The 57671-nt window shown below is 64.8% G+C and carries 53 protein-coding genes and 1 pseudogene (2 of these 54 only partly in view); 27 read left to right on the top strand and 27 right to left on the bottom strand.

Annotated features, from left to right (window positions below; translation table 11 throughout):
• Positions 1-416: the beginning of a CaiB/BaiF CoA transferase family protein gene (locus P2T60_RS18395; protein ID WP_276282574.1), read on the bottom strand. Its footprint begins 790 nt before the window's first position; 416 of the gene's 1206 nt are visible here — the first part of the coding sequence; its start codon is at positions 414-416; its stop codon lies off the left edge, out of view.
• A 328-nt stretch (positions 417-744) separates the two neighbouring features.
• Between P2T60_RS18395 and P2T60_RS18390 the strand changes: the two genes are divergently transcribed.
• Both P2T60_RS18390 and P2T60_RS18385 read left to right on the top strand, forming a co-directional pair.
• Positions 745-2508 (top strand): thiamine pyrophosphate-binding protein, encoded by a 1764-nt coding sequence (locus P2T60_RS18390; protein ID WP_276282573.1) that lies wholly within the window; start codon positions 745-747, stop codon positions 2506-2508.
• Between the two features lie 627 nt (positions 2509-3135).
• Positions 3136-4374 carry a cytochrome P450 gene (locus P2T60_RS18385; protein ID WP_276282572.1) on the top strand — a complete coding sequence of 413 codons (1239 nt, stop codon included), beginning with the start codon at positions 3136-3138 and terminating at the stop codon, positions 4372-4374.
• Between the two features lie 9 nt (positions 4375-4383).
• Here the strand turns inward: P2T60_RS18385 and P2T60_RS18380 are convergent, their stop codons facing one another.
• Entirely contained in the window at positions 4384-5739 is a 1356-nt protein-coding gene (locus tag P2T60_RS18380; RefSeq protein ID WP_276282571.1) for an MFS transporter, read from the bottom strand.
• A gap of 132 nt (positions 5740-5871) precedes the next feature.
• Here P2T60_RS18380 and P2T60_RS18375 point away from each other — a divergent pair, with 132 nt between their 5' ends.
• Positions 5872-6840, top strand: a complete 969-nt coding sequence (locus P2T60_RS18375; protein ID WP_276282570.1) for an NAD-dependent epimerase/dehydratase family protein — start codon at positions 5872-5874, stop codon at positions 6838-6840.
• 218 nt (positions 6841-7058) lie between these two features.
• Positions 7059-7535 (top strand): cupin domain-containing protein, encoded by a 477-nt coding sequence (locus P2T60_RS18370; protein WP_276282569.1) that lies wholly within the window; start codon positions 7059-7061, stop codon positions 7533-7535.
• A 31-nt stretch (positions 7536-7566) separates the two neighbouring features.
• Here the strand turns inward: P2T60_RS18370 and P2T60_RS18365 are convergent, their stop codons facing one another.
• On the bottom strand, positions 7567-7905 hold the full coding sequence (locus tag P2T60_RS18365) for a DsrE family protein (RefSeq protein ID WP_276282568.1): 339 nt from the start codon (positions 7903-7905) through the stop codon (positions 7567-7569).
• Between the two features lie 97 nt (positions 7906-8002).
• Between P2T60_RS18365 and P2T60_RS18360 the strand changes: the two genes are divergently transcribed.
• From P2T60_RS18360 to P2T60_RS18345, 4 genes are all read left to right on the top strand, one after another.
• Complete coding sequence (locus tag P2T60_RS18360) at positions 8003-8605, top strand: HD domain-containing protein (protein ID WP_276282567.1); 603 nt, start codon at positions 8003-8005, stop codon at positions 8603-8605.
• A 128-nt stretch (positions 8606-8733) separates the two neighbouring features.
• A complete protein-coding gene (locus P2T60_RS18355; protein WP_276282566.1) occupies positions 8734-9513 on the top strand; it encodes a DUF6517 family protein in 780 nt (259 codons plus the stop codon).
• A gap of 106 nt (positions 9514-9619) precedes the next feature.
• On the top strand, positions 9620-10816 hold the full coding sequence (locus tag P2T60_RS18350) for an Acg family FMN-binding oxidoreductase (protein ID WP_276282565.1): 1197 nt from the start codon (positions 9620-9622) through the stop codon (positions 10814-10816).
• A 57-nt stretch (positions 10817-10873) separates the two neighbouring features.
• Positions 10874-11230: a GerW family sporulation protein gene (locus tag P2T60_RS18345; protein ID WP_276282564.1), complete on the top strand. Its 357-nt coding sequence runs from the start codon at positions 10874-10876 to the stop codon at positions 11228-11230.
• 394 nt (positions 11231-11624) lie between these two features.
• Here the strand turns inward: P2T60_RS18345 and P2T60_RS18340 are convergent, their stop codons facing one another.
• From P2T60_RS18340 to P2T60_RS18325, 4 genes are all read right to left on the bottom strand, one after another.
• On the bottom strand, positions 11625-11795 hold the full coding sequence (locus P2T60_RS18340) for a hypothetical protein (RefSeq protein ID WP_276282563.1): 171 nt from the start codon (positions 11793-11795) through the stop codon (positions 11625-11627).
• Between the two features lie 279 nt (positions 11796-12074).
• Positions 12075-12974 carry a hypothetical protein gene (locus tag P2T60_RS18335; protein WP_276282562.1) on the bottom strand — a complete coding sequence of 300 codons (900 nt, stop codon included), beginning with the start codon at positions 12972-12974 and terminating at the stop codon, positions 12075-12077.
• Entirely contained in the window at positions 12974-14119 is a 1146-nt protein-coding gene (locus tag P2T60_RS18330) for a hypothetical protein (protein WP_276282561.1), read from the bottom strand. Before P2T60_RS18330 ends, P2T60_RS18335 begins: the two co-directional genes overlap by 1 nt.
• Positions 14120-14274: 155 nt before the next feature.
• Positions 14275-14523: a hypothetical protein gene (locus tag P2T60_RS18325; protein ID WP_276282560.1), complete on the bottom strand. Its 249-nt coding sequence runs from the start codon at positions 14521-14523 to the stop codon at positions 14275-14277.
• Between the two features lie 145 nt (positions 14524-14668).
• On the opposite strand from P2T60_RS18325, the gene P2T60_RS18320 reads away from it, so the two are divergent.
• The 4 genes from P2T60_RS18320 (at position 14669) to P2T60_RS18305 (ending at position 19127) form a co-directional block, all read left to right on the top strand.
• The gene (locus P2T60_RS18320) at positions 14669-15715 is read left to right on the top strand and encodes an MBL fold metallo-hydrolase (protein WP_276282559.1); all 1047 of its coding nucleotides are present in this window, start codon (positions 14669-14671) and stop codon (positions 15713-15715) included.
• A 3-nt stretch (positions 15716-15718) separates the two neighbouring features.
• A complete protein-coding gene (locus tag P2T60_RS18315; protein ID WP_276282558.1) occupies positions 15719-16435 on the top strand; it encodes a ThuA domain-containing protein in 717 nt (238 codons plus the stop codon).
• Positions 16436-16557: 122 nt separating this feature from the next.
• Complete coding sequence (locus P2T60_RS18310) at positions 16558-18180, top strand: response regulator (protein WP_276282557.1); 1623 nt, start codon at positions 16558-16560, stop codon at positions 18178-18180.
• Positions 18181-18317: 137 nt separating this feature from the next.
• Complete coding sequence (locus tag P2T60_RS18305) at positions 18318-19127, top strand: DUF8054 domain-containing protein (RefSeq protein ID WP_276282556.1); 810 nt, start codon at positions 18318-18320, stop codon at positions 19125-19127.
• 513 nt (positions 19128-19640) lie between these two features.
• Here P2T60_RS18305 and P2T60_RS18300 read toward each other — a convergent pair.
• The 10 genes and pseudogenes from P2T60_RS18300 to P2T60_RS18255 all read right to left on the bottom strand — a co-directional run bounded on the left by P2T60_RS18300 (position 19641) and on the right by P2T60_RS18255 (position 32455).
• Positions 19641-20882, bottom strand: coding sequence for an orc1/cdc6 family replication initiation protein (locus P2T60_RS18300; RefSeq protein ID WP_276282555.1), 1242 nt, complete (start codon positions 20880-20882; stop codon positions 19641-19643).
• A 1256-nt stretch (positions 20883-22138) separates the two neighbouring features.
• Positions 22139-23365 (bottom strand): S1C family serine protease, encoded by a 1227-nt coding sequence (locus tag P2T60_RS18295; protein WP_276282554.1) that lies wholly within the window; start codon positions 23363-23365, stop codon positions 22139-22141.
• Between the two features lie 304 nt (positions 23366-23669).
• Positions 23670-24347: a uracil-DNA glycosylase family protein gene (locus tag P2T60_RS18290; protein ID WP_276282553.1), complete on the bottom strand. Its 678-nt coding sequence runs from the start codon at positions 24345-24347 to the stop codon at positions 23670-23672.
• 50 nt (positions 24348-24397) lie between these two features.
• Complete coding sequence (locus P2T60_RS18285; RefSeq protein ID WP_276282552.1) at positions 24398-26662, bottom strand: LUD domain-containing protein; 2265 nt, start codon at positions 26660-26662, stop codon at positions 24398-24400.
• Positions 26659-27169: pseudogene (locus P2T60_RS18280) on the bottom strand (LutC/YkgG family protein). Before P2T60_RS18280 ends, P2T60_RS18285 begins: the two are co-directional and overlap by 4 nt.
• Positions 27170-27493: 324 nt before the next feature.
• Positions 27494-27679 (bottom strand): DUF5786 family protein, encoded by a 186-nt coding sequence (locus tag P2T60_RS18275; RefSeq protein WP_276282551.1) that lies wholly within the window; start codon positions 27677-27679, stop codon positions 27494-27496.
• Positions 27680-27744: 65 nt separating this feature from the next.
• Positions 27745-29010, bottom strand: coding sequence for a translation elongation factor EF-1 subunit alpha (gene tuf / locus P2T60_RS18270; RefSeq protein ID WP_276282550.1), 1266 nt, complete (start codon positions 29008-29010; stop codon positions 27745-27747).
• 86 nt (positions 29011-29096) lie between these two features.
• Positions 29097-30326 (bottom strand): MFS transporter, encoded by a 1230-nt coding sequence (locus P2T60_RS18265; protein WP_276282549.1) that lies wholly within the window; start codon positions 30324-30326, stop codon positions 29097-29099.
• Positions 30327-30400: 74 nt separating this feature from the next.
• Entirely contained in the window at positions 30401-31360 is a 960-nt protein-coding gene (locus P2T60_RS18260; RefSeq protein WP_276282548.1) for an aldo/keto reductase, read from the bottom strand.
• 24 nt (positions 31361-31384) lie between these two features.
• Complete coding sequence (locus P2T60_RS18255; RefSeq protein WP_276282547.1) at positions 31385-32455, bottom strand: dipeptide epimerase; 1071 nt, start codon at positions 32453-32455, stop codon at positions 31385-31387.
• 355 nt (positions 32456-32810) lie between these two features.
• On the opposite strand from P2T60_RS18255, the gene P2T60_RS18250 reads away from it, so the two are divergent.
• Both P2T60_RS18250 and P2T60_RS18245 read left to right on the top strand, forming a co-directional pair.
• Positions 32811-32978, top strand: a complete 168-nt coding sequence (locus P2T60_RS18250) for a hypothetical protein (RefSeq protein ID WP_276282546.1) — start codon at positions 32811-32813, stop codon at positions 32976-32978.
• A 44-nt stretch (positions 32979-33022) separates the two neighbouring features.
• Complete coding sequence (locus P2T60_RS18245) at positions 33023-34102, top strand: zinc-dependent alcohol dehydrogenase family protein (RefSeq protein ID WP_276282545.1); 1080 nt, start codon at positions 33023-33025, stop codon at positions 34100-34102.
• Positions 34103-34195: 93 nt separating this feature from the next.
• Here the strand turns inward: P2T60_RS18245 and P2T60_RS18240 are convergent, their stop codons facing one another.
• Positions 34196-34414 (bottom strand): hypothetical protein, encoded by a 219-nt coding sequence (locus tag P2T60_RS18240; RefSeq protein WP_276282544.1) that lies wholly within the window; start codon positions 34412-34414, stop codon positions 34196-34198.
• A gap of 101 nt (positions 34415-34515) precedes the next feature.
• Positions 34516-34659, bottom strand: coding sequence for a hypothetical protein (locus tag P2T60_RS18235; protein WP_276282543.1), 144 nt, complete (start codon positions 34657-34659; stop codon positions 34516-34518).
• A 128-nt stretch (positions 34660-34787) separates the two neighbouring features.
• Here P2T60_RS18235 and P2T60_RS18230 point away from each other — a divergent pair, with 128 nt between their 5' ends.
• Positions 34788-35075 carry a hypothetical protein gene (locus tag P2T60_RS18230; RefSeq protein WP_276282542.1) on the top strand — a complete coding sequence of 96 codons (288 nt, stop codon included), beginning with the start codon at positions 34788-34790 and terminating at the stop codon, positions 35073-35075.
• Between the two features lie 44 nt (positions 35076-35119).
• Here P2T60_RS18230 and P2T60_RS18225 read toward each other — a convergent pair whose 3' ends face one another.
• The 3 genes from P2T60_RS18225 to pdhA form a co-directional block, all read right to left on the bottom strand.
• The gene (locus P2T60_RS18225) at positions 35120-36169 is read right to left on the bottom strand and encodes an NAD(P)-dependent alcohol dehydrogenase (RefSeq protein ID WP_276282541.1); all 1050 of its coding nucleotides are present in this window, start codon (positions 36167-36169) and stop codon (positions 35120-35122) included.
• A gap of 99 nt (positions 36170-36268) precedes the next feature.
• A complete protein-coding gene (locus P2T60_RS18220) occupies positions 36269-37237 on the bottom strand; it encodes an alpha-ketoacid dehydrogenase subunit beta (RefSeq protein WP_276282540.1) in 969 nt (322 codons plus the stop codon).
• Entirely contained in the window at positions 37230-38324 is a 1095-nt protein-coding gene (pdhA, locus tag P2T60_RS18215; RefSeq protein ID WP_276282539.1) for a pyruvate dehydrogenase (acetyl-transferring) E1 component subunit alpha, read from the bottom strand. The genes P2T60_RS18220 and pdhA overlap by 8 nt, the downstream gene beginning before the upstream one ends.
• 158 nt (positions 38325-38482) lie before the next feature.
• Between pdhA and P2T60_RS18210 the strand changes: the two genes are divergently transcribed.
• The 3 genes from P2T60_RS18210 (at position 38483) to P2T60_RS18200 (ending at position 41471) form a co-directional block, all read left to right on the top strand.
• Positions 38483-39592, top strand: coding sequence for a M24 family metallopeptidase (locus P2T60_RS18210; protein ID WP_276282538.1), 1110 nt, complete (start codon positions 38483-38485; stop codon positions 39590-39592).
• Positions 39589-39855 (top strand): hypothetical protein, encoded by a 267-nt coding sequence (locus P2T60_RS18205; protein WP_276282537.1) that lies wholly within the window; start codon positions 39589-39591, stop codon positions 39853-39855. The genes P2T60_RS18210 and P2T60_RS18205 overlap by 4 nt, the downstream gene beginning before the upstream one ends.
• A gap of 482 nt (positions 39856-40337) precedes the next feature.
• Entirely contained in the window at positions 40338-41471 is a 1134-nt protein-coding gene (locus tag P2T60_RS18200; RefSeq protein ID WP_276282536.1) for a hypothetical protein, read from the top strand.
• 310 nt (positions 41472-41781) lie between these two features.
• On the opposite strand, the gene P2T60_RS18195 is transcribed toward P2T60_RS18200, so the two are convergent.
• Positions 41782-46314, bottom strand: coding sequence for a GAF domain-containing protein (locus tag P2T60_RS18195; RefSeq protein WP_276282535.1), 4533 nt, complete (start codon positions 46312-46314; stop codon positions 41782-41784).
• A gap of 765 nt (positions 46315-47079) precedes the next feature.
• Between P2T60_RS18195 and P2T60_RS18190 the strand changes: the two genes are divergently transcribed.
• Both P2T60_RS18190 and P2T60_RS18185 read left to right on the top strand, forming a co-directional pair.
• On the top strand, positions 47080-48861 hold the full coding sequence (locus P2T60_RS18190) for a MutS-related protein (protein WP_276282534.1): 1782 nt from the start codon (positions 47080-47082) through the stop codon (positions 48859-48861).
• A 498-nt stretch (positions 48862-49359) separates the two neighbouring features.
• Positions 49360-50466, top strand: a complete 1107-nt coding sequence (locus tag P2T60_RS18185) for a hypothetical protein (RefSeq protein ID WP_276282533.1) — start codon at positions 49360-49362, stop codon at positions 50464-50466.
• Positions 50467-50478: 12 nt separating this feature from the next.
• On the opposite strand, the gene P2T60_RS18180 is transcribed toward P2T60_RS18185, so the two are convergent.
• Positions 50479-50691, bottom strand: a complete 213-nt coding sequence (locus P2T60_RS18180) for a hypothetical protein (RefSeq protein WP_276282532.1) — start codon at positions 50689-50691, stop codon at positions 50479-50481.
• 135 nt (positions 50692-50826) lie between these two features.
• On the opposite strand from P2T60_RS18180, the gene P2T60_RS18175 reads away from it, so the two are divergent.
• The 3 genes from P2T60_RS18175 to P2T60_RS18165 all read left to right on the top strand — a co-directional run bounded on the left by P2T60_RS18175 (position 50827) and on the right by P2T60_RS18165 (position 53031).
• Positions 50827-51426, top strand: coding sequence for a DUF7504 family protein (locus P2T60_RS18175; RefSeq protein WP_276282531.1), 600 nt, complete (start codon positions 50827-50829; stop codon positions 51424-51426).
• 305 nt (positions 51427-51731) lie between these two features.
• Positions 51732-52691 carry a transcription initiation factor IIB gene (locus P2T60_RS18170; protein ID WP_276282530.1) on the top strand — a complete coding sequence of 320 codons (960 nt, stop codon included), beginning with the start codon at positions 51732-51734 and terminating at the stop codon, positions 52689-52691.
• 46 nt (positions 52692-52737) lie between these two features.
• On the top strand, positions 52738-53031 hold the full coding sequence (locus tag P2T60_RS18165; RefSeq protein ID WP_382208415.1) for a WNWW family protein: 294 nt from the start codon (positions 52738-52740) through the stop codon (positions 53029-53031).
• 10 nt (positions 53032-53041) lie between these two features.
• Here the strand turns inward: P2T60_RS18165 and P2T60_RS18160 are convergent, their stop codons facing one another.
• Positions 53042-53797: a CPBP family intramembrane glutamic endopeptidase gene (locus P2T60_RS18160; RefSeq protein ID WP_276282529.1), complete on the bottom strand. Its 756-nt coding sequence runs from the start codon at positions 53795-53797 to the stop codon at positions 53042-53044.
• A gap of 22 nt (positions 53798-53819) precedes the next feature.
• A complete protein-coding gene (locus tag P2T60_RS18155) occupies positions 53820-54260 on the bottom strand; it encodes a DUF7988 family protein (protein WP_276282528.1) in 441 nt (146 codons plus the stop codon).
• Between the two features lie 82 nt (positions 54261-54342).
• Between P2T60_RS18155 and P2T60_RS18150 the strand changes: the two genes are divergently transcribed.
• The 4 genes from P2T60_RS18150 (at position 54343) to P2T60_RS18135 (ending at position 57013) form a co-directional block, all read left to right on the top strand.
• Positions 54343-54606: a twin-arginine translocase TatA/TatE family subunit gene (locus tag P2T60_RS18150; RefSeq protein WP_276282609.1), complete on the top strand. Its 264-nt coding sequence runs from the start codon at positions 54343-54345 to the stop codon at positions 54604-54606.
• A 102-nt stretch (positions 54607-54708) separates the two neighbouring features.
• Positions 54709-56133, top strand: coding sequence for a Fe-S cluster assembly protein SufB (sufB, locus tag P2T60_RS18145; protein WP_276282527.1), 1425 nt, complete (start codon positions 54709-54711; stop codon positions 56131-56133).
• 104 nt (positions 56134-56237) lie between these two features.
• On the top strand, positions 56238-56606 hold the full coding sequence (locus tag P2T60_RS18140; RefSeq protein WP_276282526.1) for a DUF7344 domain-containing protein: 369 nt from the start codon (positions 56238-56240) through the stop codon (positions 56604-56606).
• A 212-nt stretch (positions 56607-56818) separates the two neighbouring features.
• A complete protein-coding gene (locus tag P2T60_RS18135) occupies positions 56819-57013 on the top strand; it encodes a hypothetical protein (protein ID WP_276282525.1) in 195 nt (64 codons plus the stop codon).
• 385 nt (positions 57014-57398) lie between these two features.
• On the opposite strand, the gene P2T60_RS18130 is transcribed toward P2T60_RS18135, so the two are convergent.
• On the bottom strand, positions 57399-57671 hold the final stretch of the coding sequence (locus P2T60_RS18130; protein WP_276282524.1) for an ABC transporter ATP-binding protein. Its footprint extends 483 nt past the window's final position; only the last 273 of its 756 coding nucleotides appear in the window; the start codon falls outside the window, past its right edge; its stop codon occupies positions 57399-57401.

The following is a 57671-nucleotide window of genomic DNA, read 5'->3' as shown; positions in this document are numbered from 1 at the left end:
CCCGGTCGCTCGCGCCACGGCCCGGTCTGACCGAACGCGGAGATGGCGCAGTAGACGATGTTCTCGTTCTGTTCGCGGATGGACTCGTAGTCAACGTCGAGTCGCTCGGCGGTGCCGGGCCGGTAGTTCTGGACGAACACGTCGGCCTCCGCCGCGAGGTCGTAGAGGGCCTGCTTTCCCTCCTCGGACTTCAGGTTCAGTTCGACGCTCCGCTTGCCGTAGTTGACCGTCCAGAAGTACGGCGACTCGCCGTCCACGAACGGGGGTCCCGAGTGGCGATTGTCGTCGCCCGCGTCGGGGCGTTCGACCTTCACGACCTCTGCGCCCTGATTGGCGAGCATCAGGGTGGCGAAGCCTCCGGTGACGAACGTCGTGAGGTCGAGGACCCGCACGCCGTCCAAAATCTTGTTCGACATGGCTGTGTGGGTGTGTGGCGTGATAAAAAAGGTTTGGAGCCACCTTTTTCTCGTCGGGTGCCTGCGCGCGGCTTCGCCGCGCTTGGCACCGTTCCTCGAAAAATCTGGACCAAAAAACGGACGCGAAGAAATCTGGCCGCTTGGCGGCCGGATTTCTCGCGTCTTCGGACACCGGTCGTCGCTGTCACCCCTCTTCACCAGCTCCCGTCACTCCCCGACAACTTCAGACAACGATGTACAGTCGTTCGACCGCGCCGGGTCGTCTCCCGGCGAAACACACCTTCGAGAAGCGACAGACCAAAGACGCCACCCCGAGTCATCTCGGCCCATGACCGAGACCAACGAGGAAGTCGTCTCGCAACTCGAATCCCTCGGCGTCGAGTACGTCTTCGGCTACCCCGGCGGCCGAGTCATCGAGCTATTGGACGAACTCCCCGAGTCGGACATCGACGTGATTCGCCCGCGCGACGAACGCGAGGGGAGCGTCATGGCCGAGATGTACGGTCGCCTCACGCAGACGCCGGGCGTCCTCGCCGGACAGGGACCGTGGATAGGGAGCCTCGGCACCATCGGCCAGATGGAGGCCCGCCTGTCGTCGTCGCCGATGGTCGTCCTCACCGAGGCCAGCGAGCGCGGCGACTACTCGACGCTCGCGCCCTACCAGCAGTCCCGCGGCGACTACGGCGGTCTCGACCTCCCCAAAATCCTCGACGGCGTGACCAAGGAACACTGGTTCCCGCGCTCGCCGACCGAGACCCTCCGGAGCGTCCAGTTGGCGTTCAAGCACGCCACCGCGGGGCGACCCGGCCCGACCGCGGTCGTCTTCGACGGTGACGCCATCACCGAGGAGGTGCCCGAGGACCCGATTCCGCCGGTGTGGGACGCCGACGAGCAGGTCCGAAACTGGGACGCCGCGCCGACCGACCGCGACGTGGCGGCCGCGGCCGACGCCTTCGCCGACGCCGAGCGACCGGTGATAATCGCCGGGAACGGCGTCCACGCGGCGCAGGCCTACGACGAGTTGCGGGAGGTGGCCGAGACCTACAACGCGGTGGTCGTGACCTCCTACCTCGGGAAATCGACGATTCCGGAGACCCACGACCTCGCGGGCGGCGTCATCGGGTCGTTCGGACACGAGGGCGCGAATCAGGTCGTGAGCGAGGCCGACGCGCTTCTGGTCGCGGGGTGTCGGATGAACCCGATGGACACCAACTGGCAGGCCCCGAGCTTTATCCGGCCCGACGAGCAGACGATTATCCACGCCGACATCGACACCCGGAACGCCGGGTGGGTGTATCCGGCGGACGTGGGTCTCATCGGGGACGCGAAGGAGAGTCTGCGTGCGCTCGCGGACGCCCGCGGAACCGCGGACGACGCGGGCGGAGACGCGGATGCGAGCGACGCGGACGAGGGCGCGTCTGCGCCCTCGTCCGCGAGCGACTGGGGACGCGAGCGCGCGGCGTCCGCGCGCGAGTCGTTCCACGCTCCGGAGTGTGAGAGCGACGCCTCGCCCATCAAACCCCAGCGCGCGGTGAAGGAAATCGAGACCGTCGTGGACGACGAGACCATCGTCACTGCCGACTCGGGAAACAACCGATTCTGGCTTCTGAACCACCTCCAGACGCCAGCCATTCGGACCTACTTCGGGTCGGGCGGCGTCGGCGGCATGGGGTGGGCGACTCCCGCCGCGGTTTCGGCGGCCATCACGACGGACAAGGATGTCGTCGGCGTCGCGGGCGACGGCGGATTCACGATGACGATGACCAGCGTCGAAATCGCGGTCGATCAGGGCGTCGCGCCCACCTTCGTCGTGCTGAACGACACCAGTCTCGGGATGGTCCGCCAGATGCAGGACGGCGAGGGAGACATCGCGGGCGTCGAATTCCACGACACCGACTTCGTGAAGGTCGCCGAGGGCTTCGGTGCCGAGGGTCGCCGGGCGACGACGCCCGACGAGTTGGCCGACGCGCTTCGGGAGGGCAAGGAGTCGGACGTGCCGACGGTCGTAGACGCTCGCATCGACCGCGAGGAGGACATGGCCGAGAAACTCCAGTCGTCGTTCTACGCGGAAGTCGGCGGCCTACACGAGTAACGCGAGCGAAAGCCGAGTTTTCGGAGTCGGCGGGAGACGACCGAGACGCGCGGTCGGGAGAGCAGGGAAGTCGCACGCTTCGGGACGGAGCCAATCGGACCGCACAGCAACCGCGACGGCGACTAGATGCACCTGCGACAGCGACGGCGACCGAACACGACACAGCAACCGCGACGGCGACCGAACACGACACAGCAACCGCGACGGCGACCGAACACGACACAGCAACCGCGACGGCGACGATTTCGAAGGAACTCGCTTCAGGCTTGAGCCAATCATACCGCAACTGCACAGCACCGCCACCGAAACCTCACACCTCCCCAACCTCCTCGCTCACTCCGTTCGCTCGTCCCTCGCGCGCGTTGCTCGCGCGCGCCGGAAAATGGAGACGGCGAACGTATGGGTGACGGCGAGAGAATGAATTCCAATTTCGAGACAAATAAATAGAATTCTAAAAGCAATATTTATGTTTCTTTGCCGACGATGCACGGTTTCGGGAAGCGGTCCCGAGCGCCATCCGGAACGGCCGTGAAACGCGACCGGTCTCCGAAATCCTCGCCGTGCCGACCAGTCCGGATAGCCGACCAATCCGGACAGTTTAGCACCGCAACGGTGTAGACCGGGGGCATGAGTTCCGCCAATCCGCAGGGATTGCAGGCGTTTCCCGACGAGTTAGAGGGCCGCGAGTCGTGGCTCGAACCGTTCGACTGGTACCGGGAGATGCGCGAGGAGAATCCCGTCAGGTACGACGCCGACCGGGGGTCGTGGGACGTGTTCCGCTACGACGACGTGAAACGGATTCTGGACGACGACGCGACGTTCTCGGTGAACCCCCGGCTTGCGAACGACTTCGTGGAACCGGACAACCCCGGCGAGGGTCTCATCTTCGACACGATGCTGTTTCAGGACCCGCCGCGCCACGACGAACTCCGCGGCGTCGTGGACGACCAGTTCCGACCCCGGACGCTCCGCGAGCGCGAACCCCACTTCCGGGAACTCGCCCACGACTTGCTCGACACCGCCGTCGCGGAGGGAGGCGACGAGATGGAAGTCGTCTCCGACCTCGCGTACCCCTTCCCGGTGACGGTCATCGCCGAGTTACTGGGCGTTCCGGCCGACGAACGCGACCGGTTCAAGGAGTGGTCGGACACCCTCGTCGCGGCCGCGAGCGACGACGACGCGAGCGAGGCGTTCCTCGAACGCCAACAGCAGGCCCAGATGGAGATGGCCCAGTACTTCGTGGAGATGATAGCGGACCGCCGGGAGAACCCCCGAGACGACCTGCTGTCCCGAATCGTCACGGCGGAACTGAGCGACGGAAGCCGACTCTCCCGAGAGGAGGCGCTCGGGATGTGCATCCTGTTGCTCGTCGCGGGCAACATCACGACGACGAACCTGATTGCCAACGCGGTCCGGTGTTTCGCCGACGCCGGAGGGGACCTGTTCGACCGACTCCGCGGCGACGAGCGAGGACTCACGACCGCACTGGAGGAAGTCCTGCGCTACCGGTCGCCCGTGCAGGCGATGACCCGCATCGCGGCCGAGGACGTGGAGCTACGCGGCGAAACCATAGAGGAGGGCGACCGAATCATCGTCTGGCTCGGGTCGGCAAACCGTGACGGACGCCAGTTCGACGCCGCCGACGAGTTCCGCCCCGACCGGTCGCCGACACAGCAACTCGGGTTCGGCCACGGCACCCACTACTGTCTGGGCGCACCGCTGGCGCGTCTCGAAGCCGAAATCGCGCTCACGGGGCTTCTCGACCGCACCGAGGAGATTCGAGTCGCGGACGACGACCTTCGACCGACTCGGAGTTCGTTCGTCTACGGCGTCGAGTCGCTCCCGATTCGGTACGACGAGCGGTAGCGAACGCAGTTACTCCGCCTCGACGCCCGCTCGCGCGCTCCGGCCGGTCCCCTGCCGGTAGAGGACGAACAGGGTAACGAGAACCGCCAGCGCCGAGATTCCGGCGATGGCGGCGAACGCGACCCGAAGCCCCGAGCGCTCGATGAGCGCGCCGAACAGCGGCGGCGCGAGCGCGCTCCCGGTCATGGTTCCGACGGTGACGACGGCGAACGTCCGGCCGAGGTCCGACCGCGCCGAGAGACCGTCTGCGAGTTTCGACCGGGCGGGTCCCGCGAGCGCCCGCGTGCCCCCGACCACGAGCAGGCACGCGACGGCGGCGAGCGCCGGAATCGCCGTCGAAGCGAGCAGGCCGACGAAGACGACGACGGCGGCGTAACTTCCGACGATGAGCGGGCCGGGCGAGAAGCGGTCCGAGAGGTCCCCGCCGACCAGCACGGCGAGCGCGCCCACGACGAACATCGCCGAGAGCGTGAGGTTCGCGGCGTCTAACGCCAGTCCGTACCCCTGCCGGAGCAGGACCACCGCGTAGGACGTGAGACCCCAACTCGCCGTCGAGGCGACGAGCGCGAGCAGTGCGAGCGCGAGGACGCCCGGCGAGGCGAGGACGGCCCGGAGTTCCCGGCGGACGCCCGCGAGACGGGACGCCGACGAATCGGCCGACGACGCCGCGGCGTCGTCGGCCGAACTCGGGTCGTCCGCGTCGGCCGAGGCCGACGCGGACCCCGCCGACCCGGTTTCGGGCGCGGTCACGTCCTCGCCGACCCATCGCTGGAAGGCGAACAGGGTGAAAAGGGCGTAGAGCGCGCCGAACGCGCCGACGAGCGCAATCGCGCCGCGCCACGTCAACCCCCGGAACCCGAGAACGGCCGCGAAGAAGACCGGCGGGAAGCCGAACCCGAGGCTCCCCAGAAACCCCCGGACGCTGAAGGCCCGCGCGCGGAGGTGTTCGGGCGTGGCGTCCGCGAGCAGGGGGAAGTGCGCGGGGTGGTGGCCCGCGATGCCGATTCCGAGCAGGGCTTGGCCGACCAGCAGGACCTCGAAGGTGGGCGCGAAGGCGACCAGAAAGACGCTCGCGGTACTCAGGCCGAGCGAGAGACCGAGCGCAAGCCTGCGGTCGTAGTTGTCCGCGAGGTAGCCGAAGGGGAGTTGGAAGACGGTGTTGGCCGCGCCCTGCACGCCCATCGCAATCCCGAGCGTGGCGAGCGAGACGCCGAAGTCATTCGAGAGGACGCCCAGAATCGGCGGGAAGAGGACCAGATACGTGTGGTTGACGAACTCCGCGCCGCCGACGAGGGCGACGACGAGCAGGGTCTCGCGCGAGAGGTCGGGGAGCGAGTCGCGTCCGGGGACGGCAGGGAGTCGCACGGTGTTTCGGTTCGGAATGGTGGGGGTGGAGGGAAGTATCCTGCGCTCGCGGTCCGGGGAACGCCTCGGAGGGCGACCGGCGGCGCGTCGGTTGTGGCACTTTTTTTACGGTGCCGGACAGATTTGCGAGCGATGGCAGACTCAGAGACCGTACTCGTCACTGGCGGAACCGGCTTCATCGGGTCGTACGTCGCACAGGACCTCGTGGAAGCGGGCCACGACGTAGTGGCCTACGACCTCTCGACCGACACCGGGATTCTGGAGAAACTCGGCGTCGCCGACGACGTGGAGGTCGTCCGCGGCGACATCACCGACCCGACCAGCGTCGTCCGGGCGGTCAAGGAGTCGGGCGCGACGCGCATCGTCCACCTCGCCGCGCTCCTGACGAACCTCGCGCGGGACAACCCCCGCGGCGCGGCCGAGGTCAACGTGATGGGCACGAACAACGTCTTCGAGGCGGCCCGGACCCTCGACGACCAAGTGGAGCGCGTGGCGTGGGCGTCCTCCGCGGCCGTCTACGCCCCTCCCGCGAACTACGAGGACGACTGGGTGGACGAGGAGGATTTGGTCTACCCCGACACGCTCTACGGCGCGACCAAGGAGTACAACGAGCATCAGGCGAAGGTCTACTTCGAGGACCACGACCTGAGCCACGTCGGTCTGCGCCCGACCGTCGCCTACGGACCCTACCGCGAGACCGGCGGGTCGGCGTTCCTCGCCAACATCGTGGAAAAGCCCGCGGTCGGCGAGTCGTTCTCGGTCGAGTACGGCGACCAAGTTATCGACTGGCAGTACGTCAAGGACATCGCCCAAGCCTTCCGGAAGGCCGCGTTCGCACCCGAGGAGGACCTGAGCCAGCGCATCTACAACGTCCGGGGAGAAGTCGCAACGATTCGGGAGGCCGCCGAAGCAGTCCGCTCGATTATGCCCGACGCCGACATCGAAGTCAGCGACGAGGGCGAACTCCCGTGGACCCAGAAGCTCGACATGACCGACGCGCAGGAAGACCTTGGCTACGACCCCGAGTACGACCTCGAAACCGGCTTCCGCGAGTACATCGAGGCGCTTCGGGCCGAGGAAGGTCTGGACCCGCTGGAGTAGTCCGGTTGCGCGAGCGACCTCGATTTTTGCGTGACTGCCGACCCGTCAAGGGACTCCGATTCTCTATCTGACGCGCGCAGTCCTGCGCGCGTCAGATACGCGGTTCAGCAATCCATGAGAGGGCTTTCCGAAAACGGCGGCCGCGTCGTCTACGAGGAAGCGACGAGAGATTCCTCCCAAACACCAATCCCTTAGTTCAGTAGTTCCAACGACCGGGCATGGAGAAAGTCGCCATCGACGCAGTGGACAACGAGCGGAACCCGATGAAGGTACACAGCGTCCGAAAGCCGGTGTCGCGTGCGCTCGGTACGGACCACTTCGCGATGAACTACTTCGAACTCGAAGCGGGAGAGTCGTTCTCCGGCAGTCTACACACCCACCACGACCAAGAAGAGGTGTTCTACGTCGAGACGGGGACCGCCACCTTCGAGGTGGGAATCGACCGCGAGGAGGTCGTCGTGGACGCGGGCGAACTCGTCCGGTTCCCGCCCGGCGAGTTCCAGAAGGGGTACAACGACGGCGAGGAGACCGTCGAAGGGTGGGCGCTCGGCGCGCCCGGCGCGACCCACGACTGGGACGAACTCCAGTCGCGGGCTTACTGCCCCGAGTGCGACGAGGAGAGGACCCAAGACGTGGGATTCGTCGGCGGAAACTTCGAGTTGACCTGCACCGAGTGCGGGACCACGCAGGGGTAGCCGAGTCGATTGCGCTCGGCGATGGACGAACCTACGGCCGGACGTAGGCGTAGCCGTCCTCCTGCAACCGGGTCAACTCGCCAGCGCCCGACGAGACCTTCTCTACGCCCTCCACGAGGTCACCCTCCGCGAGGTCCATCGTGTCGAGCGTGTTGCTACAGGCCTTGAACGAGAGGCCCGCGTCGAGAAGGGAGGCCACCGTATCACTGTGTGTACCGCCCTGTGTGAGGGGGTCGATGCCCTCGGCCTGCGCGACGACAGCGATGTCGTCCATCTCGACGGTCTCGTCCTTCGAGAGGTTCTCCGCGATGGTGAGAACTGTCTTCTGGTGGTCCTCGTCGCCGCTCGTGAGGTGGAATGTGGTTCGCATAGCGTGTGTAGGTCGGGCTTGACGGGCAAGTTCTTGCTGGCCCACTGCGAACCGACGAACACGAACCCTTACGGTCCACCCGACGGATTTCCGAACTATGAGCGACGAGACGCCCGACTACGAGGCGCAGGTTCGAGACGCGTTTCCGGAAATCGGCGACATCGAAGACGAGCAGTTGCGCGAGCAGGTCGTGGCGGCGTGGACGCTCGGTCTCGAACGCGGCGGGTGGAAGGACGTGTTCGACATCCCCTACGCGTGGAACATCCACGAAGTCACGAACGTCGAACACGTCCGGGGAGTCACGCGCATCGCGGTCAAGTCCGCCGAGGAACAGCGAGACTTCCACGGCGCGGACCCCGACTTCGACGTGATTCGGGCCGCGTGCCTGCTCCACGACGTGGGCAAGTGCTACGAGTACGTAGACCACGTGGACGACGAGAAACTGCTCGACCCCGACCCGAGGTACGCCACCGAGGAAGTGCCCCACTCCATCTCGGGGTACGCGCTGGCCCACGAAGTCGGGTGTCCGCTCGCGGTCCAGCGGGCGATTCCCCACTTCCTCGGCGAGGTGCCCAAGCGAACGCTGGAAGCCGAGTTGGTCAAGAGCGCCAACTCCGCGAGTTCAAACGCCATCACCCAGTCGGCGATGGGCATCACCCTGAAAGAGTGGGTGGACGAGTACAGTCAGACGACCGACTGAGGGGAGGGCGCGCCGACGGCGCGCCCTCGCGGGCGGGCGAAAGAACGTCGCTTCCTTCCCGCGAGGAAAGCAGTTCGTTCCGCACCCCAATCACATGATTTATCTGACTGCTATCGAGACCACACCTCGTGAACCGAAGACGCTTCCTCGCGGGGACGGTCGGCGGGATGAGCCTCCTCGCGGGTTGTAACTCGCCGTCGGGGAGTGCCGACGACTCGAAGGTAAACGTCAAGTGGCCGAAACTAACCGGTCGCGCGCGCAAAGACTGGAAGCAGACCGCCAAGCGAAAGAAAAAATACCCCAAGAAGGCCGGAGTCGTCCCCCACGAGCGGACGCGCATCTACGAGAACAGGACCCTCCAGCGGGAGGTCAAAAAGAAGACCCTCGGGCAGTTCGACCGGACGCTGGCGACGTTCTTCGCCAGTCACGTGGACCTCCGGGGGTTCACGGCGAGGCTTGCAACTGCCGACCGGATAGCCGAGAGCCTCCTGCCGACGTTTAAAAAGGAGGTGAAGGAGTACGGCATCACCGACGTTCGGGAGGTAGTCCCGAAGTCGCCGAAACCGAACCCCGGCAAGAACACGGTGGTCTACGAGTTCGAGGCGACGTACGCGACGCCCGAGATTACCAAGCGGGTCACGATTCCGAAAATCGGCGAGCAGACGCTCACGCTCCCCGCGGACGAACTCCCGATTACCGTCCTCGTCGCCGTCTGGAAGGAGAAGGCCGGGCGCGCGTTCGCGGCGGGTGGAGCGTTCCCGGCCGAACCCTACCGGAAGAGCGACACCATCTCCATCACCGGCGGGGAGGGAGACGGCATCGACGTGACGGTCACGCTGGACCTCGGTCTGGAACCGAAGAAACTCCGACGGGAAATCGTAGACCTCTCGGGGAGCATCCGAGTTTAGGCTCCATCCCCGAAGAATAGTCGAGAATTCGCTCGGCGAAGCTCGGGTCGTGGGGCGGTTCGGACACGCGGACAACTAAGTCAGTCGCTGTCGTGCCAGAGCAAGCATGGGGGATTCGACGCGGACGAACGAGAGCGAACGGAGGGAAAGAGAGACCGAGCGAGACCGGAAAGGCGGGAGTCGGGCAGAGAGCCAACCCGGCAAAACCGGTCTCGACGCGCTCGGAATCGACGCGCTCGGGAAGTTCTCGCTCCGTCGGCGGTGGGTCGGGAGCGAGCGACCGTGGCGGGTCTCGGCCGCGGCGTTTCCCGAGGAAGGGACGCCGGTCGAACAGGCCCAGTTTCTGGTCCGGTACGCGGTGTTGGCCCCGTCGAGTCACAACACGCAACCGTGGCTGTTCAACGTCTCGGGCGACGAGATTCGACTGTTCGCGGACACCGACCGATGGCTCACGGTCGCCGACCCCGACAAGCGGGAACTCTACCTGAGTCTCGGGGCGGCGTTGGAGAACCTGCTCGTCGCGGCCGAACACTTCGGGTTGGGCCACGACGTGCGCTACCTGCCGGGGAGCGACAGCAATCACGCCGCGACGGTGCGACTATCGTCGGGAGACGGGGATTCGAGTCGGGCGTCGGGAAGCGGGAAATCGGGTGCGAGCGCGAGCCAACACCGCGATTCGCGGCTGTTCGAGGCGATTCCGCGACGGCGGACCGGCCGCGGACAGTATCAGGAGCGGACGATTCCGCGCGAGGACCTCGGGGCGATTCGGGACAGTTGTGTCGAGGACGACGTGACTCTCCAGTTCGTCGCCGACCCCCAGAAACTCGGGACCGTCGCCGACCTGACCGCCCGCGCGGACCGCCGCCAGTTCGCCGACCCCGCCTATCGCCGGGAACTCGGCCGGTGGATTGGCCGGGGCGCGTTCGGCGACTCGTGGCCCGGAGCGAAGATGGGGAAACTCCTCGTGACGTACCTGAACGTCGGCCGACGGCAGGCGCGCAAGGACGCCGCGTCGATTCGGAACGCGCCGCTGGTCGCAGTGGTCCGGACGAAATCCGACGGCAGGGGAGCGCAAATTCGCGCCGGACAGGTGTTCGAGCGGGCGAGTCTGCTGGCGACGGTTCTGGGCGTACAGACGCATCCGATGAGCGCCGCGCTGGAGGTGCCGAGCATCCGCCGGGAGTTGACCGACCTGCTCGGACGCCCCGAGTGGTCGTCTCAGCACCTCTTTCGACTGGGGTACGCCGAAGGAGTGTCCGGACCGTCGCCGCGTCGTCGCGCGGAGGCGGTGCTGGTCGAGTGACGCCCGGCGGTACGCACGCTTTTCTCGCCCGGCGTCGAACCCACACCGGAGGAAACCATGAGCGTCACACAAATCGAGTCCATCGTGGAGCGACTCCAGCGGAGCGCGAACGTCCGGTCGGTGTACGGCGACCCGATAGAGCGCGGCGACAAGACGGTGGTTCCGGTCGCGCGGGTCGCCTTTGGCTTCGGCGGTGGGTTCGGCCAGAGCCACGACGTAGCGCAGACCGGCGGCGACAGCGAGGGCGGCGGCGGTGGCGGCGGGTCCGTCGCCACGCCCGTCGGTGCGCTCGAAATCACCGACGAGCGAACGCGATTCGTCCGGTTCGACGAGCGAAAGCGGTCGCTCGGATGGGTGGCGGTCGGTCTCGTCGCGGGGTTGCTAGTCGGGCGACGGTCGAACGCGAAAGACTGATTTTTCCATGTTAAGGCAATATATATGTTTCTTTAGAGGTGGTAGAGAGTTTCTTGAAACTTCTTTCGGTTGCCGAAGTAGTGAACCGTGAGCGACTCGGTTGACGACGGTCGGGTCGGCAGAGGGTTCAGCGGAGACTCGGCTCGGGCAAGACGTACCCGCACCGCTACCGCACTGCAACAGCACCTACCGAACTGCGACCGCACTGCAACAGCACCGCTACCGCACCACACTGCTACACGACAGCGACGGCGAGAACGAGCTTCAGGCTTGAACCAATCAGGACCGCGACGGCACCGCGACCGCAGACCTCGTACCTGCTTCCTCGCTCACTGCGTTCGCTCGTCCGCCGTCGGAGACACCCTCCCCGAGAAGTCGGTCGAATCCCGAGACCCTACGAGTAGGTCCTGCCGCCGGGGACGATAACGTCGAAGAAGCCCCGGAAGATGCCGATTACGAGGTCGAGAACGAGCGGAACCAGCGGGACGACGACGAGTAGCGCGACGAATGCGCCGATAGCTACCGCCGCGACTTCGAGCGCGGATTTCGGCTTCGGGACGGCCATGACACCCCAGACGGGGGCCTCCGTGAAAACGGTGGCGTCGGCGGCGCGACAGCGGAGCGACGACGAGGCGACGGGGGACCGCCGACGGGGGTCCGCCGGGTCTCGAACCCTCAACCACAGCTAAGGACGTGTGCGGGGTAGGAGGGTGGACCTGCTCGAACAGAACCGCGACGAGGACGCCGACGCGCTGGACGAGTTGGAGTCGGTTTCGGAAGGCGGGGAGTTCGAGTCGTTCGCGGACCGACTGTCATAGACACAAAAGCCAGTAAATTTCCAAAACTAGTTAAAATCGTCCAATCCTCTTTGAGTACCATCTCTATCGTCGTCTTCATCCGCTATGATTCGTTCAATATCGAGTATTTGCCCGAGATGCTCTTTTCGGAATTCGTATGTACGGTTTCCTCGTGCCTCACACGCATTGACATCGGTTAAATACTTAAATGCATCAGTGACATCACCCGGTTTGAGTTCACGGTGGTCAAAGTGGCTTCGGATTTCCTGTACTGAGACAAGTACAGAACCGGATACCGCTTTCTGACCCCAGATATTACAGAGTGATACTGCAATACTTTCCATTTCGAGTCCATCCGTCAGAGATATAGTAGTCCGTGGTGTGGGAGGTAAATCAATCCCGTATTCAAGCCAATGTTGTAAGTCAGGAGAATCAAATTCGCCAGTCAGAATTCGTAATTTCGAATCCCTACTTTGACCAAGGATAGCGGTCTCGTTTTCCATCTCTTCCAGTTTTTCACGACAATCTGGCCATTTTTTCCGGCACTTTTCTACGTATTCCTCGCCCATACCATCATAAACAATACAAGTTTCGACCGAAAAAACATCGCCGCTGAGCCCAAATCTCCGTTGAATCTGAGAATCTTTCAGGAATTCCTCTGCGTATTCGATGCTAACGTCGTTATTTTTCTCCATCTGCTTAATATGTCGTGAAGAGATATTATTTCCTTGCTTAATTTCGACGAGTATGACATTCTTACCATTGTATAGAACGAAATCGGGTTCGGCATCAGCGCCAGTATGCGGATCAGATAACTTCGGGAAATAATTGGAAACGACATAATCCATTTCAGAAAATCCATGATAACTTGTACGAGAATGGTATGCGGATAAGAACGTATTATATGAGTCAATCTCAGTTTTTTGTCTCTCCCACTGCCGACTCATTAGAGAGTCACCTCCGTTTCTTTCTTTCGAATGGAATATGTTGAATCAAACTCGTCAAGTACGCTCTTACAGAAACTTCGAAGGCTAAGTGCTGTAGTTGCTTCTCTGGCATGGAGAACTAATTCGGGAGATTCGATTCCTAGTTCGAAAATTTCTCCATGGTTCTTATCATGTATGAAAAACGTATTTTCTCCCCAACGACCATATTGGTATTGGTTCTTCGAGAGTATTTCAGATTTTATTTCTTCACGTAAGTTTTCTGCTGATTCTCGTTCAGGGTCATAAAGTTCTATACTAGTAAATTCGTCTATACTGAATCCGGATTCAAAAAACCTTACTTTAGAATCAGTATTGACCTCGTATCTCTTGCTATCAACAAGGATGAAATCTTTTGAAGTGTCAAGTAGCGTGTCTGTAGCCTTCCCTTCGGAACCTAACCGGACACTTTCAACAGTAAGTATCCCATCGTTAGAACCAGAACCTTGTATTGCTGTAGAGGGGCTATTACGTTGGTTAAATTCAATTCGTGTAGGGGTTGCCTGAAAGTGTTCTTCTGCCTTTTTCATATCATCTGGTTCAGCACCGTGAAACCGTAATGTAGCGGCTCTTTCTTGATGCTGTGAGCGATATTTCGCAGTAAAACCGGAAACTTCAGAATCAATTATAGAGTCCATAACATCCTCTAAGTCATCAGATGTTAGGTATACCCGTTCCATCTGAGGCATATATTTGATTATGTTTTCGACTGTATCCTCTGCCCAATCTTTTAACTCAGTAGTCAGAATCCAGATTGAATCGTCCCTTTTTACAAAGATGAAATCATCAGTACGTTCATATCTCGGAGTTTTTATTTCCACCCACCAAATATCAGAGCTTATTTTATATTCGCTTATGATATGACTATTAAAGAAATTCTTTGCTGCTTTCTTTGAAGAGTCCGAGTCAATTATTGAGGTAGCGAGATCGTTTAATTGGCCGAGAACTTCTTCAGAAGTATCAACTACGTAGAGTTTTAAATCGGGGGACTTTCCACCTCGTGTACTTTTTTCTTTTGCTTCTTTTTCTGTTTTGGTGACTTCATCAATGAGTTCACGGACAACACCGCGAACATCCTTCCCCTCAATTTCTTCCTTTTTAATATCCATATCCCTAAGAATGGTCCCAATCAGTTAGTTCTGAACGGATTACTCACTATACTCAGTTTGTTCAATAAACGATAGAGAGGTATTATAATTCTTTCTGTTGTGACACTAGTACAGTATTAAAAGTCATTTATACCTGCGTACCGACTACTATTCTATTAGTCGCCGAACTCCGACCCGCAGTTGCCACAGGCCATGCTGTCGGAGGGTAACGCCCGTTGGGGCGTGACCAGACCGCAGTCGTCACAGATACCGAAGAGGCGTTTGTCCGGGTCGATACCGCTGACGAACTCCATGCGCACCCACGCGTCGGAGTTCGTCTCGTCATAAATCTCGACGCCGCCGCCCGTTCGCTTCCAGTTCACGGGGTCGGCGTCCTGCTCCCGTCGCTCCAGTCGTTCGCTCATCGCGTAGTAGAAGGGCGGAGAGTATCTATCATAAAAGTTCCGTATGAATTTTTACTACGGGAGTAATAAAACTCCTCTCGACGCGCGCGGCCGGAGAGAGTGCCGAGAGAGAAAACGACTTATCGGCCAGCGACGGAGTACGAACGTGAAACGGATTCAACTCGGAAACACCGTCTTCGAAGGGCAAAACGACGTGTACCTGTTCGAGGGCGACTCGGGACCGACGACGCTGGTGGACACCGGGGTCGCCACGCCCGACGGCCGCGAGCAGTTGCGTGAGGGACTCGCGGAGTACGGTCTCTCGTTCGGCGACGTGGATGTGATTCTGCTCACGCACTGGCACCACGACCACACCGGACTCGCGGGCGAGATTCAGGAAGAGAGCAACGCGACGGTGTACGTCCACGAGGACGACGCACCGCTGGTCTCGGGCGACGAGGCGGCGTGGGACGCCGCCGAGGACCTCCGGGACGAACTCTGGGACGAGTGGGGAATGCCCGCCGACGCGCGCGCCGAACTCGAGGAGTTCCTCGAACTCCACGACCGGATTCAGGGCCGGTCGCCGAACGTCGAGACGTTCGGCGACGGCGCGACGTTCGACCTCGGGAGCGTCGAACTCCGAGCGGTCCACCTGCCGGGCCACGCCGCCGGACTCGCGGGATTCGCGTTCGACGGCGCGCGAGTCGGCGACGACGCCAGTGAGGGCGACCGAGAACTCCTCTCGGGCGACGCGCTCCTGCCGAAGTACACCCCGAACGTCGGCGGCGCGGACCCCCGCGTCGAGGACCCGCTCGGCACCTACCTCGACTCGCTCGCCCGAATCATCGACGCCGACTACGCCCGCGCGTGGCCGGGACACCGCGACCCAATCGCCGACCCCGCGGCGCGAGCGCGCGACATCGCCGTCCATCACCGCGAGCGAACCGAGCGCGTGCTGTCGGTCCTCCGGGACCGCGGTGAGGCCGACGCGTGGACGGTCAGCGCCGACCTCTTCGGCGACCTGTCGGAGATACACATCATGCACGGACCGGGCGAGGCGTGGGCGCACTTGGACCACCTCGAACGGGAGGGCGTCGTCGAGCGGACCGACGAGGGGTACGCGCTTCTGGACGAGGACCCCGACCTCGACGCGATATTCGACTACGGCGGCCAGAGCGACGAGAAACCGCCAGAAGCGGCCACGGAGGACTGACCGGTGACCACAGTCACCGTCTGGAACGAGTACCGCCACGAACGAGAGGGCGGTGCGGCCAGCGAAGTCTACCCCGACGGCATCCACGCGACCATCGCCGAGTTCCTCGAAGACCGGGGGTTCGACACCCGGACCGCGACGTTGGACGACCCCGAACACGGCCTGACCGAGGCGGTGCTGGACGACACGGACGTACTGACGTGGTGGGGTCACGAGGCCCACGGCGAGGTCCAAGACGAGATAGTCGAACGCGTCCGCGAGCGAGTCCTGTCCGGGATGGGGTTGCTCGTGTTACACTCCGGGCACTTCTCGAAGATATTCAAGCGCCTGATGGGGACGACCTGCGACCTCAAGTGGCGAAACGAGGGCGAGCGCGAACGTCTCTGGACGGTCGAACCGGGCCACCCCATCGCCGAGGGCGTCGGCGAGTCCGTCGAAGTACCCGAAACGGAGATGTACGGCGAGCGGTTCGACGTTCCGGCACCCGAGACGCTGGTGTTCAACAGTTGGTTCGAGGGCGGCGAAGTGTTCCGAAGCGGGTGTTGCTACCGACGCGGCGCGGGTCGAATCTTCTACTTCCGGCCGGGCCACGAGACCTACCCCATCTATCACCAACCGGAGATTCAAAAAATCATCGCTAACGCGGTCTCGTGGGCAGAACCTATAGAGTCTTCTACACCTTCGTTCGGTCACTCCCCGAACCCTCCGCAAGAGGGATGAGTCGCCCGTTTTCCCGGTCATAATCATAGCTGAAAGGCGAACATCAATTTTGATATTCAACTTTTCAAAGTTAAAAGAAGGAAACCCTTTATTAGGTAGCCGTGAATCCGGCAACACAGAGAATGCCGGAGGTCCGCCCCCGCGTACTGCACGTCGAAGACAACGATTTCTTTGCCAGAGTTACGGCAGGGGTTCTCACCGGCGAGTACGAGATGGACGTACAGACGGTCGAGAGCGCGGCGATTGCGCTCGAACGACTCGAAACCGAGCGCTTCGACTGCATCGTCAGCGACTACCAGATGCCGGGCATGGACGGACTGGAGTTTCTCGACGCCGTCCGAGAGACGTACCCCGACATCCCGTTTATCTTGTTGACGGGCGGCGGAAGCGAACAGACCGCGAGCGAAGCTATCTCGGTGGGCGTCACGGACTACCTCCGGAAGGGCGAGGGCAAAGAGCAGTTCGCGGTGTTGGCGAACCGTATCGAAAACGCCATCGCTCGGCGTCGAACCGAGCGACTCGCCGACCGTCAAATCGCGGTCAACGACCTCATGTGGGACGTGAGTCAGGCGGTCTTGCAGGCGTCCTCGCGCGACGACATCGAAGAGACCGTCTGCGAACGACTCGCAGACTCGAAACCCTACGTTCTCGCGTGGGTCGGGAGCGTAGACGAAGACGCCACCGCGGTCCGACCGGAGGCGTCGGCGGGCGTCGAACAGCGATACCTCGACGCCGTGGTTCTCGACGGCGACCGGGAAGAGGGCGACCGCATTCCCGTCCGGGAGGCAGTCGAGACCTGCGAGGTGAGCATCGAACGCGGAACGAAACTGGAGAACCGATTCGACCACGAGATAGACGGAAACATCGAACGCTACGCGGCCGCCGTCGTCCCCCTCGTGTACGAAGACCAGTCGTACGGCGTGTTGAGCGTCTGGTCGGACGTGCAACACGCGTTCGACGAGACCGAGCGCCGAGTCCTCTCGAAGTTCGGCAACAATATCGCGTACGCCATCGACTCGGTACAGACCCGGAAGGAACTCGTCCGGCGGGAACAGCGCCTACAGGTGTTCAACCGAATCCTGCGGCACAACCTCCGAAACGACCTCAACGTCGTGTTGGGCCGGGCCGAGAACATCGTAGAGGAGTTCCCACCGGCCGCGAAGGAAGCAGGTATCATCGAACAGAAAGCGAGCGAACTCATCGAAATCAGCGAGAAGGCCCGCGAAGTCGGCAAGACGCTGGACCGCGAGGACCGGACGACCAAGCAAATCGACGTGACTACCTGCGTGGAACGAACCTGCGAGGAGTTCCGCCAGTCGTACCCGGACGCCGAGATAACCGCCGAGACTCCCGAAACCGTGACCGTGTACGCCGACAAGACGGTCGAGGCCGCGATAAGCGAAGTCGTGGAGAACGCCATCGAACACGGCGGGAATCGGCCGTCGGTGACCGTCACCGTCTCGGCCACCGACGACGACCGCGAGTGGGTAGAAGTGACCGTCTTGGACGACGGGCCGGGCATCCCGGAGGACGAACGCGAAGTTCTCACGGAGGGTGAAGAGACCGCGCTCCACCACGGAAGCGGTCTCGGTCTCTGGCTTTCGAACTGGATAGTCGGCAAGTTCGGCGGGGAACTGACGTTCGAGGACTACCACACCAACGGCAGTGCGGTGACTCTCCGACTCCAGCGTGCGGTCGAGGACGTTTCTGGGTTGCAGAACGCTTCTCCGCTCGAACTGGAGTGAATCGCCGGTCGGTTTCCGCTGACCGGATGAGTCGCCGGGTCGGGTCGAACCGACCGGTTCGACCCGACCCGGCGGCCGAACCTGTCTGTTTACTTTAACAACAGATATATGAGTAGAAAATAAAGAATACAGACAGTATGAGTACGAAATCGAACGGGTTCGTGGACTGGTTCCGACAACCGGAGTACACCGGAGAGAACCGGTGTACGCCGTGTACCATCGTCAACGTCTTCATCGCGGTCGTGCTGAGCGGTCTCGTCTCGGCCGCGTTGACGTTCGCCGGTGGTCTCGTGGTATTCACGCTATCACTGCTCAGCATCTACTACCGAGGGTATCTCGTGCCGGGGACGCCAGCGCTGACCAAGCGGTACTTCCCCGACTGGGTTCTGGCGAAGTTCGACAAACTCGAAGACGAGACGCCCGAAATCAGCGAAGAAGAGCGCGACCCGGAGGAAGTGCTGGCAGACGCTGGCGCGGTCGAACCCTGCGCGGAGATGGACGACCTCTGTCTCTCCGAGTCGTTCCGCGAAGCGTGGTACGACAACATGGAGTCCATCAAAGCCGACGAGACCGAGAAGAGCGACCTGAGCGCCGTCCTCGACGTTGACGAGGAGAAACTCTCCTTCGAAGAACACGAGGAAGCGCTGGTCGCGGAGTACGACAACGGTCGCCTCGGACAGTGGGAGTCCCGCGCCGCACTCGTCGCCGACCTCGCGGCCGCGAAACTGCTAGAGAACCGGTACGACGACTGGGAGTCGCTGACGGTCACCAACCAGAGTCGCGTCCTGAGCGGTCTCCGTATCTTCCTCGACGCCTGCCCCGACTGCGGCGGCGACATCGCCATGGAACAGGAGACCGTCGAGTCGTGTTGTCGCACGATGGACGTGGTGGCGGTCAGTTGTTCGGAGTGCGATTCGCGGATTCTGGAAGTCGAACACAACCAGTAGAGTCGAACACCGTCGTTTCCGCTGTCTTTCGGTGCGTACTGGGGCGGACGACGAACCCCGTCGTTTCCGTTGTCCGCCGACGCCGACGCCTCTCCTCGGCCACACCGCCGTTTCCGCCGACGGGACACCGGCGTTTCCGTTGTCCTTCGCCGGGAGGAGCAGACGCGCGGAACACCGAGATTTCCGTTGTTCCGTCGCCAACCGCGTCGAACCGCTACCCCGTCGTTTCCGCTGTCTTTTCGAGTTGCCTTCGGTGTCGGTAGACAGAGGAAACGATGGGGTTGAGAACGGAAGGCGAGTTTCGGAGACGAGTGCGAAAGAGTCGAATGGGACCTTCGGGGCCGAGTTGAAGTCGCTCCCGGAAAGCCGCCGGACGACAGCGGAAACAGTGGGGTACGTTTCGGAGACGAAAGAAGGGGAAAGACGGCCGAATAAGGGAGAAGACGGACGACGAGCGAATGCCGACGGAAAACAGCGGAAACGGTGGGGTACGGAAGCGAACAGAGCGATTTCTCAGTTCTCCGCGTCCTCGAACGTGGTCTGGTAGTAGGGTCGGATGCTCTCGTGGACGCCTGCGAACTCGATGGTTTCTTCGAGCGCCGTGACGACGAGTTGGAGGTCCTGTTTCAGTGCGTGTTCGCGGTACTTGCCGCCCGACATCCCCTCGTTTTTCTCCGTCGAAGAGATGACTCCGAGCATGGCGAGGTCCGCGAGGTGGTCGCGCATCCGGCGACTCGTGAGCGGTTCGGTGCCGACGTGGTTGCAGAGTTGCTCGTAGCGCGGTCGGATGTCCCGCGAGCGTGCGGGCGTCTCGTCCTCGGCTTCCAGCGACGTGAGGGCGTAGAGGATGAGGCGGGCGTGTTCGGTCAGGTCGGCGACTCCCTCCATGATTCGGTCGCGTTCGAGTTTCTCGCGGGCCTCTTGGACGTGTTCGTCCGTGACCTGCTCGACGGCCTCCTTCCGGGCGAGGTCCCCCGCTTCGAGCAACAGGTCGAGGGCTTGACGGGCGTCCCCGGCGTCCTGTGCGCCGTAGGCGGCACAGAGTGGAATCACGTCCTCGGCGAGTGCGCCGTCGTGGAACGCGACCTGTTCGCGTTGGCTCAGGACCTTCTGGAGTTCGGTGGCGTCGTAGGGTGGGAACGAGACTTCCTTCTCGCAGAGCGACGACCGGACTTTCGCCGACAGCGAATCGCGGAACGAGAGGTCGTTAGAGATGCCGACGAGTCCGATTTTGGCGTCTTCGAGGTAGCCGTTGGACCGTGCGCGGGGAATCTGGTAGAGGATGGAATTGTCGTTGATGTGGTCCACCTCGTCTAAGACCACGATGATGGTGCCGCCGAGTTTGTCGAGTTCCTCCCAGAGGAAACTGTAGACCTGTGCTTGAGGGTAGCCGGTGTTGCTGATTTGCTCGGACGGGTCGCGGAGGGTGTTGACGAGGCGCACGGCGACTTGATAGCTGGAGTTGAGTCCGTCGCAGTTGATTTCGATGACGTTGAGCGAGATGTCGTCGTACTTGGCGGCGTCGTCCTGAAGACGGTTGAGGAGAAATCGGGTCGCGGCGGTTTTTCCGACGCCGCTCTTTCCGTAGAGGAAGATGTTCGACGGGGCCTCGCCGTTGATAATCGGTTGGAGGGCGGCGTGGTACTCCTCTAACTCCTCGTCGCGGCCGACGAGGTTGTCCGGGGTGTACTCCTCCAGCAAGGCGTCCCGGTTCTTGTAGAGGGAGTTGTCCCTATCGAAGCTGAACGATGACATGCGCGTTTCTTGGACGGACTGGATTATAAAGTATCGTGGTCGCCGTGGCGTCCGCTGTTTCTTCTGTCCCCAAGCTATTTATTTTAGGACGGGATTTTAGGGTAGCATCGTTTCCGTTGTTCGGTTATACTTAAAGACACACCCACCCCATCGTTTCCGGAGCTTTTCCGGAAGAAGGTGGGGTGGGTGTCACGTTGCTTCTATATAAAAAGAAAGCTTTATATAGTTCAGTGAGAAACCACAACCGTAGTGCAGATAGACTAATTGGGTTATTTAAACGATTAAAAATGTAAGGTAGAGTGATTTTATATAATTAACCGAATCCGTATCAAAATTTCTTGTGTTTTGTGAAAAGGTGTGGGAAGTTCTGAGGAAAAGGAAGAACTCCGAGAGAAACGGCGAAAGCGAAGATTTACTCCTTCCGTCCTCATCGACTAACCCCATCGTGAGGGGCGATTTCTCGCCCCTCCCCTCCCTTCTGCTCCGAAGACAGCGGAAACGGTGGGGTGGGTGTGTTCCTTCCGACCCTTCCCTTCTTCTCGAAAACAGCGGAAACGGTGGGGTGGGTGTGTCTGACCCGTCCACGAACTCTCCGACGTTCTCGAAGACCCACGACAGGCGAAGGCCAGCAGGTTTCGAAGACGAACGCGTCGGCCAGCAGTTCGAGTACGACGATTCTTCTCGAAGACGCCGGTTCGTTCGTGCGTCGCTCCGGCGCTCCGGTCGGCGCAGACTCCCGAAAGAAGGCCAGAGACGCTCGATTCGAGGACGGAACCCTCGGACGAGACAGCGGAAACGGTGGTGTTGCGTCGTTCTCCGTCCGCCCGCGCTTCGAGGCGTCTCCGTCGCCGATTGCTTCAGTACGTCTTCATTTCCTTCCCGACGACCCGAAAACAGCGGAAACGGTGGGGTCGTCTCTACGTTCCTCTCGTCTCCGGACCCTCGCGTCTCCGACGCCGCCGATTCGCCTCGAACGGGAGACTCCCCTTGTCGGCGTCTCATCGCCGGGTTCTCTTCTCCGCTCGAAACAGCGGAAACGACGGGGTAGCCGGAAACGACGGGGTAGCCGGAAACGACGGGGTAGCCGGAAACGACGGGGTAGCCGGAAACGACGGGGTGACCAGAAGCGGTCGGGATAGCCGGAAACGGGAGGGAGACGAAATACCCGAAAGTGGCAGGTGACGGGACGACGGGTCACCGAACGGCGTCGGTTCCGTCGGCACATCCGGCGTCGGTTTCGTCGGCGCGTCCCTCACTCAGCGAATCGGGATGTTGCGTCCGGAATCGTCGTCCGCGTCCTCTCCGCCGAAACCAGATTCAGGACCGCTAAAGAAAGAATTACCAATCTTTGAGCTATATTTAGAACCTTCTAAGTCGGAACGAGAGTTGTCGTCGGGGCGCGAACGCGGTTCCAGACTCGACCCGGCGTCGGGGGACGGACGCTCACCGAGCGTTAGCCGTTCGGTGAGTCGCTGGCCGTCCCGAATCAGTTCGACGGTCACGGACTCGCCGGGTTCGGTCTGCGTGATGAGGTAGCGCGTCAGTTCTTCGTGGGAGCGGACCGACCGTCCGGCGACGCCGACGATAACGTCGCCGCCGACCGGAATTTCGTGGCCGCCGACGGTGCGTGTCCCGTCACAGCCTTCGAGACCACCGCTAGCGGGTCCGAGACGAACGTCTGCGACGAGGACGCCTGCGGGTTCGTCCAAGTCGTTGGCCTCCGCGACGGTCGGCGAGACGTTCACGGTCCGGACGTTGAGGTAGGAGTGGCGATACTCGCCTGAGGCGACGAGTTCCGGCACGACCCGCGTGACGATGGCGGGCGAGACGGCGAATCCGATATTCTCGCCCTGTTTGGCCCGGTTCACGCCGACGACTTCCCCGTCCGTCGTCACCAGCGGACCGCCGCTATTGCCGGGATTGATGGCGGCGTCGGTCTGAATTGCGTCGGGAATCGTGAACCCCGCTTCGGTCGGCGTCGTGCGATTGACTCCACTGACGATACCCGCGGTGATGGTCCCGTCGAGACCCATCGGGTTTCCGAGTGCCGCGACTCGCTGACCGGGTACCGGGTTCTCGTCGGCGACCGGGAGCGGCTCGGCGTAGGCGGGCACGTCTTCGACCCGGACCGCCGCGAGGTCGGTGTAGGCGTCCGCGCCGACGACTTCGCCGGTGCGCCACTCGCCCTCGCTGAACCGGATTTCGACCGTTCGACCCACGACGCTCTTCCCGCTATCAGACTGCCTACGCTGTCGTCGTCCGTTCGGTCCGCCGCGCGGTCCTCGGACCGGCGGCGCGACGACGTGCTGGTTCGTGACGACGTGTCCGTCGTCGTAGACGAATCCGGACCCGGTTCCCGAAGGCCGCGTCCCGTCGTCGGTTTCGACCGTCGCGTAAACCGAGACGGTAGAGGGTATCGCCTCGTCGTAGAGTCGTTCGTAGGTTCGCTCTTCGTCGCTGACTTTCGCGTTCTCGTTCGTCATTGTCTCCTCCGCCACCGGTCGGCGAACTACCTCCGGCGTTCGAGTCGGTCTCGACGTTTCTCCGGACGAATCGCACGCCAGCGAACGGATTCACCCGACGTTAGGACTCAGCAGAAATAAGCGTGTGGCTAACTACCACATCCGGAACCTCTCGTGTTCGCATCCCGCACGTGCATTCACTCGCGCGCGTTCGCGGCCGTCGGCCGCGAACGCGCGCGAGCTTTTTACCACCTGACAGCAGTTGGCCGGACGCACCCTGCCGGTTGGTCAGTAGAGCGCACCCTGCCGGTTGGTCGGCCGGGCGCTACCGAACTTCGTAGGTGTCGTGTTCGGCGAGAAATCGGCCGAGGTCGGCCGTCTGGCGGTAGTCCGACGCCAGCAGGTCCGCGAGCGAGGTGGCCAATCGCTCGCCGTCACCGTCGTCCCAGTCGCTCGGGTCTCGAATCGGGACGACCAGAAAACCCCGGCCCGGAACGTGGTCGGCGTGGAGTTGGGCCATCCGGTCCGGTCGCTCGCCGTCGCCGTCCAGCAGTGCTTCGCGGGCGGCGTAGGTCCTCAGGACGTGTCGAGTCGCTCGCTCGCCGACCGGCAGGAGGACGTGGGCCGCGATAGCCCGCAACTCCGCGTCGAAGAACGGTTCCAAGTCGTCGTACTCTCGGTCGGTCGGCGAGCGACCTTCGGGGAGACAGCACATGTGGCGATAGCTGAGGAAGAGGTCTGCTATCGACGGGTCGTCGCTGTAGGCGTCCCCGAGCAGTCCGACCTCGTTCAGGACCGGTTGGAGGCGCTCGCCTGCGAGACCCCCGGTGAACGGAATCCCGGTCTCGCGGCCGCCGTGGACGCCCGGATGGTCGCCGACGACGTGGAAGTCGGCGTTGGCGTCGCCGTAACCGAAGACGGCGCTGACTCCGGCGGCGCACTCGTGGGGACAGGGCGGTCGCATGCCGAACGGGTTGCTCGTTCTGTCCGTGACGTTTTTCACGGGACTACGTAGTGTTCTCGGCGTTAAATCCGCCGCGATTTCGGTGGGCGTTATCGCGCCGGGTCGAGCAACTCCACCGGGTGACGTGTCGGTCGTCCGAGTAGCGAGTCCAACTGCTCCAGACACGAAGTCCCGCTGGCGACGACGACCCGATTCGCGGCCTCGGGACTCGTGAACTGGTCGCGCAACTGCTCGCCAACGTCCACGCTCAACTCGTAGTACTCGGACTTGTAGCCGAAGCTTCCGGCCATCCCGCAACACTCCACGTCGGAAGTGAGTACGTCGTAGCCAGTCGCCTCCAGCACCGCCGTCGTGTACGGTTCGAGGTCCAGCGTGCGCTGTTGGCAGTGGCTGTGGTAGGCGACTTCCGTGCCCTCGCCGGTCGTCAGCGCCTCGGCGTCTCCGCACTCTTCTGCTCCCAGCAGGCCGTAGACGTACTCCAGCACCTCGTAACTGTTCTCGGCCAGCGTCTCGTGGCGTTCCGCGTCGAGCAGTTTCCCGTACTCGCGGTCGAACACGGCGAGGTCGCTCGGTTCGATTACCACCACGTCGCGTCCGGCCTCGACGTGAGACCGGAGCGCGGACTCGACTTCCTCGGCGTGGCGCGCCGCCGTCCTAATCATCCCCTGCGAGAGCGGCGCGCGGCCGGACGAGGCCACCTCGGGCACCCTGACCGCGACTCCGAGCGCCTCCAACACTCGGACCGCGGCCTTCCCTCGTTCGACCTGCACGTGATTGGTGTAGAGGTCCGGGTAGACGACGGCCTCGCGCTCGGCCGCACTCGGCGCGATGCGGGACCCGCCGCGGGTCTCGAACCAGTCCACCAGCGTCTCCCGCCGGAAGTCGGGCAGGTCGCGCCGCCGGTCGATGCCGAGGACGCGCTCCATCGCCCACCGCGCCGGGGCGGTGTCGGCCAGCCAGTTCGACGCGGGGGCCAGCGCCGACCCCGCCTTCGCCACGCGCTCGAAGTTGCCGAAAAACCGCTTCTGGAGGCTCATTCCGCCGGCCTCGGCGTCCGGCGTCAACCCTTCCACGAGCCAATCGAACTCCGTTCCGGTGTCGATTTCGCCGCGATTGCTACCTGCGCCGCGATTGCCGCCTTCACCGCGGTTGATGCGGTCCCGGACTACCGTGTTTATCCACGGGATGTCGATTTGGACCGGGCACTGGTTGACGCACCGCGAACACCCGGTGCAGAGGTCGTTGAACTCCGCGGCGGCGTCGAGTCCTTCGACGCCCGACTCCCACCCGGTGGCGATTCCCCCGGAGTATGTCTCGCCGCCGAAGGCGTGGCCGCCGACCGACTGGAAGTTGGCGCAGGAGTTCGCGCAGGCCGAACACCGGATACAGTAGAGCGTCTCGCGCAACTGGTCGTCCTCGCGCATCGCCATCCGGCCGTTGTCCACGAGGACGAGGTGGAAGTCCCGGTCCTCGGGGTCGCCCTCCGAAACCGGCGTCCCGCCGTCCTCGAAGTCGATGGTCGGCGAATCTACCGGTGGGGTGAACAGCGAGACGTAGGACGTGATGTCTTGGCCCGTCCCCGACCGGCCGATGAGTTCCACGAACGGGTTGAGGTCCGAGAGCGTCGGAATCAACTTCTCGACCCCGGCCACCGCGACGTGGGTGTCGGGCGCGACGACCGACTTGCGGGCGTTGCCCTCGCTGGTGACGAGGGCGATGGTGCCCGACTCGGCGGCCACGAAGTTCGCGCCGGTCATCCCCACGTCGGCCTCCGCGATTCGCTCGCCGAGGAACTCGCGGGCGAACTCGGTGAGTTCCTCGGCGGTTTCGAGCGGTTCGTCCGTGTCGAAGTGGGCGTCGAACAACTCAGCGATGCTCTCGCGGGACTTGTGGATGGCGGGCGCGACGATGTGGGAGGGCGCTTCGTCGGCCACCTGTAGGACGAACTCCCCGAGGTCGGTCTCCCACACCTCGACGCCCGCCTCGCGGAGGGCGTCGTTGACCTCGATTTCCTCGGAGGTCATCGACTTGCTCTTGACCAGCGTCTCGGCGTCCTCCCGGTCGCAGACCTCCGCGACGTACCGGTTGGCGTCCGCGGCGTCGTCGGCGAGGTAGACCGTGCCGCCGTTCTCCTCGACGCTCTCGCGGACCTGCGCTATCAGGTCGGGCAGGCGCTCGATTGCGTCTTCTTTGATAGCGCGGGCCTCCGACTTCAGTTCCTCGTAGTCGTCGAGTCGCGCGACCGACTCGTAGCGACCCTCGTTGAACCCGCGGGTGTTCGCGGCCACGCTGTCGCCCTCCTCGGCGAGCAGTCGCCGAATCTCGGCGGCCTTCGCGGACCTGTCGGAACTCATCGGTCCTCCAGAATCAGGACGTGGACCGCCTTCGGCCCGTGCGCGCCGTAGACCAACTCGCCCATGTCGGCCGTCGCGCTCGGTCCCGTGGCGATAATCGCGTCGCCGCGGTCGGTCCCGACCGACTCCGCCAGTCGCTCGAAGGCCGTCGGCATGTCCGGAACCACGTCGCTCCCCCGAAGGACGGCGACGTGCGTTTCGGGATAGAGGCTCGCTGGCTCGTCGCCCGCGGGCGACGACCGGACGACTATCGACCCGTAGTCGGCGACGCCCATCGCGGCGGCGGTCACGCCCGTCTTCGCGTTTCTGAAGCTGGTCCGGCGTCGGGTCGAGTTCGACGGGCGTCTCGCCGAGCGAGACGCCCTCGAACGGGAGCGGCGACCCGACCGCGGGCGTCTCGACGACCGACCGGAGCGCGTCCTCGAACGACCCGGCCTCGACGCTGGTCCGTCCGACCCGCATCCGCCGGAGGGAATCCTCGAACTGACCGAGGCTGTCCGTCTCCATGATTCGTGATAGCGTATCGCGTTTAACTGGTTTTCGGCTGCGGGCGGCGCGGGACCGTCGGCGAGCGAAGTGCCGGGGTCGTCGGGAGCGGACGCCCGCGGCGCGCGAGCAACGCATGCGTTGCTCGCACGCCGGAGTCCGGAGACGACCGAACAACGATAGCCACGCCAAAGAAATAAATATATGGTCGAAAGATAGATGAATATTACCTAAGGAATGAACGAGGTTTCCGAAGCCTCGAAACCGCGGGTCGGTAGAATTCGCTACCGACGAGCGCCGGACGCGGGAAAATCGCGGCGAACACAGACCGGAGAAAGAGCGCCGTTACTCTTCGTCTTCGTCGTTGCCTTTGATTTCGTTCAGTTGGTCGAGAAGTTCGTCCTGCGAGGCGTCGGAGTCGAACGAGACTTTGCCCTCGTGGGTGTTCTCGTGGACGCTTACCCCGTCGTCCTCGTCGAAATCGTTGTCTTGGTCCTGTTGCTCGGACTCGTCGTAGCTACCAAAACCCATATGTGAGACAATGCGCTCTGCATAGTAAAATCATCCGGTGTCGGCCGAGGGCGGTCCTCGGTGTCTTACCGCTCGTTGACTTCTAGCACGCGACCCGCCGCGATGGTCTGGCCCATGTCCCGGATGGCGAAGCTACCGAGTTCCGGAATCTCCGACGACGACTCGATGGACAGCGGTTTCTGGGGCCTGACCGTGATGACCGCGGCGTCGCCCGACTGGATGAAGTCCGGGTTCTCCTCCTCGACCTGTCCCGACGAGGGGTCTATCTTCTGGTCGATGGACTCCAGCGTGCAGGCCACCTGCGCGGTGTGGGCGTGGAAGACCGGCGTGTACCCCGAGGTGATGACCGAGGGATGTTGCATCACGACGATTTGGGCCGTGAACGTCTCGGCGACGCTCGGCGGGTCGTCGGCGGGTCCGCACACGTCCCCCCGGTGGATGTCGTCCTTGCCGACCCCGCGGACGTTGAACCCCACGTTGTCGCCGGGTCCGGCCTGCGGGACTTCCTCGTGGTGCATCTCGATGGTCTTGACCTCGCCGCCCACGTCGCTGGGTTGGAACGACACGGTGTCGCCCGTGTTCAACACGCCCGTCTCGACCCGTCCGACCGGGACGGTGCCGATGCCCGAAATCGTGTACACGTCCTGAATCGGGAGTCTGAGCGGCGCGTCGGTCGATGGCTCGGGTTCTTCGAGGTCGTTGAGCGCCTCCAACACGAGTCGGCCGTCGTACCACGGCATCTCGTCGCTTCGCTCGACTACGTTGTCGCCCTCCAGCGCCGAGATGGGGATGAAACTCGCGTTCTCGGTGTCGAACTGGACCTGATTCAGCAGGTCTTTGACCTCGGCGACGACCTCCTTGTAACGGTTCTCGTCGTAGTCCACCGCGTCCATCTTGTTGACGGCCACGATGAGTTCGTTGATGCCGAGCGTCCGCGCGAGGAAGACGTGTTCTTGGGTCTGTGGTGCCACGCCGTCGTCCGCGCCGACGACGAGGACCGCGTTGTCGGCCTGACTCGCCCCCGTAATCATGTTCTTCACGAAGTCGCGGTGGCCCGGCGTGTCCACGATTGTGAAGTAGTACTCGTCGGTATCGAACTCCTGATGGGCGATGTCGATGGTGACCCCTCGCTCGCGTTCCTCGGCGAGGTTGTCCATCACGTAGGCGAACTCGAACCCGCCTTTCCCCTTCTCCTCGGCCTCTTCCTTGTGCTGTTCGATGACGTGTTCCGGGACGCTCCCCGTCTCGAAGAGGAGTCGCCCGACAAGCGTCGATTTTCCGTGGTCTACGTGGCCGATGATGGCCAAATTTTGATGTGGTTTGTCTGCCATAGTTTCCCCCACCGTGCAACTCTGATACTCGTCGTCCAGAGGCAAAATACCTACCGACGCTTCTCCCCCGGCCACCCCCCGACGAATCACCGGTCGGCGTCCGGCGTTCGTCGGTCCGCCTCGGGCGCGTACCACGCCAGCACGACCCCGGCCACTGCGACCACGCCCGCGAGCAAGAAGGCCGGACGGTACCCCGCCCGGTCGATGATGGCCCCGCCAGCGATGGGCGCGGCGAACGCCCCGAACAGGCCGACGCTGGTCAGCATCGAGATGGCCGTGGTTCGGACCGCGGGCGCGACGACTTCCGCGACGTAGGTGTAGAGCAGGCCGATGCCGAGTTGGACCGCGAACCCCGAGACCACCAGAAGCGCGATTGCCGCGCCGACCCCCGAGACGACGGTGAATCCGACTACTGCGGGCGCGGACGCGACGAACGCCAACAGGACGACCGGGCGGCGCTCGCCGCCGAACAGTCGGTCCGAGACGACCCCGCCGCTGGTCCGCGAGACGACTCCGACCGCGGGGAACAGCGCGGTCAACAGACCGCCGAGCGCGAGCGAGACGCCGAGGCGGTCGGTCAGGAAACTCGGGAGCCAACTGTTGAGGAAGAGATAGAGCGAGAACGCTAGAAAGCACAGCGCGTACAGCGTCCACGCCGCGCGGTTGGCGAACAGGTTCCGGACCTGTCCGCGGTCGGGCGCGTCGGTCTCGACCGCGAGGCTCCGCCCCCGAGTCGAGAGCAAGAACACGCCGACGCCGACCACGGCGATGGCGGCGAAGACGGGGAGCGTGGCGGGCCAACCGAACGCCTCGGCGACCAGCGGACTGCCGAACTGTCCGAGCGCGAACCCGACCGGCGCGCTCGCGGTGAAGATTCCGACTGCGGTCGCGCGCACGTCGGGTTCGACCGCCTGCCCGACCAGATTCGCGCCCGCGTTCCACACTACGACGTAGGAGAACCCGCCCAGAATCCGCGAGGCGAACAGCCACCAGTAGGCCCCCGTGACTGCGGCGAACCACCCCCACGCGCCCGCGACCAAGAGCGCGAGCGCTGCGACTGCGACCGCGCGCCGGACGCGCACGCGGTCGAGCGCGACCCCGACCGGGACGCTGGCGACGACGGCGGTGAGGTACATCACGCTCACCAGCCATCCGGCCGCGGTCGGTCCGACGCCGAGCGACTCCCGAACCAGCGGCAGGACGCTCGCCGGAGCGATTTCGTAGGCTCCGGCCGCCGCCGAGAGCGCGAACAGTCCGGCGACGAGACCGATGGTTCTGCGGCGAGACGAACCAGTCGGCGACGAATCGTCGGTCACGCCGCTACCTTTTCGGGGCGGATACAAAACTCCAGCTTTGTTGGAACCGGGCGAGGCCGACGGTTTCGACGCCGCTACTCGTACGCGCCTCGAATCCGGTCGAACTGGTCGTCCGACAGCGACACCTCGCTCGCGCCCAAGTTCTCCTCCAGTTGGTCGGTCGTTCGCGCGCCGACGATGGGGATGCACCGGAACTCGTGCTGGTCGGCCAACCACCGGAGCGACACCTTCGCGGGGGTCGCGTCCACCTCGTCGGCGACTTTCCGAATCTCGTCCAGCACGTCCCACTGGCGCTCGCCGAATCGGTTCTCCCACTCGTAGAGGTCGCCGCGCGACCCCTCGGGACCGTCGCCTTCGCGGCCGTACTTCCCGGTCAGAAAGCCGCCCTCCAGCGGTGAGTACGGGCACACCGCGAGATTCTGGTCGGCGCAGAGGTCGAGGTAGTCCTCCACCGGGTCTCGATACGCGGCGTTGAATCGGGGTTGCGTAATCTCGAAGCGTTCGAGACCCTCCACGTCGCTGGTCCAGAGTGCCTTAGTCAGTTGCCACGCCGCCATCGAACTCGCGCCGAGGTAGTTGACCTTCCCCTCGCGCACGAGGGCGTTCAGCGTCGTCAGGGTCTCCTCGATTGTGGTCTCGTCGTCCCACCGGTGGACGTAGTACACGTCGAGGTAGTCGGTGCCGAGGCGTTCGAGGGTGCCGTCTATCTGGTTCCGAATGTGCTTGCGCGAGAGACCCCGGTCGTTGGGACCGTCGTCGAACCCGAAGTAGACCTTCGAGGCCAGCACGAAGTCCTCGCGGTCGTAGTCGGCCAACCAGTCGCCTATCCACTCCTCGGCGGTGCCGTTCGGGTCGCCGTAGACGTTCGCGGTGTCGATGAAGTTGACGCCGCGGTCGTAGGCGGTGTCGAGCAGGTCGTGGGCCGTCGAGCGGTCGGTTTCGACGGTGCCGTCGGTCTCCTTGCCGAACCGCCACGTGCCGAAGCAGAGTTCCGATACCTTCGTCCCGGTCGAACCGAGTCGGACGTACTCCATGCCGGTTACACTCCGTCTTCGACCTTAGTTCTGTTCGGCGGCTTGCTCGTCGGGCGTCACGCCGTGGCCCGGCCCGGCGATGTCGTGGACGGGGCCGCTGTCTTCGACAATGCCCTCCGCGAGGAAGCGGTTTCCGTCGAGGTCCACGTAGGAGAACGCGCCCGTCCCGGCGACGACGTGGGCGCTGGTGTGGATGCCGACTGCGCTCTCCAGCATGCACCCGACCATCAGGTCGAGGTCCGCGCCCCGCGCGATGGCGGCGATGTCGCCGACCGCCAGCGGCCCGGACTTGCCGAGTTTCGCGTTGAGTACGTCGGCGGCCTCCTCGCGGACGACTCGCACCGCGTCCGCCGGGGTGAACACCGCTTCGTCGGCGGCGATGGGCACGCCGACCAGTTCTCGGGTCTGGGCGAGACCGGTCACGTCGTCGGCGGGCACGGGTTGCTCGATGAGTTCGAGTTCGACGCCGCGGTCGGCCACCCGGTCCGCGAAGCGGACGGTCTCTTTCGGCGTCCAGCCCTGATTGGCGTCCACCTTCAGCGCGGCGTCGGGGACCGCTTCGGCGACGGCCGCGACTCGCTCTACGTCGTCGCCCACGTCGCCTCCGGTCTTGAGTTTCAGGTGGTCGAAGCCCGCTTCCACCGCGGCGGTCGCTTTCCCGGCCGCCGTCGCGGGTTCCTCGATGGGTATCGTCTGGTCGGTCTCGACCGGTTCGGGGCTTCCGCCGAACAGTTCCGCGAGCGCAATTCCGCGCTCGCGGCAGTAGGCGTCGAGAATCGCGGTCTCGACCGCGAACAGCGCCGAGACCATGCCGGGGAACGCCGAGCGAACGTCGCCGACGAGCGCCCGGTAGTCGCGCACGTCACGGCCTTCGAGTACCTCGGTCGCGGCCCGTGCGGTCTCGATTGCCGCGGCCTGCGTCTCGCCGGTCACCATCGGGATGGGCGACCCCTCGCCGTAGCCAGTCGTCCCCGACGCGGTTTCGACCGTCACGAGGAGGTTGGTCGCCTCGCGCTTGGTGCCGAGAGCGGTCTCGATGGGTCCCTCCAGCGGGAGGTTCAGCGGTCGGACCGACGCGGCTACGATTTCGCTCACCGGTCTGCCCCCCGATGCTCGCCACTCGCCGCACCCTCGCTCGGCCGTGCTTCCGCCTCGACGCTCGCACTGTCACACGAATCTCGAAGAGTCATCGTATCGGAATTCGGATAGAAACGACCTAAATGTATCCCCGACGCGCGAGCGAGGTGGCCGTCGCCCGCGACGAGTCGCGGGCGACGGCCGACCAACCGCGGGGGTGCGCTCGGCGAAACGAACCACCGGGAGGCGCTCGGCCGACCAACCGCGGGGTGCGCTCGATGGACCAACCGATAGGGTGGGATAAAGGGGCCGCCCGGTCGCGGGCCGCAGGCCCGTGGTCGTCTGGCCGACCCCTATCCGAGACGAACCGAAGGTGAGTCGAGGATATGTCGGCCAGCGACCGCGAGCGGGCGGGGGCTTTCTGGGCGTTCTCTCCAGTGATTCCGGCAGTCGCGGTGCTGAATCGAAACGAGCGGGCAGTTGCTTCGAAACCACCGACTTCCGCGACGACAGAGACGACACCAACACCGGAGACGCCTAGCCGGGACCCACCGATTTAACCGCCTGCCGACGAATCCCTCCCGCATGAAAGCCGCTGTTCTGCGCGAGTACGGCGACCCCCTCGAAATCCGGCAGGTACCCGACCCCGAACCCGACGACCACGGCGTCGTGATAGCGACCGAGGCCTGCGGCATCTGCCGGAGCGACTGGCACGCGTGGCAGGGTCACGGCGAGTGGGCCGACGACAGGGTTCCGCAGGGCCAGATTCTCGGCCACGAACCCGCGGGCACCGTCGTCGCCGTCGGCGAGTCGGTCGAGCGACTCGGGGAGGGCGACCGCATCGCGGTCCCGTTCAACCTCGGGCGCGGCGACTGCGAGTACTGCCGGAACGGGCACGGAAACGTCTGTTCGGACGGTCTGGCGCTCGGGTTCGAGTCCGCCGCGCCCGGCGCGTTCGCCGAACGGGTCCACGTTCCCTACGCCGACTACAACGCCGTCGAGTTGCCCGAGAACGTCTCGCCCGTCGAGATGGCCGGTCTCGGGTGTCGGTTCGCCACGGCGTACCACGGACTGGCCCACCGCGCGGACCTTTCGCCCGGCGACTGGGTGGCGGTTCACGGGTGCGGCGGGGTGGGTCTCTCGGCGGTCCACGTCGCGGACGCCCTCGGCGCGAACGTAGTCGCGGTCGATTTGGCCGACGAGAAACTGGCGAAGGCCCGCGAGTTGGGCGCGGACGAGACGGTGAACGCCGGGGGAGTCGAGGACGTGCCAGCGAGGATTCGCGGTGCTGTCGGCGACGGCGCGGGCGTCTCCGACGGCGCGCACGTCTCGGTGGACGCCCTCGGCGTCGCCGAGACCTGTCGGAACTCCGTCGCGTGCCTCCGCAAGCGCGGCCAACACCTCCAACTCGGTCTGACCACCGACGCAGAGCGCGGCGAAGTCTCGCTCCCGACCGACGCGATGACGATGCGCGAACTCACCTTCCTCGGGTCCCGCGGCATGCCGCCGACCCGCTACGGCGAACTCCTCCGGATGATGGACCGCGGGACGGTTTCACCCGCCGCGCTGGTGACGAACGAGGTTTCGCTCGCGGACGTGCCCGACCGACTCGCCGCGATGAGCGACTTCGGCACGGTCGGCATCGAAGTCGTCACGGAGTTCTGAGTCGAGCGGAACGGTCGGCGACCGGACATCTTCCGACCTGCTTCAGAATTATATAGGTATATTTAACAAATGATATTATTTCTTTCTACAATATTAATCAGTGTCACCGCGCTCCGGTCCGGTGAAGTCCCCGCGCAGGTGGAGGTACAGGAACAGTCCCGCGATGCCGAGGACGCCGAGTCCGAGCGCCCACGCGAGCGGTCTGGACTCGTCGCGCCGCTTGCGGTCCCGGTAGACGTAGAACGCGACGGGCGGTCCCAGAAGCAGTACCGTCCCGACGATTCGGACGACCTGCCACGGTACGTCGGCCATGTCCCGGCCGATGGTGCGGACCGACAAGTAAGTGGCCGAACGCGTCGGGAGTCTCGTTCGCGTTTCCGTTTACGGAAACGCAAACGACCGCTCGCGCCGCGCTACTCCGACCCCCAGTCGGAGATGCCCAGAACCGAATCGCAGTCGGGACAGGTCCAGACTTTCGGCGTACTCGCGCGGTCTGCCTGCTCCAGTCGTTGGGCCCACTCGGTGATGTCGGACTCGCAGTGCGGACACTTCGCCATGCCCCGCGTTACCACGGGCGGCGGTTTGTAGCTTTGGGCGGGTCGGTCAGTCGAGCGCGACACCTCTTTTCCTCGACACGGCCGTCCGCTTCATCGGATTTTAATACCGCCTCGCCGCTTCACGAAGTATGGCACCTTCCCGCCCGACGGTGTTCACGGTAGACGAGTACGACGCGCTCGAGTTCGACGCGGTTCTCGTGCGCGAGCGAAGCGTCGTCTGTCTCGACGGCACCGAGACGGTCCGAGTCGTCCCGCTGAACAAGGTCAATCACGTCGATGCCGACCCCGAGACGATGCTGGTCGAGCGCGAACTCCCCGAGAGTTTCTACGGCGGCGGCGAGTACGGATTCGTAGACTTGGACGAGTATCCCGAACTCGAACAGCACTTAGAAGAGTTGGACGCCGAGGAGTACTGAGCGCGGTCAGCACCCGCGATTTCGTTCGACCCCCGCGACTCCGGTCAGAACCGCACCAGCGGTTTGATAACGCCGTCTTCTTTCGACGCCATCAACTCGAAGGCCTCGCCGATGTCCTCGAAGTCGAACTCGTGGGTCGTCATCGGCGTCGGGTCCACTCGCTCGGCGTCGATGAGACGCAGGAGTCGCCGGAGGCGCAGACGGCCGCCGGGACAGAGGTCGGTCACGATGTCCTTCTCGGCCATGCCGACGCCCCACGCCTCCCGCGGGATTCCCACCGTCTCGCCCTCGCCGTAGTAGCCGACGTTCGAAATCGTGCCGCCGGGTTTCGTCACCGCCACGCAGTCGGCCAGCGTCTCCTCCCGGCCGAGCGCCTCGATTGCGCCGTCTACGCCCGCGCCGTCGGTCGCACCCAGAATCTCCTCTACCGGGTCTACCTCCTCGAAATCGACTATCTCGTCCGCGCCGTACTCTCGCGCCAGCTCTTGGCGCTCCGGGACGCTCTCGACGGCGAAGATTCGGCCCGCGCCCTGCAAGGCCGCGCCTCTCGTCGCCATCAGGCCGACCGGTCCCTGCGCGAAGACGGCTACGGTCCCGCCCATCGGAATCGCGGCGTTCTCGGCCGCCGCGAACCCGGTACTCAGCATGTCGCAGACGTAGGCCGCCTCTTCGTCCGTGACGCCCTCGGGAATTCGGGCCAGATTCGCGTCGGCGTCGTTGACGTGGACGTACTCGGCGAACACGCCGTCTTTCTCGTTGGCGAACTTCCACCCGCCGAGCGGACCGTCCGACTGAGAGGGGTGGCCGTCTTGGGCCGCCGCGGACCCCCAGTCGGGCGTGATGGCTCCGACCGCCACCCGGTCGCCCTCGGCGAAGTTCTCGACTTGTGACCCCACCTCGTCCACGACGCCGACCGCTTCGTGGCCGAGCGTCAGGTTCTCTCGCTCACCGATTGCGCCGTGGACCGTGTGAACGTCCGAGGTGCAAATCAGCGCCACCGTCGGTTCGAGAATCGCGTCGTTCGGTCCCGGTTCCGGTCTGTCCTTCTCGGCGAACCCCGTCTCGCCGATGCCGTTCATGACGAATGCCTGCATTCGAATCCCCCGACGGAGTAACGACGCGCCCATACTTCAATCTCTCCCGACCCCCGTCGAACTCGACGCGCGACTCGCGCGTCGAGTTCCCCGCCGACCTCACGCCGACAGCGCTCGCTCGATGCCCCGCCGAATGCGCTCGGCGTCCGGCCGGTAGGCGTCCTCGCGGGCGAACATCGGGAAGGGAACGTCGTACCCGGTCACCCGCTCGACCGGCGCTTCGAGGTGGTAGAGCGCGTCGTCGTTGATGCGGGCGATAATCTCGGCCGCGAGACCCCCGGTCCGCGGGGCCTCGTGGACCACGACGCACCGGCCGGTCTTTCGGACCGAATTCAGTATCGCCTCCGAGTCCATCGGGGAGACCGTCCGGAGGTCGATTACCTCGGCGCTCGCGTCGCTCGCCGCCGCCGCGTCGAGGGTCTCGGCCAGCATCGCGCCCCACGCCACGACGGTCACGTCCGACCCTTCCCGAACGACCGCGGCCTCCCCGAGCGGGACGGTGTGGTCGTCCTCGGGCACGGGTTCGCGCGAGGCCCGGTATCGCTTGGTCGGTTCGAGGAACAGCACCGGGTCGGGGTCTCGGATGGCCGCGGTGAGCAACCCTTTCGCGTCGGCCGGATTCGACGGCACGACCGTCTTCAAGCCGGGAACGTGGGCGTACCCCGCCTCGTAGCTCTCGGAGTGGAGTTCGAGCGCACGGATGCCGCCGCCGTAGGGCGTTCGGACCGTCATCGGCACCGACAGCGCCCCGCGCGTCCGACTCCGCATTCGGGAGGCGTGTTGGTGCAACTGGTGGAACCCCTGAAACGCGAAACTGGCGAACTGGATTTCGGCGACCGGGACGAGTCCGTACGCGCCCAGTCCGACTCCGAGGCCCAGAATCGCCGACTCCGCCAGCGGCGTGTCGTACACTTGGTCGGGAAACTCCTCGTAGAGGTCGCGGGTCGCTCGGAACACGCCGCCGTTGACGCCCACGTCCTCGCCGTAGACCACCACCGAGTCGTCGCGGGCCATCTCGTCGGCGAGCGCCTCCCGAATCGCCTCGACGAGTCGGAGTTCGTTAGCCATCGTCGGACACCTCTTCGGAGGCGCGCGACCGTTCGGACTCGAACGCGGCCCGCTGTCGCCGGAGTTCCGGCGGGGTCTCCGCGAATACGTAGTCGAACATCTCGGCGGGCACGACCTGTCGCTGACCTTCCTTCGCGCGGTCGATTTCGTCGGCAATCACGTCCTCGATTTCCTCGCCGATTGCCGCGACTCGCTCGTCGTCGAGCAAGCCCTCGTCCCGGAGGTACGTCTCGAACCGCTCGATGGGGTCGCGTCGCTCCCACTCGGCCTCCTCCTCGTCGGTGCGATACACTCGTGGGTCGTCGCTGGTCGTGTGCATCGACCGCCGGTAGGTCAGCGCCTCTATCAGCACGGGGTCGCCCTCGCGCGCGGAGTCGAGCGCGTCGCGCGTGACCGCGAGGACGCCCAACACGTCGTTGCCGTCAACCTGTACGCCCTCGATGCCCGCGGCGACGGCCTTCTGTGCGAGCGTCTCGGCCCGGCTCTGTCCCCGCCGGGGGACCGAAATCGCCCACTGGTTGTTCTGACAGAGGAAGACGCAGTGGGCGTCCAGCACCCCCGCGACGTTCATCGCCTCGTACACGTCGCCCTGACTCGTCGCGCCGTCGCCGAAGTACGCCAGCGCCGCCTCGTCTGCGCCGGTTATCTCCTGTGCCCACCCGAGACCCGCGGCGTGGAGCGCCTGCGACCCGACGGGAATCGACGGCGGGAAGGTAGCTCCCGAGACCTCCGCGCCCTCCTCCATCCCCATCGAGTACCACAGCAGGCGGTGAATCGGCGTCCCCCTCGTGAGGAAGGCCGCTCCTTCGCGGAACGAGGGCACCATCCATCCCTCCGGTTTCAGCGCGACTGCGGACCCGACCTGTGCGGCCTCCTGTCCGATACCCGGCGCGTAGGTTCCCAACTCGCCGCGGCGCTGGAGCGCGACCGCGCGCTCGTCCACCCGCCGGGAGAGGCGCATGAGTCGGTACAGCTCGAGCAGTCGGTCTTCGGATACGTCCGGCGCGACCGTCTCGTCCAGATTCCCCTCCTCGTCCAGTGCTTGCACGTACTCGACCGAAAACTCGGCCACTCGGTCCCGAACCACGGACTGCTTACCACGCGGTTCCACTTAGCTGAAGGGGCAGGGTCCGACCGGTCGAGGTGCGCCGGTCCGCACCGGCGCACCGCGAAAGTCGATTCGCGTCCCTTTCGCTCCGGCGGCGCTCGGCTACTTTTAAATCGCCTCCCGCGCAACTGCTTCCCATGAGTGCGTTCGAGGACCGAACCCGGCGGTGTCAGGACCGACTGGCCGACGCGGGCGCGGACGCGGCCGTCCTGTTCCCGAGTACCAACCTCTTCTACGCCTCGGGGTTCCGCGAGGAACCGATGGAGCGCCACCTGTTTCTGGTGATTCCGAGCGAGGGCGAACCGGCGTTCGTCGCGCCGGAGATGTACGACGAGCAGATTCGGGACGCCTCGTGGGTCGAGGACGTTCGGCTCTGGGCCGACGGCGAGGACCCGATCGCGGTCGTTTCGGACCTCGCAGACGAGATGGACTTGCGCGGCGGCCGTCTGCTCGTGGACGACACGATGTGGGCGCTGTTCACCCAAGACCTCCGCGAGACCCTGCCGGACGCCACGTTCGGTCTCGCCAGCGAGGTGTTCGACGACCTGCGGATGCGCAAGGACGAGACCGAACTCGCGGCGCTCCGGCGGGCGGGCCAACTCGCCGACGAGGTGAGCGTCGAGATTCGGGAGTTGGGCGAGGACGCAATCGGGATGACCGAGACCGAACTCGCCGCCGAAATCGACCGGCGACTCGCCGAGAACGGCGGCGAGGAAGTCGCGTTCGGCACCATCGCGGGGTCGGGTCCCAACGGAGCCAAACCCCACCACCGCCACGACGACCGGGAGATTCGGCGCGGCGACCCGGTGGTTCTCGACTTCGGCGCGTACGCGGACGACTACCCCGGCGACCAGACCCGGACGGTGGTGTTCGCGGGCGACCCGCCGGAGGGGTTCGCGGAGGTCCACGAGGTGGTCCACGAGGCCCAGCAAGCCGCGGTCGAGGCGGTCGAACCCGGCGTCCGCGCCGAGGAAATCGACCGGGCCGCGCGCGAGGTCATCGAAGACGCGGGCTACGGCGACCGGTTCGTCCACCGGACGGGCCACGGCGTCGGTCTCGACGTTCACGAGGACCCCTACATCGTGGACGGCGACGAGACGGAACTCGAACCGGGGATGGTGTTCAGCGTCGAACCCGGCGTCTACCTGCCGGGGGAGTTCGGCGTCCGCATCGAGGACCTCGTGGCCGTGACCGAATCGGGGTGCGAGCGACTGAACGACTCGCCGCGGACGTGGGAACCGCTATGACCTACCTGAGCCACACGGTCCGGTCGCTCCGGCGCGACCCGATTCCCGGCGAGACGGTCCGCCTCGTCTTGACTCTCGCGGAGGGCGCAGACGACGCGGAGCTGGAGGTCGCCGAGCGAGTCGAATCGCTCGGCGGCGAGGTGGCCCGGGAACTCCGGTTCGACCGCTTGCTGGTGGAAGTCGGCCAGACCGACATCGAGGCCGTCTGCGAGTTCGACGCCGTGACCGAGGTGGAGACCGACGCGGTTCTCGGTCCGACGTGACGCTCTCGTTGGTAGTGTTTCGGTTTCGACTTTTCGAGTACTATCCGTGAATCTCCGGCGCGTGCGGGCGCGGCCCGCGAGTGGCCGCGCCCATCCGCGCGAGGTCTTCGGGAACGAAGTGACCGAAGGCTCGTCGGAACTCGTTTCCGACGGCGGACGACTGAGCGACCGGAGGGAGCGAAGGAGTCGGTTGGGGAGGGATGTGGTCCGCGGTGGCGGTGCCGTGCGGTTGCGGGATGATTGGCTCAAGCCTGTAGATAGCTTCTCTGCCCTTTCCGTCGTACTTCCCCGACGCTCTTCTCTGGTGTCGGTCCCTACCGAAAGCAGAGTCACCCCCGAAACGACCCCGACGTTTAAGACGCACAGACGAAACTCCTCCCACGACGTTTTCACGACGCCGCGGTCGGGTTGGACCAACCGAACCCCACTCTCGGCGGGCAAGCAGTTTCAAGTGACAGTCCGGTGTACGAGTGTGCGGGAAAATGGGGGAAGACGACACGGGAAACCGGATTAGCGCCGTCCACGGCGAACCGGTTGGGACGATGGGGCGGCGTCGATTCGTGGACACGCTTCTGAGCCTCGGGTTCGGCGCGCTCTCGGCGTCGTTGCTCACCGCCGAGGACGTGCGGGCGTCGGGCCGCGACGAGGTGCCGATAGTCTACGGGTTGGTGCGCGACGGCGGTGGGGTCCGGCCCCGGCGCAAGACGGTGCCCGCCGACTGGTACGAGGACTTCCGGTCGGCGCTGGCGGCCCACCGGACGCTCGAAGTGATTTCGCGCGAGGGCGTCGCCTCGTCCGCCGTCGCGCCGGGCGAGTACGGCGGGTCGAACGCCTCCATCCGCGTCGAAGTCACCGCGGAGGAGGCCCGCGGCGCGGTGCCCGAGCGAGTCGAGGACACGCCGGTCGAAGTCCGGAAGGTGTCGCCGGGCGGGTCCCGGCCGGACCGCGACCCGCCCGGCGACCCGTCGGATTCGGCGGTGGTCGGCGAGGGCGTGCCGGGGAGCGTCCGAATCGCCAGCGACGAACTCTACGGCACGCTCGCACCGGCGATGCGCGACCCGGCCGACGGGTCGCTGTACTTCGCCACGGCGAACCACGTCTTCGGCGGCACCGACAACGAGGGGAAGTCGCTCTACCTGCTCGACGGCGACCGGACCGAAATCGGGTCGGTGCGCGCTGGCTACCCGAAGTCGGACCTCGTTTGCGCTCGGCCAACGTCGGGGTACCGACCGCTCCACCGCATCCGCGAGGAGTCGCCGGGCCGCGTTCTCGGTCAGTTCACGAAGGCGGGCCTCGCGGACCTGAAAGCCGCGGGCGAACCGCTCGAAAAAATCGGCGTCAAGACGGGCCACACGAAAGGAGAGATTCAGGCGGTAGACGGCTTCACATGCGCGTACGGGGCTGTCTGCAAGCACGGGCAACTCAAGTGGGGCCGCGAATCGGGGTTCGCCGACGGCGACAGCGGGTCGGTCAACTACCACCCGGACCCCGACGACCCCGACGCGGGCGTGCTGGTCGGCGGGTTCAACAACGCCCGGACGTGGTGGCCCGGCGAGAACTACGTCTGGGGGACAGCGGCCCACCACATCACCGAGAAGCACGGCTTCACGTTCTGAGACGAAGACTGCTTTCGTGAGTCCTCGGAAAGAATCCTCGTTACTTGAGCAATGTACTTCATTGGTAAGGACAGTCCTATCGTTCCGAGCTGGCGCGTGCGGGCGCGGCCCGCGAGTGGCCGCGCCCATCCGCGCGAGGGACGAGCGAGTGACCGCAGGGAACGAGCGAGTCGGTTGGGGAGGGTGTGGCCGTCGCGGTTGCGGTATGATTGGCTCAAGCCCGAAGCTAGCTCCTTCGAAATCGCGCCGTCGCCGTCGCAGTAACGAGTCTATCACCGCCCCAGATGAGTCCTGCAACGTCTTGAACCCGCTACTCGTCCAAGAACGCGGACAGCAACTTCCGCTCGCCCACGCGCAGGTGCTGGTGGAACGTCGGCGCGGAGACGCCCAGCGAGTCGCTGACCTCCTCGCCGGTACTCTCGCGGGGCCACTCGAAGAACCCGGCGTAGTAGGCCGCGTCGAGCGCCGACCGCTGGCGCTCGGTCAGGTCCTCCTCCAGCGAGGTCCGGAACTCCTCGACGGTGCGCGCCGGTCGCTCGCGTTCGCGCTGGGCGACGACTTCCGTGTTCGGGACGCTCTCCTGAATCGACTCCACCACCGGACGCACGTCGGCGTTCCGTGGAAGTTCCACGATGCTCCGGCCGCGCTCGGCGGTGAACTTCGCGTACCGGAGCGTCCCGCCGTGGTCGGCCAGACCCTGCAACGGCGACGGCCCGGTGTAGACGAACTCGAACAGGTCGCCGTCCTCGTGTTCGTTGACGAGGCGGGCCTGCTCTACGTCCGGCGCGTCGTCGGACAACTCCGACACTCGGTCGGGGTCGAGTCCGTCCACCGTCATGAAGTAGACGAACGACCCGTCTGCGGTCATCGTCACACCCTCGAGCGTGAACGTGCCGCCTTCCTCGCGGGGGACCCGCGAGAAGAAGCCCTTCCCGTCGTGAATCTCGAACTCGACTTCCACCACGTCGTCCGAGAGGAGCGCCTTCTTGTTCTCGGCGGCGTTGATGGCGTGGCCGATGGTCTCGCCGAGTTCCGCCAGCACCGCCTGCTCGCGGGCGTCGAAGGCGTTCGCTCGGTCGGCGTAGACGCAGAGGACGCCGTAGACCGTCTCGCGGTAGCGGAGCGGAAGCGCCGCGGTCGATTGATAGCCCCGCTTCAGCGCCTCCTCGCGCCACGGTTCGAAGTCCTCGTCGTCGGAGACGCTCTGGACGACCTGCACCTTCCCGGTGTCCAGCGCTTTCTGGGCCGGGCCGGTCGGCGTCTCGTCGCGCATCTCCCTGATTCGTTCGAGGTAGCCCTCTTCGAGACCCGCCCACGCGGTGGGTTCGGCCTGACTCGACCCGGCCATCGCCTCGCCTGTCCACGCGAACTGGTAGTGGTCGGACTTCGCCAGACGGTCGCAGACGGCTTGGGCGATTTCCTCGCGCGTCGAGGCCCGAACCAGCAGTTGGTCCACGTCTCGGATGACCGCGTTGATGCGGTCGAGTTCGGCGAGTTGGCTCCGCTGTTCGGACAGCTCTTCCTCGCGGGCCGCGCGGTTCAGCGCGACTTCGGCGTTGGCCGCCAGCACCCGCACGAGGTCGATTTCGTATCCGTCGAACGCGCCGACCGACAGCGACGCGACGGTCATCACGCCCCAGTCGCCCAGCGGGAACACGCCGAAGCCCCGAATCTCGTCGGACCCTCCGTCGAGCGCCTGCGGGTCGAGTTGGGCGTCGTCGAAGACGGCGGCCTCACCGGTCTCGAAGGCTTCGCCGACGATGCCATCGCCGTACCCGAACGATGGGGCCTCGCCCATTTTGGCGGTCGTCTCCTCGGGGATGATGTAGGGTTCGAGGCGTTCGGTCTCGTCGTCCCACCGGAAGACCGACGAGTGGGGGATGTCGAGTACGTCGCGTGCGGTCTCGACCGCCGTCTCGCAGATGTCGCGCTGGCGCTCGGCCGCCATCAGGTCGCGGGTCGCGCCGTGAAGCGCGTCGAGCATCTCCTCGCGCTCGACGCGTTCGGTCACGTCGTAGTAGAGTTCGACCCGACCGCCAGCGTACAGGCCCGATTCGATGGGCCTGCTGAGGTGCTGGAGGTGGCGGCCGACCCGCCCGTCGTCGGGCGTGACGTGACAGGTGAACTCTTCGACGCCGGTGTTGTCGTCGTAGGTCGCGGTCACGGTCTCGGCGAACGCCTCGGAGTTCTCGACCGAGTGACACACGTTCTCCTCGATGACTGTCCGTTTGTCCGCGCCGAGGACTCGCTCCCTGTCGAGACCGAAGTACTCGGCCACCGCGGAGTTAGCCCACGCCACCTGAAAGTCGTCGTCGAGGACGAAGATGCCAACGTCGGTGTTGTCCATCACGTCCTCGGTCATCGAGCGGTGGCGCTCCTCGTTGCGCTTGCGCTCGGTGATGTCGGTGTAGATGACGTAGTTACCGGCGTCACCCGACACCTCGGCGTTGCGGAGCAGGAAGTCCCGGATGCCGTCGTCGGCCTCGCGCTGGACCTCCGCATCGACGCGTTCGCCTCGCTGGACGAGTTCGTTGAGTCGCTCGGCCTCCTCGGTGGCGTCGTCCGGGACGAGCAAGTCGTCTAACGACTCGCCGAGGGCCGCCTCCGCGTCGTAGCCGAACGTCTCCTCGAACGCTTCGTTGACCGACTGGATGCGAGGTTCGCCGTCGTGCAGTTCGTAGCGCGCGGTCGGTTCGGGGACGTTCTCGAACAGCGCGGCGAACCGGTCGCGCTCCTCGCGGAGCGCTCTCTCGGACTGGACCCGGACCAGCGCCTCCGCCGCGTGGGAGACGAGCAGTTCGGCCAGTCGGAGGTCCTCGGCGTCGAACTCGTCGGGAGTGTGTGACCCCGCTTGCAGGACACCCTCGTCGCCGAACGGGACGCTGAGTAGCGACCGATACCTGTCGCTCACGATTTCCACGTTCGAAACGTCGTACACGTCGTCCACGACGAACGACTCGCCGGTCTGGTAGGTCTCGCCAGCGAGACCCTCGTCGGCGCGAAGCACGTCGTAGTCCGCTTCGTCCAACTCCGAGGACGCGGCTTTCGGGACGAGATACCCGTTCTCCTCAACGTCGATACCACAGATGTCGAACTTCAGAATCTCCTCGGCGGCGTTGACCGTCCGGCGATACACTTCCTCGGGCGTGTCACAGCCTTCGAGTTTGACGGCGACGTGGTGTAGCTCCTCTATCTTCTGCTTCTCGCGGGTCAGGTCTCGCTCCAACTGCTTGCGGTCGGTGATGTCGGTGTAGATTGCGTACCCGCCCTTCCCCTCGTCGGACACCTTCGCAGTCCGGAGCAGGAAGTCGCGCATCCCGTCGGCCCCGACGCGGCGGACTTCGGTGTTGAGGTGTTCCTGCTCGCGCAACTGGTCGAGGTGGACCTCGTACTCGGATTGCTCGTCTTCGGGGACGATGAGTTCGTCTATCCTCCGGCCGACGGCCTCGCTCGCGTCGTAGCCGAACACTTCTTCGAAGGCCTCGTTGACCGAGTGGACGACCGATTGGCCGTCGCGCACGCCGTAGTCGATGGTCGGTTCGGGGATGTTCTCGAACAGCGCGGCGAACCGGTCGCGTTCGGCTTCGAGGGCCGCCTCCGACCGCATTCGCCGGAGCGACTGGGCGACGTGGGAGGCGAGCAGTTCCGCGAGTTCCCGGTCGCTGTCGCCGAAGGCGTCGGCTTCCTTCGAGACGGCCTGAAACACTCCCAAGTCGGCGATTGGGACGGTCAGCGCCGCTCGATAGCCGCTCGCGGCAGGGTCCACGCCCTCGTCGTGGAGGTCACTGGTTCGGAGCGACCGGCCTTCCCTGTAGGCGCGGGCCGCGAGATTGTCCTCGGCCGACAGCGGCGTGGTCGTGTAGTAGCCGTCGGTCGGGACGCCCTTCGAGACGGCCTGCGGAACGAGCTCGTCGTCGTTAACTGTGTCTACCACGCAAAGGTCGAACTCTAGCAACTGCTCTGCGGTCTCGATGGCGAGTCGGCAGACCTCCTCGACACTCTCGCACTCTTCGAGTATGACCGCGACCTCGTGGAGTTCTCGGGTCTTGCGCTTCTCGGCTTCGAGGCGGTCTTCGAGTCGCTTGCGCTCGCTCACGTCCCGGACGACCGCCGAGAAGTAGTGTCTGCCGTCGCGTTCGGTCTCCCGGAACGACACCGCCAGCGGCACGTCGTGGCCTTCGCGGTGCTTGCCCGGCAGTTCCACGTAGTCGCGCTGGATGTGTCCCTCGTCCGCGGAGAGCGACTCGACGGTCTCGGTCACTTGGTCGTGGACCGACTCGTCGAGGAGTCGCTGGACCGGCCCGCCGACGACTGCTTCGGGGTCGTAGCCGAAGACGCGCTCGACGGCGGCGTTGGCGAACACGACTTCGCAGTCCTCGTCCAGCGTCACGATGGGGTCGGGCGACTCCTCGACTAGCGTCTCGAACCGGTCGCCGATTCGGTCGCGTTCGCGGCGCAGACTCCGGAACTCGGTCGCGCGCTCGACGCGCCGGGCCGTCCGCTCGGCGAGTCCGTCCTGCGGTCGAGTCGGGACGAACGCGGCGTCCGACGGTGCGTCGTCGGCCGACTCGCCGAGCAGGACCCGCGCGGTGTCGGGGTAGAGTTCCGCGACGGCATCGAGCAGTTCCGCCCCGTCCACGTCGGGGAGGTCGGCCTCGGCGACCACGCAGTCCGCGGCGTCGGTCTCAACGTGGTCGAGCGCCGCCGACCCCCGGTGTTTGCACCGGATTTTGGCGTTCGACAGCTCGGAGGCGATGGCCGCCGCCCGCGTCTCGTCGCCGACGTACACTATCTGTCGCGCGTCACCTCGCGTCCGGCTCTGTTCCCCCTCAGGCCGTAGCATCGTTATCACGACAGACACTCCGTAGTTGTTAGCGTTTCGCCTCTGGAAGGGTTCAAAGCGAGTTTGCTGTAACGAACCCGGCGTAAACGCTCCGTGACGCTTAGTTTCTCCGATTCGACGGCGCTCTGAAACGGAAGTGGCAAGCGGCGGCGGGCCGATTGTGAACGGCCATCGGGAGAGAACGGCAAACGACGAGAGCAGTTCGACGGAGCGGGGGCTTGAACCAATCGAGACCGAACCCGCACGGCACCGCGACTGCGCTGTATCGCTACCGGAGACTGTGGCGACTGTCGTTTCGGGACCGGCGGCGGCAGTTGTTTCGGAGAGCGAGTAACGGCGGCTAGACGTGCCTGCGACAGCGACGGCGATTTCGAAGGCGCTCGGTTCAGGCTTGAGCCAATCATCCCGCAACCGCGACAGCCACATCCTCCCCAACCGATTGCGTTGCCTGCGGTCGCAGGTCAGCGGGACGCTTCGCGTCTCGCAAGCCTCGCTCCCTGCGGTCGCTGTGCTACTCATCCACCGTCGGAAGCGAGTTCCGACGAGCAGTCGGTCGCTTCGCTCCCGACGACCTCGCGCGGATGGGCGCGGCGCACGAGCGCCGCGCCCGCACGCGCCAGTAGAGAAATAAAAACATGTCTCTAGCAAATTCTTCCCCGTTCTTTAGAAACGAAAACATTGCTCCACGCACTCGGACCTCGCCGCGCGAGGCGTCCGCCAGCGCGTTGTGCAACCATTAAGACCCGCGGCCCTCACGTCTCGGACATGCGACTGGAGGAGTACTGGGGGGTCGGACCCAAGACGCGCGAGCGTCTCGACGCCGAGTTGGGCACCGAGCGCGCGGTGGAAGCCATCGAGTCCGGCGAGGTCCGGGCGCTCGTCTCGGCGGGGTTGTCTCGCGGGCGCGCGACCCGAATCCTCCGGCGGGCCAACGGCGGCGAGGGCATGTCGGTCCTCTCGACGCGCGACACCCGCGCCGTCTACAAGGAACTGCTCGACGTGGCCAGCGACTACGCCGTGACCGAGGACGCCGCCGACCGAATGCGGGTGCTGACGCCGCTGATGGAGCGCGAGGCCGCCGAGAAGCGCCTTGACTCGGTGATGGACGCCGCCGAGTCGTGGGCCGGACTGGACGGCGAGACCCGCGAGGAAGTCCTGTCGGCGTTCGCCGAGTTCGCCGAGGACGACCGCATCGGCGACGAAGAGGCGGCGGTCCGGACCGTCCTCGCCCTGCGCGAGGCCGGACTCTCCGAGGGCGCGTTCTCTCGCGTGGCCGACATCGACCGGAACGCCCTCGACGCCGCGGCGTCGGCGCTCTCGGACCTCGACGGCGGCGACGTGGCCCGCGGCGTTGACGACGAACTCGACGACCTGCGCGACTCCGTAGCGAGCGTCGAGAGCCTCTCGGCGGACTCGCTCGACGCGATGGAGGAGATACGCGAGGAGGCCCGCGCCGGGGCGGAGTTCGGCGAAGTCGTCGTGGACTACGTGGCGAGCGAGACCGACGCCGGATTCCAGCGGGTCCGTGACGCCACGCCCGACGACGCCGTGGACGCCACCGACTTCGTGACGGCCACGCTCCGCGAACTGACCGCCGACCTCCGGGAGGAAGTCGAAGAGCGCGAGCGGTCGGTCGCCCGGCGACTCCGGGGCCGCATCGCCGAGAACCGCGAGGCCATCGACGCCGCGAAGTCGGCCGTCTCGGACCTCGCCTTCCACCTCTCGCTGGCCCGGTTCGCTCACGACTTCGACCTCACCCGCCCGACGTTCACCGACGACGGCTTCGCGGTCCGGAACGCCCGGAACGTCTCCATCGAAGCCAGCGACGAGTCGGTCCAACCCGTCACCTACGCCGTCGGCGACCACGGCGTGTCCGGCGCGGGCGGTGCGGGGTCGGCCGACCCCGCACCGCCCGACGGCGACCGGGTGTCGGTCCTGACCGGCGCGAACTCCGGGGGGAAGACGACCCTGCTCGAAACCATGTGTCAGGTTGCCCTGCTCGCCCAGATGGGCCTGCCCGTGCCCGCCGAGCGCGCGGAAGTCTCCATCTCCGAGGACATCGTGTTCCACCGCAGACACGCGAGTTTCAACGCTGGCGTGCTGGAATCGACGCTCCGGAGCATCGTCCCGCCGCTAACCGACGGCGCGAACACCCTGATGCTGGTGGACGAGTTCGAGGCCATCACCGAACCCGGAAGCGCCGCCGACCTGCTCCACGGACTCGTCCGACTCACCGTGGACCGCGGGGCGCTCGGGGTGTTCGTCACCCACCTCGCCGACGACCTCAAACCTTTGCCCGAGAAGGCTCGAAAGGACGGCATCTTCGCGGAGGGGTTGGACGAGGACCTCGAACTCGAAGTGGACTACCAGCCCCGGTTCGGCACGGTCGGCAAGTCCACGCCGGAGTTCATCGTCTCGCGCCTGCTCGCGGGCGCGGACGAGCGCGCCGAGCGCGCTGGCTTCGAGACGCTGGCCCGAGCGGTCGGCGAGGAGGCGGTCCAGCGCACCTTGGGCGACTGGTCGCCGGAAGCCGACGCCGACGACTGACCCGTGGCCGACTCGCCCTACGACTCCACCGACACTCACGCGCCGTCCAGTCCCACCGACGCCCGCCTCGTCCTCGCCGCGGGCGTCCTGCTCGGGGTCGTCGGTCTGGTCGCCACCGCCGCGCGCCACCCGAATCGGGTCGGCATGGACCTCCAAGTCTACTACGTCGCGGCGGCCCTCGGCGTCGAGACCCACCTGACGTACCTCCGGGTCGCGGTCCTCCCGCGTCTGTCGAGCGACTGGTCGCCGTCTTCGTCACGATGGCCGCTATCGTCGTCGGATTCCCCTCGCTGTTGCTGTACGCCGTCTATCTGGTCTTTCCGGCCGTGTCCCACTGCTCTATCTGTTGGAGCGCGGTCCGGCCCGACGCATGTTCGTCGCGGGCGCGTTCGTGGCGAACTTCGGGCTGATGTTCGTCGCGGCCGTCATGAACGGAAAGTAACACCTCTCGGGCGGACTTCCCTACGTTTTATTAATATCTGATATTTCCGCTTCAGTATGAAGAGACGACAACTGCTGGTCGTCGGAGCGACGCTCTTGGCGGGATGTTCCAGCGGAGAGTCAGGGACCGACGAGACGGAGACCGAACAGACCACCACGACGGCGACGACTGCAACGCCGACGCGGACGACGACAGCGACCGAAACGACGACGGAGACGACCACGACCGAAGAGACGACGACCGAGACCGAGACCGAACAGACCACCACGACGGAGAAACCCAACGAGGACATCGTGGCGGCCCGGAAACGACTCGAAGAGGCGTTCGAGGTCTACACGTCGGTCGCCAGTTCGTCCGACGGCGAAGTCTCGATACTTGACGTGACGTTCACCTCCGGCGCGTTCTCGCGGAGCAAACTCGTCAGTAGACTCGAAGACGCCCGAGACGCACTCGACGACGCCGCCCAGTCCGCGACGGACGACGAGAAGAAGACCATCGAGCGTCTGCGCGATGTGGCGCTGTTCTTCGAACACGCGTCTTACATCGAGCGAAACCTCGTTCGGGCGTACTACCACTACGGGAAGGTCCTCAAGTGGACCTACGCCGGGGACTACGCGAAGGCCAAGTCCACCTTCGAGAGGATGACCGAGGACCGGAAGAAGGCGGCCGACCGTCGCTGGACGGTGGACAAGGAGACGGATGTGGCGAGTACCGACGCGACCGACCTTCTCACCCGCGAGGAGTACGACGGGACGGTCAAGCGACTCCAGAACGGCGTCGGCGACGTGAAGAAACTGGAGTCGTTCGCGGAGAAACTCGTCGGCGGATTCGAGAAGTTCGCGGACGGGAACAGGAAGTACGGCAACGGGGCCTACGGAGACGCCGCCTCGTGGTTCTACCGGGCCGGTAACGACCTCGAAGACCTGAACGACGAGATTTCGGACGCCGAGTTGGTGGACGCGCTTTCGTCCACCGTCGAGAAACTCACCTGTCTCATCGAAGCAGTCGTGGAAGCGGCCGAACACATGGAGGAAGCCGCCGAGTCCCGAGAGAACGAGAACACAGACGCCGCCCGCCGCGCCGAACGGGACGCGCGGGACGCCGCCGAGTCCTGCGACGAGGTGTCGAAGACGCTGGCTATCGCCGAGGACATGGACAAGTGACTCGCCGTCCCGTCAGAAGAACAGCACCCACGCGATGAGTCCCATCGTGAGGATAGCCAAAAGCGCCGGGAGAAGCGCCAACACCGCTGTCGATACCCGGTCGAGTCGTTTCTCGTTGTCTACCGGCTTCAACACGCTGTACCCGCACTGGACGCACTGCTTGCGGTCGTTGCGGTGTTTTCGCCCGCAGTCTTTGCACTTCCACTGCTTTGGACCGAAACCCATGTGACGTTGACCGACTCGATGCACGCATGGGTGTTAGGTTTTGCGACCTATCGGACCGCCGAGGGTCCCCTCGTCGGCGACCCCCGGACCGCGGCGGCCACTAAATTTTAAGTTGTTCGGACAACACTTCCGGCTGTGTCCCGTTCACAATCTTCGCCCTCCAACACCCTGTTGGAGGCGTCTACGGTACCCGAGAGCGCGACCGAGGAGGTGTTCGACGCGTTGGCGCGGCCCGCCGAGACGAATCTGCTCGTCGTCTCCTACCGCGATACCCCCGACGCGTGGCTTCGAGACTGGCGGGGATTCGGCGGCGACTTGCCGTCCGAGGTCGGATTCGTCCACGTCGGAAACGCGACGCGTTCGGGCGCGGTCTCGGGCGCGACGCGGACGACCGGCGGTCCGTCGTCGTCCGACGACGGACCGTCGGTCGTGAAGGCCGTCTCGGACCCGACCGACCTCGCGCGGGTCGGCGTCACCGCGAGCGAGTACCTCGAAACGTGGGAGGACAACGCTCGCCAGACGGTGGTCTACCTCGACTCGCTGACGGCCCTGCTGGAGTCGGTCGCTTTCGACCGGGCCTTCGAGTTCTTCCACGTCCTCGCTGGCCGCGTCGAGAGCGTGGACGGCCGGGGGTACTACCTGCTAGACCCCACGGCCCACGACCACCGGTCGCTCTCGGCAGTCCGCGAACTCGCGGACGCGGTGGTGGACCTCGACGCAACCTCCGAAAACTAACTATAGATTTCTCTCGGACGTATTTAATTTTCTTATAGAAATATATTTATTTGCTCAACGTCGCGCTCTGTTTTCCCGGCGGACGCGCGGCCGAGCGGATGCTCGGCCGCGCGTCCGCGAGTCCGACGATTTCGGCGTGCCTCGGCGGAACCGTCGCCGGTCCTACCGGTCGCTCGCGGGGACCGCACCGCCGTGGCGAACGGGCGGAATTTCCGGAGTCGAACGCACGACGCGCCGCGTCTCGGAATCGTGACACGGAATAGCCACGCAGGGTTTATCTATCGGACCACCTTACCAACAGACTCATGACGGGGCCAATCCGCCAGCGCGAGCGCGAGCAAGAGACCGAACAGGAGGAGTCCGAGGAATCCCAGACGTGTCCTGAGTGCGAGGAAGGAACCTTAGTCACGGACGCTGGCGGGAGCGAGCTAGTGTGTCAGGACTGCGGACTGGTCGTCGAGGAACGCAACGTGGACCGCGGCCCCGAGTGGCGGGCGTTCAACCACCAAGAGCGCCAGTCGAAGAGTCGCGTCGGCGCGCCGACCACCAACACGATGCACGACAAAGGGCTAACGACCACCATCGACTGGAAGAACAAGGACGCCTACGGCCGGTCGCTCTCCTCGGAGAAGCGAAGCCAGATGCACCGCCTTCGCAAGTGGCAAGAGCGCATCCGGACGAAGGACGCGGGCGAGCGCAACCTCCAGTTCGCGCTCAGCGAACTCAACCGGATGTCGTCGGCGCTCGGGGTCCCCCGGTCGATTCAGGAAGTCGCCTCGGTCATCTACCGGCGCGCGCTCAAGGAGGACCTGATTCGCGGGCGCTCCATCGAGGGAGTCGCCACCGCCGCGCTCTACGCCGCCTGCCGGAAGGAGGGCATCCCGCGCTCGCTGGAGGAAGTCTCGGAAGTGGCCCGCGTGGACCGCAAGGAAATCGGCCGGACCTACCGCTACGTCTCCCAAGAACTCGAACTCGGGATGGAACCGGTAGACCCCAAGAAGTACGTCCCGCGGTTCTGCTCGGAACTCGACCTGAGCGAGGAAGTCGAGAGCAAGGCCAACGAGATTATCGACGTGACCGCCGAGAAGGGTCTGCTGTCGGGCAAGTCGCCGACCGGATACGCCGCCGCCGCCATCTACGCGGCCTCCCTGCTCTGCAACGAGAAGAAGACCCAGCGCGAAGTCGCGGACGTAGCTCAAGTCACCGAGGTTACGATTCGAAATCGGTATCAGGAGCAAATCAAGGCCATCGGACTTTACAACTGAGAGACCGTACCCCCGAGTGGCACCAAACTGTGCGGCGGAGACGACAATGGAAATGGAAATCGGACAGCGATTCGAGCGACGACTCGGCGAGGAGTTCGGCGGGGACGACGGGACGCGGCGCGTCGTCGCGCGACAGGCCCGTGACCTCGCAGACTCGGGACAGTTCGAGACGGACACCGACCGGAAGCTGACGGTCTCGGTCGTCGTCGAGAACCTTCGGGACGCGCCCGACGACCTCGAACTCGCCGAGCGGTGGAACTGGTGGATGGGTGCGCTTGAACTCGCCTACGGCGGCTACGACCGCTTCCGGGTCGTGCGGTGGGCGGGCGGCCGGGAGTGACGGCGCGGAGTCACGGCACCCCGCCGGTCGCACCGAGGTAGGCCACGTAGAACTGGACCGCGTTGAACGCGCCGTGGACGAACGCCGGGACGACGAGGTTGTCGGTCCACTCGTAGGCGACGCCGAGAACTGGCGAGAGGACGAGCAGAATTGCGAGGTACGCGAGCTTTCCCGACCCCTGTAGCGAGAAGACGTGGACGACGGCGAAGACGAAACTCGCCACGCCGATGGCGACCCACGGCCCGAACGCCTCGCGGAGTCGGCCCTGTACGACCCCGCGGTAGAGCAGTTCCTCGCCCGGACCGATGAACAGGAACGACAGCGGAACCAGCAGGAGGAAGATTCTGGGGTCCTGCTCGCCGAACTCTTCGACCGCGTTCGAGGCCGACTGGACGCCGAACGCCGAGAACAGCGCCGAGAGCGCGACGAGACCGGCGAACAGCGCTACGACGCCACCGACCGCCCACGCCGCGTCCCGAAGCGTCGGGATTCGCGCCTCGATGAAGTCCAGTCCTCGGTCGGTGTACCGCAGATAGCCGACCGCGAACGTTCCGAACGCGACACCCTGTCCCATCACGACCGAGACCGCGAGCAACAGCGCCGGGCGCTCCATCAGTGGGACGCCCGCCGCGAGCAGTGCGACCGCGGCCACGCCGACGACGACCACCGCGAAGGCGTACCCGCCGAGACCGAGCGCCGCCGCCGCGAGTAGGGTTCGTCCCGGCGCGGCAGATGGGGGCGGCCCGTCGATGCGTACTCGTTCCATCCTCTCGGGGTACGTTCCGGACTCACTTGAAAGTCGCTCGCACCGCGTCGTCTGGAGTCGTCGGGCCGCGGCGGTACCGCGGGCCACCGCGGTACCGCCGCGAGTCGCCCGCGCGTTCGACTTCGAAGACTTGCACGAGAATCACGAGTCGGCCGTCCGGGAAAGTCGCGCGGAGCATCGGCCCCCGACTCGTAGCGGCCACGTACGGCGGGTCGGCGACCGGCGGCGCGGATAGCGAGTGACCGACCGCTCGCGCCGCGCCCGCGAGTACGTCGGGCAAGCGCGTCCACGCACCCGCGGCGCGCAGTCGCGCGCGCAACGAGTCGGCGACGGCACTCCGGTCGGCCGTCGTGTCGCCGTCCCACGTCTCGGCCACCGCGTCGGCCCGCCGCAAGACGAGTTCGACGGTCTCTGCGTGGGTTTCGAGGACGTACTCGCGGGCGGCGTCTGCGGGGTCGGTCACGGGTACGTGTCGGGTTCGGCCGCCGAAGTATAAACCTCGGGGGAAAAGCCTACAAGTGAGGGGCCAAACCGTGGTGGTAGAGATGGAACAGATGATTCCACTATTCGGGCCGATTCCGGGCGGGATGGAGATGATGGTCATCCTCCTCATCGCCGTCCTGCTGTTCGGCGCGAACAAGATTCCGAAACTCGCCCGTTCGACCGGCGAGGCGATGGGCGAGTTCAAGAAAGGCCGACAAGAGATAGAAGACGAACTGCAGGAAGCGGCCGACCCCGACACGGACCCGGACCCCGACGTTGGTAGCGAGACCGACTCGAACGTCGATACCGACACGTCCGAAGTGTAACGCTGGCGGTCTACTTTCTGCGGGTTTCGTAACCGAAATCGGTTTCACACCGACTGGTATCGACCCCGAGGTTAAGGGGCTTCGGTACCAATCTTCCGATACATGAGTAGTGACGAGCTTCGAGAGACAAACACGGAAGAGCGCTTTTCGTTCAAGAAAGACGAGAGCGCGGCGGTGAAATCCGAGAAGGGGCTGACCGAAGAGGTCGTACGCCTCATCAGCGAGGACAAGGACGAACCGGAGTGGATGCTGGAGCGGCGACTCCGGGCGTTGGAACACTGGAAGAAGATGCCGATGCCGACCGACTGGCCGGGCCAACCCGACCTGTCGGAACTTGACGTAGAGGAAATCGTGCCGTACATCCGGCCGGACGTGGACAAGCGCGAGGGCGCGGATAGCTGGGACGACCTGCCCGAAGACATCCAAGACACCTTCGAGAAGCTGGGCATTCCGGAAGCCGAGCGCAAGGCGCTGTCGGGCGTCGGCGCTCAGTACGAGTCGGAGGTCGTCTACCAGAACATGCAAGAGCAGTGGGAGGAGAAAGGCGTCGTGTTCTGCAACATGGACGAAGCCGTCCAAGAACACGAGGACCTCGTGAAGGAGTACTTCATGACCTCCTGTGTCCCGCCGAGCGACAACAAGTTCGCCGCGCTCCACGGTGCCGTGTGGTCGGGCGGAAGCTTCGTCTACGTGCCCGAGGACGTGACGGTCGAGATGCCGGTACAGGCGTACTTCCGGATGAACTCGGAGGGGATGGGCCAGTTCGAGCACACGCTCATCATCGCCGAACCCGGCAGTGAAGTTCACTACATCGAAGGGTGCAGTGCGCCGAAATACGGCACGCACAACCTCCACAGCGGAGGTGTGGAAGTGTTCGTCAAGGAAGACGCGCACGTCCAGTACTCGACGGTGCAGAACTGGTCGAAGAACACGTTCAACCTCAACACCAAGCGCTCCATCGTGGAGAAGGGCGGCCGGATGGAGTGGGTGTCGGGGTCGATGGGGTCGAAGGCGACGATGCTGTACCCCTGCACGATTCTGAAGGGCCGGGGGGCGTCGGCGAACAACATCACCATCGCGTTCGCGGGCGAGGGCCAGAACATCGACACGGGCGCGAAGGTCTACCACAACGCGCCTCACACCAAGTCCACCATCGAGTCCAAATCCATCTCGAAGGACGGCGGCCGCACCAACTACCGGGGTCTGGTCCACATCTCGGAGGGTGCCGAACACTCCTCCACGTCGGTGGAGTGTGACGCGCTGATGTTCGACAACGAGAGTACGTCGGACACGATGCCGTACATGGAAATCGACGAGTCGAAGGTGGACGTGGCTCACGAGGCGACCGTCGGGAAAATCGGCGACGAAGACGTGTTCTACCTCCAATCCCGGGGGTTGGACGACGACGACGCCAAGCAGATGATTGTCTCGGGGTTCATCGAGCCGATTACGGAGGAGTTGCCCATCGAGTACGCCGTCGAGTTGAATCGGCTCATCGAGTTGGAGATGGAAGGCAGTCTCGGATAACTCCCGGAGAACGTTTTTCTCGAAGCTCTCGTTGCGCATCCGGTTCGCACCCGGTGACCGTCCGAATGCGATAGCCGTTTAAGGATGAAGGAAAATTGTCGGGTATGACCGGCGACTCCGCCGCTGGCGACGGCGAAGACAGCGGCGGGTCACTCGGCGTCAACGAGGTTCTGACCCTGCTGAGCGACCGGTACCGGCGACACGCCCTCGCGTGTCTCGACGGTCTGCCCGCGCCCGTCGCGCTCGAAGACCTGACGGACAAGGTGGCCGGGCGGGAGTTCCAACAACCGCCTGACAATGTGTCGATGATAACTCGGACCCAAATCGCCACGGCACTTCACCACAGTCACCTGCCGAAACTGGAGGAGTCCGGAATCATCGTCTACGACGAGGACGAGGGGGAAGTGACCGAAATCACCGTCGAGGCACCGCTCACGGGCTTTCTCGACAAGATTCGGCGACACGAGGGGTAGGCGACGGGGGTGGGTCGGTGGCTCCCGACCTCTCGCGCGCTACTTTTACCATTCCACTCCGGCGCGTTGGCAGTACGGTGCAGTCTGCCGTCGCGGGCGGTCGTCGGTGCTTCGACTCCCGTCACTCGTTTTTCGCTAACTCCGTAGACCCTCGAACCCCCCGGAGAACGAAGCCACCTACACTTAACTCCCCGTGAGCCGTCACCTTCCGTATGGCTTCGACTTGGCGACAGTTGCTTCCCCAATTTTTCGCAATGCTCCTGCTGTACTTCGTCGCCGTCATCGCGCTCGAAGCGGTCGGAATCGACGGGTTCGTCCCGCGAATCATCGTCGCGCTGGCGGTCGCGTTCGGCTACCCTGCGGCCCTACGACGACTCGGCCGCGCGCCGCCCGCGTGGGAACGGTAGGTCGGTCGGAGACGAGCGGAATTGTTTTGTTGTGTTAGAGCAATAATTTTGTTTGTTAGAGTCGGCTTAGTATTTGTTTTGTAGCGACTGCACAGCACCGCGAACGGAGGAGTCCGGAGTACAGCGACCACAACCGCACCGCGAACGAGAAAATCGAGAGAGCTAGCTACTGCCGACACCTCTCAGACCGCACAGCACCGCGACCGCGAACCACACGCCTCCCCAACCGATTGCGCGTCTCGCTCCCTCCGGTCGCTGTGATGCTCATCCCTCGCGCGACGATGGCGCGACACGCTCACGCGGTCGCGCCAGCGCGCGCCGGAGTCGAGAGGCGAGGGTATCGCCGAACGACACCCGAGATCCCGAAATACGGGGGAAACGTCGCTCACAGCGTCACGCCGAGGTGTCGGTCCATCACCTCGCTGTTCTCGCGCAACTGCTCGCTCGTGCCGTGGTAGACGATTTCCCCGCGGTCCAGCACGTAGTGACGGTCCGCGAGTTCCAGCGCCACTCCCACGTTCTGCTCGACCAGCAGGACCGAGATTCCCTCGTCGTTCAGACTCTCCACGAGGTCCTCGACCTGTCGGACGACGAACGGCGCGAGACCTTCGGTGGGTTCGTCGAGCAGGAGCAAATCGGCCCCTGCGACCAGCGCCCG

Source organism: Halorussus caseinilyticus (genome assembly GCF_029338395.1).
Taxonomy (GTDB): Archaea; Halobacteriota; Halobacteria; order Halobacteriales; family Haladaptataceae; genus Halorussus; species Halorussus caseinilyticus.
This window is presented reverse-complemented; position numbering and strand designations above follow the sequence as displayed.

Bases quoted from the DNA above. Each gene is read 5' to 3' on its own strand.
- P2T60_RS18390 (WP_276282573.1), top strand. From the start codon at position 745: ATGACCGAGACCAACGAGGAAGTCGTCTCGCAACTCGAATCCCTCGGC.
- P2T60_RS18385 (WP_276282572.1), top strand. From the start codon at position 3,136: ATGAGTTCCGCCAATCCGCAGGGATTGCAGGCGTTTCCCGACGAGTTA.
- P2T60_RS18375 (WP_276282570.1), top strand. From the start codon at position 5,872: ATGGCAGACTCAGAGACCGTACTCGTCACTGGCGGAACCGGCTTCATC.
- P2T60_RS18370 (WP_276282569.1), top strand. From the start codon at position 7,059: ATGGAGAAAGTCGCCATCGACGCAGTGGACAACGAGCGGAACCCGATG.
- P2T60_RS18365 (WP_276282568.1), bottom strand. From the start codon at position 7,905: ATGCGAACCACATTCCACCTCACGAGCGGCGACGAGGACCACCAGAAG.
- P2T60_RS18360 (WP_276282567.1), top strand. From the start codon at position 8,003: ATGAGCGACGAGACGCCCGACTACGAGGCGCAGGTTCGAGACGCGTTT.
- P2T60_RS18350 (WP_276282565.1), top strand. From the start codon at position 9,620: ATGGGGGATTCGACGCGGACGAACGAGAGCGAACGGAGGGAAAGAGAG.
- P2T60_RS18345 (WP_276282564.1), top strand. From the start codon at position 10,874: ATGAGCGTCACACAAATCGAGTCCATCGTGGAGCGACTCCAGCGGAGC.
- P2T60_RS18340 (WP_276282563.1), bottom strand. From the start codon at position 11,795: ATGGCCGTCCCGAAGCCGAAATCCGCGCTCGAAGTCGCGGCGGTAGCT.
- P2T60_RS18335 (WP_276282562.1), bottom strand. From the start codon at position 12,974: ATGAGTCGGCAGTGGGAGAGACAAAAAACTGAGATTGACTCATATAAT.
- P2T60_RS18330 (WP_276282561.1), bottom strand. From the start codon at position 14,119: ATGGATATTAAAAAGGAAGAAATTGAGGGGAAGGATGTTCGCGGTGTT.
- P2T60_RS18325 (WP_276282560.1), bottom strand. From the start codon at position 14,523: ATGAGCGAACGACTGGAGCGACGGGAGCAGGACGCCGACCCCGTGAAC.
- P2T60_RS18310 (WP_276282557.1), top strand. From the start codon at position 16,558: ATGCCGGAGGTCCGCCCCCGCGTACTGCACGTCGAAGACAACGATTTC.
- P2T60_RS18305 (WP_276282556.1), top strand. From the start codon at position 18,318: ATGAGTACGAAATCGAACGGGTTCGTGGACTGGTTCCGACAACCGGAG.
- P2T60_RS18300 (WP_276282555.1), bottom strand. From the start codon at position 20,882: ATGTCATCGTTCAGCTTCGATAGGGACAACTCCCTCTACAAGAACCGG.
- P2T60_RS18295 (WP_276282554.1), bottom strand. From the start codon at position 23,365: ATGACGAACGAGAACGCGAAAGTCAGCGACGAAGAGCGAACCTACGAA.
- P2T60_RS18285 (WP_276282552.1), bottom strand. From the start codon at position 26,662: ATGAGTTCCGACAGGTCCGCGAAGGCCGCCGAGATTCGGCGACTGCTC.
- P2T60_RS18275 (WP_276282551.1), bottom strand. From the start codon at position 27,679: ATGGGTTTTGGTAGCTACGACGAGTCCGAGCAACAGGACCAAGACAAC.
- tuf (WP_276282550.1), bottom strand. From the start codon at position 29,010: ATGGCAGACAAACCACATCAAAATTTGGCCATCATCGGCCACGTAGAC.
- P2T60_RS18260 (WP_276282548.1), bottom strand. From the start codon at position 31,360: ATGGAGTACGTCCGACTCGGTTCGACCGGGACGAAGGTATCGGAACTC.
- P2T60_RS18245 (WP_276282545.1), top strand. From the start codon at position 33,023: ATGAAAGCCGCTGTTCTGCGCGAGTACGGCGACCCCCTCGAAATCCGG.
- P2T60_RS18240 (WP_276282544.1), bottom strand. From the start codon at position 34,414: ATGGCCGACGTACCGTGGCAGGTCGTCCGAATCGTCGGGACGGTACTG.
- P2T60_RS18235 (WP_276282543.1), bottom strand. From the start codon at position 34,659: ATGGCGAAGTGTCCGCACTGCGAGTCCGACATCACCGAGTGGGCCCAA.
- P2T60_RS18230 (WP_276282542.1), top strand. From the start codon at position 34,788: ATGGCACCTTCCCGCCCGACGGTGTTCACGGTAGACGAGTACGACGCG.
- P2T60_RS18225 (WP_276282541.1), bottom strand. From the start codon at position 36,169: ATGCAGGCATTCGTCATGAACGGCATCGGCGAGACGGGGTTCGCCGAG.
- P2T60_RS18220 (WP_276282540.1), bottom strand. From the start codon at position 37,237: ATGGCTAACGAACTCCGACTCGTCGAGGCGATTCGGGAGGCGCTCGCC.
- P2T60_RS18210 (WP_276282538.1), top strand. From the start codon at position 38,483: ATGAGTGCGTTCGAGGACCGAACCCGGCGGTGTCAGGACCGACTGGCC.
- P2T60_RS18205 (WP_276282537.1), top strand. From the start codon at position 39,589: ATGACCTACCTGAGCCACACGGTCCGGTCGCTCCGGCGCGACCCGATT.
- P2T60_RS18200 (WP_276282536.1), top strand. From the start codon at position 40,338: ATGGGGGAAGACGACACGGGAAACCGGATTAGCGCCGTCCACGGCGAA.
- P2T60_RS18195 (WP_276282535.1), bottom strand. From the start codon at position 46,314: ATGCTACGGCCTGAGGGGGAACAGAGCCGGACGCGAGGTGACGCGCGA.
- P2T60_RS18190 (WP_276282534.1), top strand. From the start codon at position 47,080: ATGCGACTGGAGGAGTACTGGGGGGTCGGACCCAAGACGCGCGAGCGT.
- P2T60_RS18185 (WP_276282533.1), top strand. From the start codon at position 49,360: ATGAAGAGACGACAACTGCTGGTCGTCGGAGCGACGCTCTTGGCGGGA.
- P2T60_RS18180 (WP_276282532.1), bottom strand. From the start codon at position 50,691: ATGGGTTTCGGTCCAAAGCAGTGGAAGTGCAAAGACTGCGGGCGAAAA.
- P2T60_RS18170 (WP_276282530.1), top strand. From the start codon at position 51,732: ATGACGGGGCCAATCCGCCAGCGCGAGCGCGAGCAAGAGACCGAACAG.
- P2T60_RS18165 (WP_382208415.1), top strand. From the start codon at position 52,738: ATGGAAATGGAAATCGGACAGCGATTCGAGCGACGACTCGGCGAGGAG.
- P2T60_RS18160 (WP_276282529.1), bottom strand. From the start codon at position 53,797: ATGGAACGAGTACGCATCGACGGGCCGCCCCCATCTGCCGCGCCGGGA.
- P2T60_RS18150 (WP_276282609.1), top strand. From the start codon at position 54,343: ATGGAACAGATGATTCCACTATTCGGGCCGATTCCGGGCGGGATGGAG.
- sufB (WP_276282527.1), top strand. From the start codon at position 54,709: ATGAGTAGTGACGAGCTTCGAGAGACAAACACGGAAGAGCGCTTTTCG.
- P2T60_RS18140 (WP_276282526.1), top strand. From the start codon at position 56,238: ATGACCGGCGACTCCGCCGCTGGCGACGGCGAAGACAGCGGCGGGTCA.
- P2T60_RS18135 (WP_276282525.1), top strand. From the start codon at position 56,819: ATGGCTTCGACTTGGCGACAGTTGCTTCCCCAATTTTTCGCAATGCTC.